Genomic DNA, 54132 nt, shown 5'->3' on the forward strand with positions numbered 1-54132 from the left:
CCCATTCTATTTCGCTGCGAACTTAATGAACGACAACGCAAAAATGGGGCTTCTATTTTTAGATTAAAAAATTATTTCTTGTCTGCTAACCCGTCTAGGTAACGTTCCGCATCTAATGCTGCCATGCAGCCAGTACCGGCTGAAGTAATTGCTTGGCGGTAGATGTGATCCATAACATCGCCAGCAGCAAAAATTCCTTCAACGGATGTTTGAGTTGCGTTACCGTTGGTGCCGGATTGCACTTTAATATAGCCATTATTTAAGGCTAATTGACCGTCAAAAATTGCGGTGTTAGGGCTATGACCGATAGCAATAAAGGCGCCCATGACAGCAACATCTTCCGTTTTATTGGTTTTGGTGCAACGTAAACGAACGCCTGTAACGCCCATATCATCACCCAGAACTTCGTCTAATGTATTGTCGGTATGTAGAACGATGTTCCCATTTTCAACTTTATCCATCAGACGATTAACCAGAATTTTTTCCGCTCTAAAGCTATCGCGACGGTGAATTAAATGTACTTCAGACGCGATATTAGAAAGATACAGTGCTTCTTCAACGGCAGTATTACCACCACCGACAACCGCAACTTTTTGGTTACGATAGAAGAAACCGTCACAAGTTGCACAAGCAGAAACCCCGCGACCTTTAAATGCTTCTTCTGATGGCAGACCGATGTAACGAGCAGATGCGCCTGTCGCAATGATCAATGCGTCACACGTATATTCTGTATCATCACCAAACAGGCGGAAAGGGCGCTGCTGAAAATCCACTTTTGTAATGTGGTCGTTGATGATTTCAGTTTCGAATTTTTCCGCATGAGTATGCATGCGTTCCATGAGTCCTGGACCGGTTAAGCCTTCAGGATCACCCGGCCAGTTTTCAACTTCCGTGGTTGTGGTTAATTGACCGCCTTTTTCCACCCCAGTAATCAGTGCAGGGTGTAAATTTGCGCGAGCTGCGTAAACGGCTGCGGTATAACCGGCAGGGCCTGAACCTAAAATGATTAACTTGCGATGTGTGGTTGTGCTCATGAATTCCTCTTTTTAGTCTCAAAAAAGCATAAGGACGATTGTAGGAGAAATAGGGGGGTAACAAAAGTGATTTAACCATTCATTCATCGGAAGGGTACAAATCATTCTGATAGGCAATACCAATTAAGAGTTAAATAATGAGAGGGAAAGTGCTTTAATCACGAAACGGTAATTTTAGGAATTATCTTGAATTGCGTCTGCGAAACGTTTTACTGAAAAAAAAACCGAAATCTTGTACTGATTTTTATTCATTTACTTTGACAATCGGCTGCGCATTTGCGAAAACATCTATCTAAGAGTTAATTATCTAGCAGGTCAATGGAAATGGCGCATTTTTGTTCTTACTGGAAAATTAACTTTACGTCACACATTCAAGCAATGTCGCGACGATTGTAAGCCGCTCCAAAAGTAAATATGTTTCGGTTTACGAGAACTTCAGTTATGACGAATAGAATAGGTTCCACGCCCGCTAGTCCGCTTAGGAAGACTGACGTATAGATGGTGCCGTTTTATAAGATGTAGAAAATAACAATTAAAGAAAGAGAGATAAGAGATGATTGACAATAAAAAGCGTCCTGGCAAAGACCTTGACCGTATTGACAGGAATATACTGAACGAATTGCAAAAAGACGGGCGTATCTCTAACGTTGAACTATCTAAGCGTGTTGGTTTATCTCCAACGCCATGTTTAGAGCGTGTTCGTCGTCTTGAAAGACAGGGTTTCATTTCTGGTTATACCGCACTGTTGAATCCACATTATTTAGATGCATCGCTGCTGGTTTTCGTTGAAATCACTTTAAACCGTGGCGCGCCAGATGTGTTCGAACAATTCAACACAGCAGTTCAAAAACTTGAAGAAATTCAAGAGTGTCACCTCGTTTCCGGTGACTTTGACTATCTGTTGAAAACGCGTGTGCCAGATATGTCCGCATATCGTAAACTGCTAGGTGAAACGTTATTACGCCTTCCGGGTGTAAATGACACTCGTACCTACGTAGTTATGGAAGAAGTGAAACAAAGCAACCGTTTAGTGATTAAAACTCGCTAATTGCACTTTGTGTTCATCATTCCTGCACAGCAATCTGCATTGTTGTCGCACTGCTGTTTCAACGCTGGGTTTACTCAGCGTTGTTCCGTTTTTAAGCGCCATAATTTTTCTCTTTAATTCTCCCAATGGTTCTTTTTCGAACATTCTCTTGTCACTGTCCGCGATAGACTCAAAATTAGTCAGAAATTTTCATTTCAATTTATTGATTTTAAAGCTATAAACAATTAAGAATTTTGACCTTAAATAGAGTTTGAAACCCTATTCGTAAGATGAAATACTGAGTCTTATGGTCTCTATGGTGTGATAATTTGTCTTAATCGTCTTAATGCAGGCGCGTTTAGGGGATTAGTGTTAGAATAATCATAGGATAATCACGTATTAAGCAAGAACATCAGTCAGTAAAGAAACAATAATGAGCCAAGAATATACCGAAGATAAGTACATCAAATTTAAAAAGCTCAGTAGCGGTAGACGGCTATTAGAGGTGATTTTGTTGGCAATCTGCCTCTGTGCGATTTTTCTTATGGTCGCGCTATGGAGTTTTAATCCTTCTGACCCGAGTTGGTCGCAAACTAACTGGGATGCCCCCGTTAAAAATTTAGGGGGAAGTATTGGCTCATGGAGTGCGGATATCCTGTTTTCTGCATTTGGTATTCTCGCGTTTGCGATCCCGCCATTATTGTTACTCGGGTGTTGGGCAATTTATCACTATGAAAGCCAACGCCGCTATATTGACTTTTTCTCGCTCTCTTTACGCCTCATTGGCGGGTTAGCGCTGATCCTTTCATCTTGTGGTTTAGCCGCGCTCAACTTTGATGATTTACCCAACTTCGCCTCTGGCGGGGTCATTGGTAGTGTATTCAGTAATGCAATTATGCCGTGGTTTAACTCATTGGGCGCTACCTTAGCGCTGTTATTCCTCTGGGCAATCAGTTTCACCCTATTCACGGGTTGGTCTTGGCTGACGATCGCAGAAAAAATAGGGGCAGGGATATTACTTCCTATCACATTGCTAACAAACCGTGCCCGTGGTGATGAACTTGATGACTACGATTATGATGTTGAAGAGACGGAAGAGGCGCTACAGCGTGCTCAAATCGCTGAACATCAAGCAAATGATGAAAACCAACAATTTGATGCGGATGATGTTCTGTTTTCCGCCCCAACAGTCTCTGAGCTCGTTTCTGAGGATGTGCAGCTTGCGACTGAGCCACAGGTTATGGCGGATCCTCTATTAACGGCTGCGCCGCAATCCATTATTGAGCAAGCCCAGCCAAGCGCTTCTTTGGCAGAGCAGCCTACCTTTATTGCTCAACCAGCAGAAAATACAGCTTTACCGACATTTTCCGCGACAGAAGAGCCTTCAGCGACCAAAGAGCCGCAAACTTACCATTTTGAAGTGCCTGATGATTATCAGCCTCAAGTGGCACCGACTCAGGCATCTTCTCCTGCGCCTGTTATGCCTCAAGAACCAACATTTACGCCTGAGCCCGTTTTTGCTCCGGAACCTGTTTTTGAGTCTAAGCCTACAGCCCCAGTATTTACATCGCCACAGTTTACACCTTTAGAGCCAACCATTGATATGGGAAGCCCTGATGAGAGTGAATCTTCGGTAACTAGCCGTGTTGCTGATCCTGCGGCACTAGCAGCTGCGGGTATTTCGATTGCAGCGATGGAACGCCACGCGCAAGTGAAAAAGAATCTGGAACCAGAATTACCTCGTCCAAATCCAGTTCGTTTACCGACTCGCCGTGAGCTGTATGGTATTCGTATTCCATCTCAGCGTGATGCAGAGCTTCAACGTCGTCAAGAAGAGGCATCTCAGCGTGAGCAGGTATATCAGCAATGGTCTGCGACTGAAGAACCTGAAAATGAAGTGAAAACTAATGATGAGCTAGAGCAAGAAAGGTTGTTGCGCGTTCAATTCTTAGAGCAGCAACGTCAACGCTACGGCGAGCCAGATACGGATATGCAGGAGTTTGACGCTGCATTCCAGGTTAACCAGCCTGCGGTTGATTCTGTTGCCGCTTCAGATATTGCGCCAGAGCCAGAAACTCATCAAGATTATATGCCTGCGAGTACGTTTACTCAGCCAGAAATTGAACATCGTTGGGCTTCTGCTCCAGCATTTACGCCAGCTTTTGAGCCTACAAAGCAAATAGAGCCAACTTCACCTTCAGATATCCATCGCTTTACTGCCCATGCTGATGATGAGCATGAGCAGGATAATGATCTGGATGATTTTGAACCTAAAATTGATTTAAGTACGCCATTATCGGCATTTGAGCGTTTCTCGCCGGTGGATGATTTAGTCGATGATGAACCTGCAGCGCCGCTGTTTATGCCGTCATTTACCGAACCGCCAGTGCAAGCACATTCGATAACGCAAGAACAGCCAATAACACCGGCAAATAATGGAAATGAATTTGTTGCTCATCCTGCGGGGCAGCCTCAAACTGCAGCACAGCAGCCACAGCAGCCACAGCAGCCACAGCAGCCACAGCAGCCACAGCAGCCACAGCAGGATAGTTTATTCCACCCATTCTTAGTACGTAACGACCAACCGTTACCGAAACCAACGACGCCAATGCCGTCGCTTGACCTACTGGCGAGTCCACCAGAGCAAGAAGAGCCAGTGGATATGTTCAAATTAGAGCAAACCGCAAGGTTAATTGAAGCGCGCTTGAACGATTATCGGGTTAAAGCTGAAGTGGTTGGCTTCTCTCCAGGTCCCGTAATCACCCGTTTTGAGTTGGATCTTGCGCCGGGAGTGAAAGCAGCTCGAATTTCCACGTTATCCCGAGATCTTGCGCGTTCATTGTCGACAACAGCGGTTCGTGTTGTTGAGGTGATTCCAGGTAAACCCTATGTTGGTTTAGAGTTACCGAATGAAAAACGTCAAACCGTTTATTTGAGTGAAGTTTTAGACTGTGATGATTTTAGAAAAAATCCATCGCCGCTGACGATTGTTTTAGGGAAAGATATCGAAGGTGATCCAGTTGTTGCCGATTTGGCAAAAATGCCGCACTTATTAGTGGCGGGTACAACGGGATCCGGTAAATCGGTTGGGGTCAATGCGATGATCCTGAGTATCTTATATAAAGCGAAGCCTGAAGATGTTCGCTTTATTATGATAGACCCGAAAATGCTGGAACTTTCTATCTATGAAGGGATCCCGCACCTGTTAACTGAAGTCGTTACTGACATGAAAGATGCGGCAAATGCGCTGCGCTGGTGTGTCAATGAAATGGAACGCCGTTATAAACTGATGTCAGCATTAGGCGTACGTAATCTCGCGGGTTACAACGACAAAATTAAAGCGGCAGCGGATATGAATCGCCCAATCCCAGATCCATTCTGGAAGCCTGGCGACAGTATGGATATGGAACATCCAATGCTGAAAAAAGAACCTTATATCGTGGTGATGGTGGACGAATTTGCGGACTTAATGATGACCGCAGGGAAGAAAGTGGAAGAGTTGATTGCTCGTTTAGCACAAAAAGCGCGTGCAGCCGGTATCCACCTCGTTTTAGCGACCCAACGTCCATCGGTTGACATCATTACTGGGTTAATTAAAGCCAATATTCCAACGCGTATTGCCTTTACGGTATCGAGTAAGATTGACTCGCGCACTATTCTTGACCAAGGTGGTGCTGAATCACTGCTGGGTATGGGGGATATGTTGTATCTGCCACCAAACTCATCGATTCCAGTGCGTGTTCACGGTGCATTTGTCCGTGACCAAGAAGTTCACGCTGTCGTAAATGATTGGAAAGCACGCGGGAAACCGCAATATATTGATAGCATCACGACATGTAGCGATGATAGTGAAGGCGGTGGAAGTTCAGATAATGGTGATGAGGATCTCGACCCGTTATTTGATCAAGCTGTCGAATTTGTTGTTGAAAAACAAAGGGTATCCATCTCCGGTGTACAACGTCAATTCCGTATCGGTTACAACCGCGCAGCTCGGATTGTTGAGCAAATGGAAGACCAAGGGATTGTCAGTGAACCGGGGCATAATGGAAACCGAGAAGTATTAGCCCCGCCATCAATGGGATATTAATATTTCATGTGATAATTGCTGGTTTAATTCAAGGGGTGTATAAAGACATACGCCCCTTGTGGTATTAATTTTAAGGTCTTTTCTCGATGAAAAAAATGATGTTGTTAGGTGCATTAGCCCTGAGTTTAAACGTAGGTCAAGTATTGGCAGATGCGAGTCAAGACCTTCAAGATCGTCTGAGTAAAGTGAATAGCTTCCAAGCGAGCTTTTCTCAGAAAGTAACTAGCCCTGAAGGTGATCTTATCCAAGAGGGTGTCGGTGACTTGTGGATTGAACGACCTAACTTATTTAACTGGAATATGACTTCGCCGGATGAAAGTGTTCTGGTATCAGACGGTAAAAACCTGTGGTTTTACAACCCATTTGTTGAGCAAGTGACGGTGACAAACTTAGCTGATGCTACCCAAGATACGCCATTCCTGCTATTAACTCGCAACAATCCGCAGGATTGGAAACAGTATTCTATTGTCCAACAAGGCAATACGTTTGATCTGAAACCAAAACAATCTAACGGGACATTAAAAAGTTTCTCTATTACGGTTAACCCAAAAGGGACGATTGAGAAATTTGCTGCGGTTGAACAAGACGGACAAACCAGCGCCTATCAATTAAAACAGCAAAAAAATGGCCCAGTTGACCCAAGTAAATTCAAATTTACAGTACCAAAAGGGGTCACATTGGATGACCAGCGTTCTCGCGCTCACTAATATCTAGGGAGTAAAGAGGGTCTCGTGGGTAACTTATCTCTCGATTTTTCACAAAATGAATTCCAACCTCTGGCTGCGCGTATGCGGCCAGAAACGCTTGAGCAATATATTGGTCAAACACATTTACTTGCCGAAGGTAAACCATTACCACGTGCGATTAAGGCGGGTCATTTACACTCAATGATCTTGTGGGGACCTCCGGGAACGGGGAAAACTACGTTGGCTGAAATTATTGGTCACTATGCACAAGCGGATATCGAGCGTATTTCTGCGGTAACTTCAGGGATCAAAGAGATCCGTGAATCTATCGAAAAAGCGCGCCAAAATCGCAGTGCAGGGCGAAGAACCATTTTGTTTGTGGATGAAGTTCACCGCTTTAATAAAAGCCAGCAAGATGCTTTTTTACCTCATATTGAAGACGGTACCATCACTTTTATTGGTGCGACTACCGAAAACCCATCATTCGAACTCAACTCGGCACTGCTTTCTCGCGCAAGAGTCTATCTATTAAAATCCTTAGAAAGTAGTGAAATTGAAGAAGTGCTGTTACAGGCATTGGGCGATAGCACCCGGGGTTTAGGTGGACAAAATATCGTTCTTCCAGATAGTACCCGAAAAATGATCGCTGACTTGGTTAATGGGGATGCAAGGCGCTCATTGAATCTGCTGGAAATGATGTCGGATATGGCGGAGGCGGATAACCAAGGTCAACGAGTGTTAACTGCCGAGTTGCTCAAAGAAGTGAGTGGTGAACGCGCAGCGCGTTTCGATAATAAGGGTGACCGTTACTATGATTTGATTTCTGCGTTGCATAAATCAGTTCGTGGTTCAGCTCCCGATGCTGCGCTTTATTGGTATGCTCGGATTATTACCGCGGGCGGTGATCCTCTATATGTGGCTCGTCGTTTATTAGCGATTGCCTCTGAAGATGTCGGGAATGCCGACCCTCGAGCTATGCAAGTGGCGATTTCAGCATGGGATTGTTTTACTCGTGTAGGCCCGGCGGAAGGGGAGCGAGCGATTGCTCAAGCCATTGTTTATCTTGCATGCGCACCGAAAAGTAATGCCGTTTACACTGCATATAAAGCCGCAATTAAAGATGCTCAAATGCAGCCAGATTATGATGTTCCTGAACATTTAAGAAATGCCCCTACCAAATTAATGAAAGAGTTAGGTGTCGGTAAAGAGTATCGTTATGCTCACGATGAACCTAATGCTTATGCGGCGGGTGAAAACTATTTCCCTGAACCGATGAAAGCGACGCAATACTATTACCCAACGGCACGCGGGCTAGAAGGCAAAATTGCTGAAAAACTCGACTGGTTAGCCCAACAAGATCAAATTAGCACAACAAAACGCTATCGCTAATCGGGTCAATGCGGTAAGGTTATAAAGCAATAAAATATTCTAAATATAACGCCGGAGCGCGTTATATTCGCTCTCACAATTGACTAACAAAATCACAGGATAAGCATGCTCGATCCAAATTTACTGCGTACGGAGCTAGACGCGGTTGCTACAAAACTGGCTCGCAGGGGTTTTACCCTTGATGTGGAAAAGCTGCGTGAATTAGAAGAACGCCGCAAAGTTTTACAAGTTGAAACTGAAACCCTGCAAGCAGACCGTAACTCGCGATCGAAAACTATTGGTGCAGCGAAAGCGCGTGGTGAAGACATTGAGCCATTGCGTTTGGAAGTGAACCAATTAGGCGAAAAATTGGATGCTGCTAAAGCAGAGTTAGATAAGCTGCAACAAGAAATCCGTGATATTGCATTAAGTATCCCGAATATTCCTGATGATGAAGTGCCTGACGGTAAAGATGACTCAGAAAACTTAGAAATCACTCGTTGGGGGCAACCTCGCCAATATGATTTTGAAGTCAAAGATCATGTGAGCTTAGGTGAACTGGCTGGTGGTTTAGATTTTCCAGCGGCAGTGAAATTGACAGGTGCTCGTTTTGTTGTGATGAAAGGTCAAATTGCGCGTATGCACCGTGCATTAGCGCAATTTATGCTGGATTTACACACTGAACAACATGGTTATCAAGAGCTGTATGTTCCTTATTTAGTTAACCATGACACACTGTATGGTACTGGTCAGCTGCCGAAATTTGGTGAAGATTTATTCCACACTAAACCGTTGGAAGAAGAAGCGGATAGCAGCACTTATGCACTGATTCCAACTGCAGAAGTGCCAGTAACTAACTTAGTGCGTGATGAAATTTTAGATGAAGATTCACTTCCTCTGAAAATGACGGCTCATACACCATGTTTCCGTTCAGAAGCGGGCTCTTATGGTCGTGATACTCGTGGTCTTATCCGTATGCACCAATTTGATAAAGTTGAATTAGTGCAAATCGTGCACCCTGAGAAATCTATGGCAGCACTGGAAGAGTTAACTGGTCACGCGGAAAAAGTTCTGCAATTACTGGAGCTGCCATACCGTAAAGTGCTGCTGTGTACTGGGGATATTGGCTTTGGTTCACGCAAAACTTACGATTTAGAAGTTTGGCTGCCAGCGCAAAATACATACCGTGAGATTTCTTCTTGCTCAAACATGTGGGACTTCCAAGCTCGCCGTATGCAAGCGCGTTTCCGTGGTAAGAGTGACAAGAAAACCCAACTGGTTCATACATTGAATGGTTCTGGTTTAGCGGTGGGTCGTACTCTGGTTGCTGTGTTAGAAAACTATCAGCAAGCGGATGGACGCATTGAAGTGCCAGCGGTTTTACGTCCATATATGAAAGGCTTAGAATATATCGGCTAATTGATATATTTGATGTTGAAGGCTGAGCTTGGTTTTAGACTGGGCTCAGCCTTTTTTATTGTAAAAATAAGTGGTTAAGTTATAAGCTCAACACTTGAATTTCTGAATGGGACAATCCCGAGATTTGGCTAATAACATCAATACTGAGCCCCAGGCTTAAACTCGTTATGACCAGTGACCTCATGCGTTGACGAGTGTTAATAATTTCTTCTTTTCTCGCCTGCTCTATACCTTGCTCTATGCCTTGCTCTATACCTTTTTGCATTCCTTCATCCCTGAGTCTCTGTGCAATATTCATAATAGTTTCCTCATATTTTTCAGTTTGATTGATTAAAGCCTGTACTATTTGAGTGTAATCAGTGGAATCCATCACACTAAATAGATAGTTAATAATTAGAATCACATCATCTCGATGATTTTCATTTTCTTTAATCACATGTGCTAAGCGTTTAGATAGCAGAACAATATCACCCTGTCGGATTGAATACTTGAACGCTAACTCCATTGCAGCCACCTTCCGGTGGGTAAGAATTTCATCATCGCTGACAGCATTTACGTCAATTAGTGGTAGGGGATTACAATAAAGGTCATGGGCTAAATCTGACCACTGAAAGCAGTCTGTCCATGAGCGTGAATAAGGGTAAGGCGACGGATCACCATGATAAAACTGAATAGGGACGATAAGGGGTAAAGCATGATGACCCTGTTGTAGATGTTGATTCATTGCGGAGAACGCGTAATGCATTAAGCGCCAGCCCATTAATTTATCTGGAGTCGATTGGTGCTCAACTAATAGATAGAAGTAACCCGAACCTTGTTTTGTTTCGACTCTATAGAGCAAATCAGACAAGCGAGAACGCAGCGTTTTATCTATAAATGAAGCACTCGTTAGTATTAAAGTATCGAAATTACAGTATTGTGTAATACGACTTGGTAAATGTGCCTCGAAGAAATCCCTTGCATTACCAAGCTTAGTCATAAAGCCTTTGAATGCAGAATCATGGGGTTTAGAAACTAAGTGAATAGACATATCGATCCTTATCCCGAGCGGTTGACGACGAAATACTAACCAATATTTTTTAAGAAGTGGAAAAAAGTTAGTCCTAATTCTGGATAATAGCTTGACGGACTAACTTGTTGTTATAAATGATTTTATTTACTGATTTTAGTAATTAAAAAACACCTCATCGTTGTAACTTAACGCTGAGGTGTCAGGAGATAATTTCAGTCAATGTTGATGAGCTCAGTGCAAAACTTCCAAAGAAATTAGTGAGCTTCGTCCGCTTTAATTACACAATCAATGAACTGGTTTGTGACTGTTTAGACTCGGTAAAAAAGATACTGCGGTACGTACTGTAGTAAGTTGCGTACATAATTGGCATCGAGATAAATAATCCTAAGCCGAATGGGATAATGGAGACAAACATTAGCACCATGGCAATCAGGAAGAATAAGAAACCAGGTAATAGGTTTTTCTTCACTGCTTGTAAGCTGGCGGAGATGGATGTGCCAATTTTGAAATCATGATTCATGATAAGAGCGGGAGCAAACCATGTTAGTGCAGTGCCAAATAAGCTAGCTAATGCCATGACAATGCCCGCAAAAACAAATGTTCCAGTTGATGCAAATAAGGCTGCATCTGAAATACCATCGTATTGGTCAGCTTGCATCACTAAGCTAAAAATGGCCGAACCAGCAATCAGAAATGCAATTAACATTCCGACCATATTGGCAGCAAAGTTTATGGCGCCGATGGCAAATAGCTCACCAAATTTCTTTTGGAACCCAGAGAAAAGTAAACCAATATCCGCTTCGCCAGTTTTGCGTTGGTTTTCACAAATCGCAATGATCCCCCCGACGAAAACGGGAGTAACAAAACTCACAAACATGCTGACAATGGGTAGAAAAGCCATGGCGAAGATAATCAGGAAAAAGACAACGTTAATCAGGATCCACATGCCTAATTTTTCTTTGACCAGCGCCCACGCTTGGCTGATCCATTCAACGCCTTCTCCTGCTTGAACGGCGCGAGGTTCAGGCGTAAATACAAAGCTATCAACGGGCTCTTGAAGTGATGGTGTTTCAGGTGCTGGCGCTACAGGTGATATGTCGTTATCGACATGATCGTGTTCATTATTCATGGTAAATGACCTATTGGTAGTGATGAATTAGCAATGTTTATTATAGTGTTATGCTGCTATTGATTTATAAATTAAATTTAACTTGGGGATTATGCCTAAAAACTCAACATTATCAAAGCAGAGTAATCTGGTTACGAGGAAATAGGTGGGGTAGTGTAGAAGAAGGGATAATAAAGAGGCTCCCCGAAGGAAGCCCCATTTTAAATTAGTACATGACTTTTTTGCCGTAGCTTTCGAGGATGCTTTTTACTCTTTCCATCACTTCTTTTGATGGTGGTCTCACGCCATCAAGTTTGTATTCTTCACCCATGGTTTCCCATTTGTGTTTACCCAGCTCATGGTAAGGGAGCAGTTCAATTTTCTCGATATTATCCATATCTTTGACAAACTCACCGAGCATATGGACTGAGTGATCATCGTCACTCCAGCCAGGGACAACGACATAGCGGATCCAGGTCTTTTGATTGCGTTTAGCGAGGTAGCGAGCAAATTCTAAGGTGCGATGATTGGAAACACCGACGAGTTTTTGGTGGATCTCATCATCAAGCTGTTTTAAGTCAAGCATGACAAGATCAGTGACTTCCATCAGCTCATCAATGACGGGGTCATAACGACGAACAAATCCATTAGTGTCTAAACAGGTATGGATGTTTTCTTTTTTACAAGCGCGGAACCAATCACGGACAAAATCAGCCTGTAAAATAGCTTCACCACCAGATGCGGTTACACCACCACCTGTAGCGTTCATAAAATGGCGATAAGTGACGGCTTCTTTCATTAACTCATCAACAGTGACCATGTTACCGGTATGGGTATCCCATGTATCACGATTATGGCAATACAGGCAGCGCATTAGGCAGCCTTGAAAGAAGACAATAAAGCGGATCCCTGGTCCGTCGACGGTACCACAGGATTCGAAGGAGTGAATTCGCCCAAACGTCGCAGGTGGCGAGGTGGTCGAAATTTCAGTCGTTGGAATAGTCTTTTGCGTTGTTGACATAGCAGGAACTCACAGAATGTAGAATTATAATTTGTTATCTTTGACTAAGATAGAAAGGCCCCAATGGGAGGGGCCTTTTATTTATTTTACGTTATAGAATCTTAGCAAAGTCTTACAGAGTACTGGTGAAAGTACGAGTAATAACGTCTTGCTGCTGTTCTTTAGTCAGAGAGTTAAAGCGCACAGCGTATCCTGATACACGGATAGTCAGTTGCGGATATTTCTCTGGGTTTTCCATTGCGTCTAACAGCATTTCGCGGTTCATAACGTTCACGTTTAAGTGCTGACCACCCTCGATAGAGGATTCATGGTGGAAGTAACCATCCATCAGACCCGCTAAGTTAGTTTTACGCACTTCGTCGTCTTTACCTAATGCATTTGGAACGATAGAGAAGGTATAAGAAATACCATCTTTCGCGTAAGCAAACGGCAGTTTAGCCACTGAAGTCAGTGATGCAACCGCACCTTTTTGGTCACGACCGTGCATTGGGTTAGCACCTGGTCCGAATGGAGCGCCAGCACGACGACCATCTGGGGTATTACCTGTTTTCTTACCATACACAACGTTAGAAGTGATGGTCAGAACTGACTGAGTTGGAACCGCGTTACGGTAAGTAGGCAGTTTCTGGATTTTCTTCATGAAACGTTCTACTAAGTCACAAGCGATGTCATCAACACGTGGGTCGTTGTTACCAAATTGTGGGTATTCACCTTCGATTTCGAAGTCGATAGCAATACCATCTTCGTCACGAATTGGTTTAACTTTTGCGTATTTGATTGCAGACAGTGAGTCAGCTGCAACAGATAGACCTGCGATACCACATGCCATTGTACGGTAAACATCACGGTCATGAAGTGCCATCAGTGCTGCTTCATAGCTGTATTTATCGTGCATGAAGTGGATGCAGTTCAGCGCAGTGACGTACTGAGTTGCTAACCAATCCATAAAGTGGTCCATTTTGTCCATCACGGTATCGAAATCAAGAACTTCGTCCATGATTGGAGCATGTTTAGGACCGACTTGCATTTTCAGTTTTTCGTCCACACCACCGTTGATGGTGTACAGCATAGTTTTCGCTAAGTTTGCACGAGCACCGAAGAACTGCATTTGTTTACCAACAATCATTGGGCTCACGCAACATGCGATTGCGTAGTCATCATTGTTGAAGTCAGGACGCATTAAGTCATCGTTTTCATACTGTACAGATGAAGTATCGATAGACACTTTTGCTGCGAACTTTTTGAAGTTCATTGGCAGTTTCTCTGACCACAGGATAGTCATGTTAGGCTCTGGAGATGGGCCCATGGTATACAGTGTGTTCAGGAAACGGAAAGTGTTTTTAGTCACCATAGTACGGCCATCAAGACCCATACCAGCCAGTGATTCTGTTGCCCAGATTGGGTCACCAGAGAACAGCTCATCGTATTCAGGAGTACGTAAGAAACGAACCATACGCAGTTTCATGACTAAGTGGTCAATCAGTTCTTGCGCTTGTTCTTCTGTGATTTTACCTGCTTCTAAGTCACGTTGGATGTACACGTCTAAGAACGTAGATACACGACCAAATGACATCGCTGCACCGTTTTGAGATTTAACAGCGGCTAAGTAACCGAAGTAAGTCCATTGAACAGCTTCTTGTGCGTTAGTTGCAGGACCGGAGATGTCGTAGCCATATTTAGCAGCCATCTCTTTGATTTGACCCAGTGCACGGTGCTGTTCTGCAATTTCTTCGCGCAGTTGGATAGTCATTTGCAGGTCTTCACCTTTCTCTAATCTTTCTTGCAGAGAGGTGAATTGGTTGAACTTGTCTTTCATCAGGAAATCAATACCGTACAGCGCAACGCGACGGTAGTCACCGATGATACGACCACGACCATAAGCATCTGGTAAACCGGTTAAGATACCGGATTTACGGCATTTTAAGATGTCTGGAGTATAAACATCGAAAACACCTTGGTTATGGGTTTTACGGTATTCTGTGAAGATTTTTTTCAGGCTAGGATCTAAAGTACGATCGTAAGCTTTACATGAACCTTCAACCATTTTGATACCACCGAACGGGATAAGACCACGTTTCAGAGGTGCGTCAGTTTGTAAACCAACGACAGTTTCTAAGTCTTTGCTAATGTAACCTGCATCATGGGAAGTGATTGTTGATGCAACGTCTGTATCAAAATCAACTGGCGCGTGAGTGCGGTTTTCGATTTTGATCCCTTCCATGACTTTTTCCCACAGCTTATCAGTCGCTGGAGTAGAGCCTGCTAAGAAAGATTCATCACCTTCATACGGAGTATAGTTTTTCTGAATAAAGTCACGGACGTTGACGTTATTCTGCCAGTCACCTTGGCTAAAACCTTGCCATGCTAAAGCGAATTTTTCATTTAATTCGGACATGATACTTTTACCTTTTAACAATGGATCTTTGAGGGATCTTAATAAATCTTTGTGTACTTGTAATATCGAGCATATTAACCAATTTCGATTAATGTTTTTCGCTATTACGTAGATGCATTAACCAGTAAATCAGGCCGACTAACACTGCGCCGCCAATAATATTTCCGATAGTTACTGGTATTAAGTTTTCGGTAATAAAGTTTCCAACTGTTAAGTTAGAAAATTGTTCTGGTGCCATGTTGATATTTGACCAAAATTCAACAGGGGCGAATTCTTTAATCATGATAGCTAGAGGGATCATAAACATATTTGCAATGCTATGTTCAAAGCCACTAGCGACAAACATTGCGATTGGCAGAACTAATACTACCAGTTTGTCAGTTAGGCTACGACCGGCATAGCTCATCCAAACTGCTAAGCAAACCATTAAGTTAGCTAAAATACCTAAAAAGACAGCTTCAACAAAAGTATGGTGCAATTTGTAGTTAGCCGTTTGAAGAACGTTTAACCCCCATTGCCCATTCGCCGCAGCATATTGGCCTGCAAACCAAATAATAGCGACAAAAAACAGTGCGCCAATTAAGTTGCCAATATAAACGTTGAACCAATTGAGGAACATTTTTCCCCAAGTAATTTTGCCTGTTGCTTTAGATACGATGGTAAGAACAGTGGATGTAAATAAGTCAGCACCGCATACAACAACTAACATTAGTCCAAGGGAGAAGCAGATACCGCCAATCAGTTTAGTAAAACCGTAAGGAGCACTTGCTGCACCTGTCGTTGCAGTGATATAGAAAACGAAAGCGATAGAGATAAAGATACCAGCAGTGAATGCTGACAAGTAGGTAATAGCTGGGTGTTTGTTCGTTTTATAAACACCTGCATCATCAGCAACTTGCGCCATGACAGCAGGAGATAATAAATTAAAAGGGTTGTCAGCTTTCATACTAACACTCTCTTACAAAGTTGATTAATTATAGCACGCAATTATAGTAACAAACGGGTGTGACGATAAATTTGATGTGGATCATGAAGTGTTGAGAGAACGGGGTGGAAACAGTATAAAAAACGTCAAAATTTCATCTAATTATTTGATTTTAATATGAAAAATATTTTTTAAATTTTATAAAAAAATTTTATAAAACAGCTCAAAACGCTCTCGATAAGTAAAATGTTACAGATGATTGTTAATGAATTTCGATAATTATTATGTGATTGAAATTAAATATTGCTTAAGTAAAGATAAAAGCCCAGAGGCTTTTATCTCAAATCATCTTAAACCCCCACCAAGCCTATGGATTTGGTGGGAGGTTTTCTAATTAAGCATTAGCACGCTTCGCTTTTTGTAGCTTTTCGTAAGCTGCTAAAAGCCCTTGATGAGCTGGTAATGCTTTGAGCTCTTCATCAATTGACCATAATCCGTAGAAGCTTGATTCACCCGCAATTGCTGCTGACGCCGCATCTACCGCCTCTTGACCATACATACGGACAAAAGCTTGATAGTATTGAGCTGGCTCTCTTTCTTCTTCTTGGGAAAGTAGCAGCAGAGTATGTAAGCAGCGGTAGTAGTTAGCGCGTTCTGGCGTGAATACGGAACTGTTGAAGTCTTGTGTCCATTCAACCCAAGCCAATGCTTGTTCAAGGTCTCCACCCGCTAAGGCTAACATTGATTTCAATTCGCCAATACGTAGATTGCTCCAGCCATTATCTTTACCAACAGCCAAACCTAATAGTTCGCGCACACGGGTAAAGTCATCTAATCCGTCATCATCTAACTGTTCAATGAGAGCAAGATAATCTTCTTTTTCCCACTGACTATCAGGAAGGGACATAATGGTGTCGCGCAGGTAAGCACCCATTGCATTGTTGGCAATATGCAAATCTTCTACAGGATAGATATCTGACATACCTGGCACCAAGATACGGCAGGCATACACACCTAAATGACTGTAATCAGCGATATACACTTCTGCGTCAAGTTTGTTGAAGATTGCCATTAACGTTGCAAATTCTTCTGTCGTGGTGCCTTTAAAGCTCCAGTCTGCGAATGGATAATCTGCATCGTCTTTAAACATATCCCAGCTAATTAAACCGCTAGAATCGATAAAGTGAGTTTCTAAGTTTGTGTGCTCACCAACTTCTTCATCATCAAAGGTTGGGGCGTTAAACACGTCCAAATCTTTCAGTCCACGACCTTGCAGTAATTCAGTGACTGTACGCTCTAAGGCAACACCAAAATCAGGGTGCGCGCCGAAAGAGGCAAAACAAGTCCCGTTCTGTGGGTTAAACAGCACCACGCAGATGACTGGGAATTGTCCACCCAAAGAGGCGTCGTAACAGAAGATAGGGAAGCCTTCGTTTTCCAGTGTTTCAATCGCTGCGACTACACCAGGGTAGCGAGCCATTACATCGGTAGGGATCGTTGGTAAACTAATGCTTTCGGCAATAATTTTATTTTTAACAAAGCGCTCGAACACTTCGGATAACCCTTGTACACGGGCTTCGTTTGCGGTGTTTCCGGCTGACATTCCATTAGACACATACAAGTTGCCGACGATATTCATTGGAATATAGACGGTGCTGTTATCAGATTGACGTGTAAATGGCAGGGCACAAATACCGCGTTCTTCATTACCTGATTGCAGGTCAATCAGCTGGCTTCCTGCGAGTGCATTGTCAGGATCATAGAAAGCAACCAAGCGCTCATCCAGCAAACCGGCTGGCAGGCTATCATCTTCAGTTAACGGGAACCATTTCTCATTAGGATAATGAACGAAATCCCCTTCTGCGATGGATTTACCTAAATAGAAATCCGCGAAGAAATAGTTGGTGGATAAACGCTCAAAATATTCACCGAGAGCAGAGGCTAAAGCCGCTTTTTTACTTGCGCCTTTACCGTTGGTAAAGCACAGCGGGCACTCTTTGTCACGAATATGAACGGACCAAACATTTGGAACCGGATTCAGCCAAGAGGCTTCTTCGATATCGAATCCTAAATTTTTCAGTTTGGTTTGGAATGCATCAATGGAGACTTCGAGTGCGGCATCTTTGCCGGGAATAAATGTTTGGCTCATTGTCAGTCACTTGTAAATGGCTTGTTTCAGATAGCGGCTATGATACGGGCTTTTTGCTTAGTGCTCACGCTTTTTATGCTGAGCTCACGCTTTTTATTCAAGACAGAAAAATAGCGAAAAATTAAAATTTACTAAAATGACAAAGTCGATCACAAAACTCTCAGATTAAATCCACATAATAACGTGAGTTTATTTTTAATATTATGCTCGTTAATTTTAGTTAAAGGAAAATAGGATGAAAAACCGAAATAAAGCGTTGTTAGCCACACTGGTTTCACTGTTTGCCGTATCAGCATTTGCACAACCGAATATTACGGTGTTGGCAACGGGCGGAACCATTGCGGGTGGTGGAGAATCAGCAACAGGTTCAAGCTACCAAGCAGGGAAAGTAGGAATTGACTCTTTACTCAATGCAGTACCAGAGACTAAAAAAATTGCTAACCTGAGTGGTGAGCAGCTGGTGAATATCGGTTCTCAAGATATGAATGACCAAGTTTGGTTAACTCTCGCCAAAAAAATTAATCAAGATTGTAATAAAACTGATGGCTTTGTGATCACTCATGGTACTGACACCATGGAGGAAACAGCCTTTTTCCTTGATTTAACTACTGCCTGCAAAAAACCGATTGTGATGGTGGGGGCAATGCGTCCTTCCACGGCTTTGGGCGCTGACGGTCCATTGAACCTATACAACGCTGTCGTATTAGCATCTGATAAATCTGCAGGAGAGCGTGGCGTGCTGATGGCGATGAATGACAAAGTGATCCAAGGTCGCAATGTCATGAAAATGAGCACAACAGAAGTTCAAGCCTTTGATGCCGTGAATGCGGGGGCAGAAGGTTATATTCATGATGGTAAAGTCACCTATTATCAAGCACCTCAGCCTCGTGGTGATAAACCTGTTTTTGATGTCAGTAAGTTAGATAAATTACCGGAAGTGGGTATTGTCTATAACTATGCGAATGCATCTTCAGCACCAGTAAAAGCACTGCGCGAAGAAGGCGCTAAAGGTATTGTGAGTGCTGGTGTTGGTAACGGGAATATGTACAAAACTATTTTTGATGCATTAGCCAATGCAGCGAAAGATGATGTTGTCGTGGTGCGTTCTAGCCGTGTACCGACGGGCTATACAACGCGAAACGCAGAAGTGAATGATAATGAATATGGGTTTGTAGCATCTGAAAGATTGAATCCACAAAAATCTCGTGTATTACTGCAATTAGCATTAACACAAACGAAAGATCCGAAAAAAATCCAAGAGATGTTTGAACAATATTAATATTTAATAATAGGCGGCAGAGATGTCGCCTTTATTCTATTTTTATTACGTATAAGCCGTGTTCTTTTGGGGATGAGTTAATTTGTATAATCAAAATAACTCGACAATAAATACCTATAAATAAGGTAAATCAGTTATTATCGAGCAATTCTATATCATCTATTTAACAAATTTAATTATAAAGAACCCACGTCAGGTGTTTGAGCTTCTGGTTTTCCTTGTTTGGATTTTTCTTTAAATACGGCAACATTACCTTCTGATTTAACCGCAGATTTGACTTCTGCTAAACCAGAAAAAATTCCGCCTTTTTTGATGGATAAATTTGAATAGCGAATCGTGCCGTAGATTTCACCATTAGTATCAATACTAATGGTTTCTGAAATACATTCCCCTTCCACTTTACCGTTTACCCACAACTCATTGCTGGTGATATTGCCGGTAACTTGACCATTTTGCATGATTTTAACGGTATTATTTTTACCAGCAATGTTGCCAATGACTGTGCCATAGATATGAACCTGTTCATTGGAGGTAATATTGCCTTCAAATACAACATCTTTGGCGATGATAGTATTGGTTTTTTCTTCGCTGATCATTGGTGACGATACTTGCATTTTTTCCTCAGCAATTTGCTGCATGATTTCTTCTTTATTGATAGTGGGAGTGGGTTCTGGTTTGCTTTGTTTTTTATTGAACATGCGACTAACCTTTTTGTAATTGAAGTATAAAACTAAACAAATGATCGAAGATATAAAGGCAACGGATGCCACGATGGTATATCTAAAAAACCACGCTATCAAAGTAAGAAACCAGAAGAAAAAACTTATGTTCAAAAACAGATATGTTTTCTTCATTCCTTAATCTCTTACACACAAATTTGATAATTAGTATAAATTAAAATAGCACATAACAAATTAAAGAATAGAGGATGATTTTGGTTTTATCTGAAGAAATAAAGCTATGTATTTTTAAAAAATAGTCGCTAATTTTCAGCTAAAGAGCAGAAATAGGGAAATGTTAAGTATGTTCAAATAAAAATACCCACTAATAAACATTAAGTGGGTATAATTAACATTAAATGATTCATTAAATAAAGCGCGCTTTTAGTTATTCGCGCCTGATTAAGTCATTATTTAGCTTCGTGCGCAGCACTATTTTCACGACAATCGCCTTCAGCACAGTGACCGTACAAATATAAACTGTGGTTAGAGAGTTTGATACCGTGACGAGCAGCGATGTCATGCTGACGCTTTTCGATTGATTCGTCAGTGAATTCGATAACCTTGCCACAATCTAAACAGATCAAGTGGTCATGGTGGTGTTGCTGAGTTAATTCAAATACGGATTTTCCACCTTCGAAATTGTGACGAGTCACAATACCAGCATCATCAAATTGGTTTAATACGCGGTAAACAGTGGCTAACCCGATTTCTTCACCAATATCAATCAGCTTTTTGTAGAGATCTTCCGCACTGACGTGATGGCACTCAGGCTCCTGAAGTACTTCCAAAATCTTTAATCTTGGAAGAGTGACTTTGAGTCCTGCATTTTTCAATGCTTTATTATTGTCTGTCATGCGGGCTTGTCCTGTATTTTAAATCATAAATTTAACAATAATGAGACGTTTTTAACAAAAATCCAGTTGTCTTCTAAACTGATTTACAATTATAGGCATGGAAAATAAAAATAGAAACCATGCATTGTCTCATTATTTTGATTCGTTCTTAAAAGCGAGTTCATTAGATAGAGGGATTAATCCATCATATCGAATGGCTCCCGCTTTTAATTGACAATCTATGTCATTATTAGCCAAGGATTTCAGCCAGAGACATCTCTTCAGAGATTTGTTTAACCCAAGCGTCAACACGCTCTTCGGTCAGTTCTGGTTGACGATCTTCATCGATAGCAAGACCGATAAAGTGGTTATCGTCCGCCATACCTTTAGAAACTTCAAAGTGGTAGCCTTCAGTTGGCCAATGACCGACGATCACTGCACCACGCGGCTCAATGATGTCACGGATAGTTCCCATCGCATCACAGAAATATTCTGCGTAGTCTTCTTGGTCTCCACAACCAAACAGTGCGACAAGCTTGCCGTCAAAATCAATTTCTTCCAATGTTGGGAAGAAATCATCCCAATCACACTGAGCTTCACCGTAGTACCACGTAGGGATGCCAAGAAGTAGGATATCAAACGCTTCGATATCTTCTTTGCTGCATTTAGCAATATCGTGAACTTCTGCAACATCTTTGCCTAATCTTTCTTGGATCATTTTGGCAATATTTTCTGTGTTACCTGTGTCACTTCCGAAGAAAATGCCTATAACTGCCATAAAGTGATTAACCTCTTGTTTTTCTAGTAGAGAGTATAAATTACCGATTCTGCTAGAACTAAAAATAGAACGAAAATAGGTAAAATTTTGCGCCTTATTTTGGCGAAAAAAACAGTGTTAGTCTGTCAAATTTGTGTGATTTACCCAGATACGGCTAGTGATCAATTGTCTCACTAACCTGCTCAAGTTGAGCCATCAAAATTTCTTCAATTAGCTCACTTCGGCTTATGTTTTTCTCTTCAGCTAATTGGTTTAAGACCGCGACAGCGTCTTCATTTAATTTCAGCTCAACTCGACGTAAGCCTTTGACTTTGTCTCGTTTTAGCTGATTTCGTTTATTGATTCGTAATTGTTCATCCCGCGACAACGGGCTCGTTTTTGGTCGCCCAGGCCTGCGTTCTTCTGCGAACAAATCCAGTGTGGTGCGGTCAGTTTGTTCTTTTGCCATATCTACTATTGCTAACGGAAGGGGTGTGCCAGTAATTCAGCGGGCAATGATACCCTAGCTGAATCCCTAGTACCATAGGTGCATACCCCGCTAATTCATCTAATAGATTAAAAAAAAAGCACTTTTAAGAAAAAAGCATCACCCAAAGAGTAAGTGATGCTTTTTTGTTCAGGTTAACGTGTTTGCTGTTGCCACAAATTGGCATAAACACCATTCAATTTTAGAAGGTTCTCATGAGTTTCCGCTTCGGCAACTTCACCATTACGTATCACGTAAATTTTATCGGCATTCATAATAGTATTGAGGCGATGGGCAATGCTAATCACGGTTCTGCCTTGGGTAATTAATGGCATATTTTGCATAATGGCGGATTCTGATTCGTAATCACGAGCTGTAGTGCTATTTATTTTTTAACGCCAATAAATATTACTTACATATCAGCCAGTTAAAAGTGTTAGGTGTGGCTTTTTTCTGGCTTCACTATTTGACTGTGTCGAAATTGTGACGTTGCTACTGTACTTGGTTAAATGTTGACCGCTAAAGTGAGCATACTTTTGAACCATCTCAAGAGTTTCCCATCCACCCATTTCCTTGAGTACCATTAATGGGGTTCCACTTTGTGCGTGCCAACTTGCCCATGTATGCCTCAAATCATGGAAGGTAAAATTGACAATACCAGCATCCTTTTTTGCTTTGTCATAATGCTCTCGATAATAATTGGTTCTTCTCGTTCCATTTTTGTTTGAGAAAACCCAATTGCTGATCCTTTCATCATACATTCTTGATAGAACTGACACAGCATCGTCATTCAAAGGAATGCTTCTGGCAACTCCTGACTTTGCATTGTCAGCTGTGATGTATGCTGTTCTATTGACGAGGTCAACATTCTTCCATGTTAGCGTTAGGATTTCGCTTTTTCGCATTCCAGTCATTAGCGCTATAGTTACAAGGTCATTCATCCACTGAATGCTGATTTTTGATAGTAGCTCTCCAGCTTCATCTGGAAGCAACCACCTAACTCTAGCCTTTGGCTCCTTCATTTTAGGTATGTATAATGAAGTCATTAGCCACCCCATTTTGTGTGCTAATGAGAATGCTCTGATGATGAAAGACCTATATCTATTCCTTGTTGCATTTGACACCTTACCTTTTGTCATTTGGCTATAAACAGGCAAGGAATTAGATATTTCATCACTGGTGATCGTTGATATTTTCCTGCCTTTGAATATCAACTGAAAATATTCTGCATAAGCTAGCTTTGTTTCATAAGTTGCTTGCCCCTCAGAATCTTGAAGCACCAGATTCATCATTTCCTCAAATGACCTATCCGGTACTTTATTCAGCTTTTCGACTTGCCATAGCTCATGCTTTAGCTTGTCATGATATTCTTGAGCTTTGACTTTCTCCTCTGTGCCAGTCGATTTGCGAACTCTTTCTCCGCTTGGAGTTGCGATATCAACCCAGTACTTTTTACCTCTTTTGTAGATCGGCATGTTTTTCTCCCATCACCGACTACAGCCAGCCGGTAGACATTATTGTCGTTAAACTGCGCCTGTTCAAACTTTTTCAGGCTTTCCTTGTTTGCACGCCAAGAGCCACCAACTCTAAACATGTAATATTTTGATGGCTTCCTGTATATAGTGCTTTTTGATAGGTTCAATAGCTTCGAGTATTCTTCTACTGTGTAATATGAGTCATCCACTATTAATCTCCTTATCGATAGAGTTGACGTAATAAGTCAACCACATGATCGCTGGGAATTTCTTGTGCTTTTCGCTGAGTGTTAATTGAAACTTCGGTAGGTAATCTTTGAGTATTGCTGTGCTTTGTTTATCGCTGAGTTTTTTGAGTTGCTTTAATTTGTCACGGCATTCACGTGCTATCTTTCGGCGTCCGTTCTCTAATATCCACTCATTCATATCCTCTGCCTTTTATTTCTCATTGTTACCATATAAGACTTTTGACAGTTTTGAATTTCGACAGGGTAGATATTCTTTCCTATCTTTATTTTGTGGTTAACGATTATTCCGGTTCGACTGTGATTCTTTTTGTGGGCTTCCAATGCCGCATTAATAGCTATCCTTTCTGTGGGCGTGACTTCGCCGCGAATTATTAATTTCATAATTCACCTATGCTATTTAATTGTATTTTTGTATTTCAGATTCCTTAAATCGGCAATTATGTTTTATTCCATCTCCGCAGACATATTTAAAATCATCAAGCGGATTTATTTCTATTACCGTTAAAATATCGCCATCCATATATCCGCAATAATCAGAATGGCCATCATCAATAAGAGTTACTTTATCGCCTATGTTTATGTTATTCATTCTCCGCATCCTTCATTAATAAATAAACTTCCATAGCAGCGCGATATAAGTTATTTGTAGTTGCATCAAATGGATGACGGCTACAAATCCATAAGTCACCATTAAGTTGAGGAACAGCGGCTATCTTATTATCAATAATAATCGGCATTGCGTAGGCTGGGTTGTTGCAGGGGTCGAATGATTTTGTGTGTATATAACCCAGTCTAAAAGAAACTAATTCGTTAATCTCGAAGTCAGGGAGTTCGGTGTATTTATTCATTGATTAACTCCAGCTCTTCTTCAAGCCACCAAGACGCTTGACCGTCTTCATCTTCAACTAGATAAGGTAGTACAGCATCTTTATCATCAATAGTGTAAATTCTACCATTAATATCCCACGGTTTGATTTTAACCTTGTCGCCTACTTTAAATTTACTCACCATGAATAACCTCTATTTTATTGTTTGTATTACAATTGGAAGTATCTTTGTTTTCATAAAACTTGGTTAATGACGCACATGATAAAACAACTAAAATAAATACAACCCCCACAGCAATAGAGTTTGTGAATATATTATCCACTTCATTAAGAGTGTAAATTACCAAATAAACTATAACCGTGAATATAACAACCGCAATTGAGCCTAATAATAATCCCATTATCTAATCACCTCACCACAAACTATCTCAACATCCCGCACCCGCATTATCTGCATAGTACGGCTCTCGCATTCTTGCTGTGTGTATATTTGCTCAGATACAGGCACAGCAGAACCCTGTATTAGTATGAGTAATACATATCCGATTATTATTTTCATATTTAATCTAATTTATAGAGTGGGATATTTATTGAGTCGGATTGTTCAGCGTTAATATGAGTGAATTCGTGTTTATTGATATAATCAATTCCATTTGATTCCATATAACCAACAGGCTCCAAGCTATTAATTAAACTCTCGCGTGATGCTTGCCAAGATTTAAGGCATTGGCGCTTTACGGATTGAAGTAAAGTATTTTCTGGTTGAGACTCAATTAACGGATACTCTTTTTTAAACCATTCTTCAAATTGCTGCCTTGATTTATCCATCACTCCACCTTTCTATATCCAGCTTTATATAAACGTTCAGCGTACATGTGAGCAGTAGTAGACATACCAACATCAGTTAAGCCTTCTTCGTCAGTAGAAATAACATCCGCAATACGCTCAATTTCCTTTTCAGTCACTTCATTACGTTTTTTATCAGCAAGTTGTTTTGACAAATCAGCGCATTCAAAGCAGATATTCACATTGCCTGCTACAACTAGCTTTGATACCCCAACATCTTTACCGCAAGCCGAGCATATATTTCTCGTTTTGGGTTGAAATTGTTTTTGTAGCTCAATCATATTCATTCCTCTTCATTGCATCCCTGCGAGTTGAATTAATCTTCCGTTAAATCAATTACATCATCAATAACACTTTGCTTTACTGCGTAATAACCGTCTTCGCCATTGAGCGTTATTTCTTCCGTGTTGGTGTAAATACTGATAATTGCCTGTTTCAACTTCGCGTTTTCTTCTTGTAACTGTTCGAGTTCTGATTCTTTCGCTTCTTCCGCTGGCTGCTTCCATCCACAGCGACAATCTTTGCATTCACCATCGCCACCCTCTAAATAAGCTGAGCACTCTGGGCAATATAGCTTCTTCATATATCTATCTCCTGTTTGCATCCTTGCAAATATATCCTTTGGTTAATTAAAGAATTCCTTTGCGATATTCTTTTTCCAAATAAGTTTCTTTCCCGCTAACTTCAATGCTTCCCTTAAGTAATTCTCGGTTAGCTTTCCCGATAGGGTTATCTGGCCTTATGTCCAGTCCCTTCAACGGTCTAGACATAGAGTCATGGCGATTAATAATTTCCTGCCTTTTCCTGTCAACTCGGTCGCATACTTCATCAAAATGCTCTTCGCAGGAATGAAAACCTCGGTATTCATACCCGTTATAGTCATCAAGTTCTTTCTTGCATAAGCAGCATTTATCCATAGTTATATCCTTTGGTTAAATCACATAGGGAATGGTCAGAAGGGAATGGAATCATCCCAATCCATCGGCGGCTCATTCTGCGGAGCTGGTTGCTGTTGAGGTTGTCGCACTGGCTGCTGGCTTCCTGCTTGATTACCACCGTTACCGCCTAGCATTTGCATCGTACCGCCGATATTTACTACCACTTCTGTCGTGTATCGGTCTTGACCGCTTTGGTCTTGCCATTTACGCGTTTGCAAAGAACCTTCGATATAAACTTGTGAACCTTTTTTCAGATATTCACCAGCAACTTCGGCTAATTTGCCGAAAATCACAACACGGTGCCATTCGGTTTTTTCACGCATTTCACCTGATTGTTTATCACGCCACGATTCCGATGTGGCTAGTGTGATATTTGCTACTGCGCCACCATTTGGCATGTACCGAATTTCAGGGTCTTGGCCTAAGTGACCAATGAGAATTACCTTATTCACTCCACGACTAGCCATTACCTTTCTCCATATCAGATTTTGCGCTTTGGTAAACCACTTCTAGTTTCTCTAGGCTATCAACATCACCTGTGAATTTATTTTTTAGCCAGTGATATGACCTGTCTAATTGCTCTGGAGTCATTTCTCCAGATTTCCCAGTAAAATCAGATAACAAATCAAAGTTTGTCATTAGTTTTTTAACTCTGTGCTCTGCGCGTTTTCCTCGAGACACGGAGAGCATGAATGACAGGTCGCTTTCAATATGGCTCATAGCGTGAATTTTTATACCACCAACCGCAACGCCACCAAACTTAACTGTTGGGTCTCCAATTAATGTTAGTGACCTTCCAGCCCATGCATGACCATCATTACCCCAGCCGCCAATTAAAACCCTCCGCATTGATTTTGATGGCTTATATGGGCGTCCGTCATATCCAACGAGGTCAATAAATACTGGTTGGTCTTTAGAGCCTTCCCTTACTGATTTGATAGTTGCTGTTATCGGGGTAGATTGAACATCTTCAAAGTTAATTTGGTCTGACTTTGGAATGATTGTGCGTGATAAGTCCATTAGAGATACACCTCATCGTCTAAATATTCATCATCGAATAAGTAATTAGGAACATTGATTTCACTCGGTGGAAGAACTATTCCTTCAGTTCGTAGTGATTCATCATCAATGCATTCTTTAATTTTGCGTAATGCTTCATGCATATGCTTATAACCAAGTTCCAGCGATTCCGTTCCGATGTAATACATGCAGTTGGTATAAGGTGGTTTATTTTGAAGTGCGAAGAAGCAAAACTGGTCTAACTCAATCCCTGTAGTTAGCTTTAAAACGTACAGATAAAAGGCCGCTTGAATATGGTAGTGATATTTACCGAATGCCTGACTAAACCCTCTCTCAGTTGCATCCATGCAACTTTTAACATCAAGCGGGTAAGGGTGGAAGTCTGATAATCTATCGAACCGACACTTAAGTCTTAAACCGGTAATCGGGCAGTTGGCAAACATCGACACTTCTGATTTTCCCTTTGCCGCCATGTAATCCATAAAGTCGGTATTCATCCTTGCCGACTCAATCATCCGTGTGATTGTTTCTACTTCGCCATTAATTAGAATGTTGTCGGCGTTGTATGTTTTCGCTAGTTCCTTATATTCCTTGGATGTGCGAGTTTTTATTTCTGGTTCAAGTATGAAATCCATTTCAAATACTTCAGGCTCCAGTAATGCTGCGTGAATTGCCGTTCCAATCTGTGCCGATTTACTTCCTTTAAATGGGTTAAAATACAGATTAGCAGGGCTAACGCTAATAGCTTTGACTGACGTTGAGCCTATAGCATCATCCTTGTGATAGTCTTCATTACTCAGTCCGTAAATAATTCCTTCTCTCACAATAGCCTCCTTTCGCTTTTTGCAGCCTCAAAAAAAGCGTTCCATGCTTCATCTGATTCTTGAGTGGTCATTTTCCGTATGACCGATGAGGGAAGGGCATCATAAAACCGCTGAGCAATTTCATTAGTTAGTTCATCATCCTGATTTGCTAGGTGCTCACGGTCTGGAATGGTGACGAAGTTTTCATACTCTGAAATTATCATGCTGAGTCCTCATACCGTTCCCTGATTATTTTTTGCAACAGTTCCTTTGTTACATTCATGCTTAAAATAAGAGTTTCTGGGTCATCCGTTTCAATGAGATATCCACTATCCATGTGAATAATTGCTCTTGTTCCACCACATGCCGCAGGTTCCGTTTGCGTGTACATGTTTTTAGATTCAAAAATAAGTTTGTTCATTCAGACCTCCCGTAACTTGCTTTGAGAAATTCCATTGCTAACCACCAAACATCATCACAACGTTGGCTTATAGCGATTCGCGCCTGTGCCTGTGCCAGACGTAGAAAATGTTTGTCGATTTGCATGATTTATCTCGCTAATAGAGGTAATAGGATTGCAGTCATAATGATTAATGATGCGTAGTAATAGTTATCGCCCATGTGATGGCCTCACATAGTTATTGAAAGTGTTCTGGTGTTGGTGCGGTGGTTTTTTTCTAGATTACTTCTTGAAATGAAACTAACTGACCGTTGTATTCAAGTTTTACTTTGGATTCTTCAATCCAAGCAACAACAGCTGAGTCTGAGAAGCTGATTATTTTGTCTAGTGACTGCCACCATGCATTTCTAGATGCATCACTGTCTATTGTTAAAGGTTTGTCAGTCTCTCTTGTTGCGCGTGCTATACGTAGTTCTCCATCTTTTCTTTTTCTTACCACAAAGCACTTTGCGCCTTTTGCTGGGATGCCACTTTCAATTTTTATCCAGTTCATAATTAATTCCTTATGTGCGTATTCCTCACTATTAATAGCGATATGAATGATTAAGTGGTGGGTTACTGCTGACCGAGGGCTTTTGCGATTGCTGAGTTGGCTTTATTCATCATTTCTTTATGCTTAACTGGAGCGCGTTCATCAACATCTATTTCGTATCTCTCCATTGCTGAAACTAGCTCTCTAAGTGATTCTAATAACTCTGGTGCTGCTGCTAATAATCTTGCATCGTGTTTTGGTTGCTCACCTGCGCCATTCCAATCTTTTACAAATGCGACTATCTGGTTATTTTCATCAGTAACTTCAAAGAATCGATTTTCAAAGCCGTACCAATTAGCTACTTCCGTGTGAGCGTTAAACTTTCCTTTGGTACCTTTAAACTCCATATCACCCCCTAGCCTTTAACATTGCATCCGCCATTTGATATGCGTTTTTCGCAACCCATTCAAGCGTTTGGTCTGTCGCCGTATCAATCATTGCATTGTTGGCTATAATTCCATTCATAGCCTTAGCAGCTAGATAATCACGCAAATTCATGCCTTCCTGAGCTACAAATTGCATATCTGGATGCCCGCTTGCGGGAAAAGCCGCTCCACCTGTTGTATCTGTCATACTCCCTCCGTTATTAACTAAACACGATGCTAGTCTTCAGTTACGGTATACCCTTGGCTTTCAAGGTGCTTGATGATGTCGTCATTGTCCATTTCATCTAGCAGTGTGCTTGCTGAGTATTCACTGATGATGTCATCGACGCTGATAAATCCATCAAGAATTGCACCAGTAAGCGTTACTTCAACGTTTCGGTTCATGCGTGCTTCACACTGCACGCTGTCGCACTCAATCGTAATATCCATCTCTATCTCCTATCTATTAATCAACTCACCACAGCCCACTAATTAATGAACTCTGGTTAGTTGCCTAGATATCGCTCTAGGCTGCGGGTCTCACAGACCATGGCACCTGCATATTTAATTTATTTAGATACGTTAAATTTAATCACTACATAAATCCTCCGATTCAAACGGTACTTACATCTATGACGAGACCGATTTATCGCCTTTGGTTTATTGTCGTGCTGTCAAAAAAGCTACCTCACCACAGCCCACCTTGATGGACTGTAATTAGTTAACTAAATGGCTTTCTTGGCTGGAAGTTGAATCTATGCCAGCCGTCTGTTAGCTCTATTTTCTCGTAGCCGTCGTTGCCTTTATGGTCAGCGATTCCAAGTTCTACAGCGTATGAGTGCAGATTGTGGCGGCGTTTTATTTGTTCCATGCCTATCCAATTCAAATCAGTATTGCGCTTTTGTGCTTGCTTTGGCGTTAGCTCTAAGCTGTTAACGGCGCTTAACTTTTGCTGCCGTGCGATATCTTTTTTCATGTCTCGCAAGGTGCTAATCATGTAGTCTATGCGTTCAATATCGTTCATGTTCACCCCCTTGCCGTAACACTTCCATCACTCATAATCGGCTTGCGTAGCCGTGGTTGCTTGCGTGTGTCTATGCTCTTGCTGTCACTTCTCCAGACTCTAATAACGTTCCTGACTTACGATATTTAGCTGAGTAAATACTAGAATTTGGTAAGCAGGTGTTATCTGTGGAGTCGTAAACTTTAGTGCTGCGAATGGAAATTGCTTTTTCAACTCGGCTAACTGGTTTGCGCGTGAGTGATAAGGTAGGGCGCTTTGTTTCTTCCGTATCACCATTAATTGAAACCTTCAATTGCTCATTCATGGCGTATGCATTCTTTAACTCTGCTCTACGTTCCGATCTGCGATTTCTAGCGCAGTTATATCCGCGAACACCCATAATTACCTCCTACAATTAGTTTTGGTGATTGGTGGTAGCGCACTCATCTACCATTCATGCTTAGCAGAGCGATTACCAATCCCAAAACTTACTGTCTTTGGTTTGCGCATTTTTCAGCGCGTTCTGTTAAAGAGCGAACATCCTGTTTATCTATGGCTCCTTGCCTTCGATGGAATAACTATACAAGTAACGCTTTATTAAAACAAGTGTATCTTGTGTTTATTTTTGTGTTTTTACTTGGTTTTTTACTTATATATTTGTTTTTTATTGGTTTATTTATTTTTAATTTTAGATTTTACTTGGATTGGATTGGATTGGATTGGATTGGATTGGATTGAGGACTAGGCAAAAAAAAATCCCTCATGAGAGGGATGGCGTGGTTGTGCTTAATAGAATGTAATTACTTGTTATTTGATGTTATTTTTGCAAAATCTAAAAAAGCCTCTTGGCACTCGTTAGCCATTTCAACGAGAGTTTTTCCCTTCTTTTTAGCTTCACTTTCCATGAACTTATCAATAAATTCATCTCCGTTAGGTATGCTATTTTCTTTTTGAAACTTATATAGAGCTGACTGGGAATTGCACTCTGATATTTTCATGATCGTTGATAATAATTTAAAATCATTTTTATCATTTAAATCAAGTTTATCCACAGCATAAGATGATGATGAAATCGCAGTAATTAATAGTAAAATTAATTTTCTCATTAGGTTACCATGCTTAAATGTAAGATATTTCTATCCATGAAATTTGTATTTAATTGATTGACTAACAAGAACTTTAGCTTGGATAAACATCCCATCAATTGAATTGTCCTCTAAATACCAAGTTTCATACCTTGGGTTATCAGATATTACAGCTAATTTCTTGTATTGCATTTGAAGTCTTTTTATATACAGCTGATTATCAAGAATGAAAACATAGATCCCATCACCATCGAAATGATTTACAGTGATGTCAACAAATATCTGGTCGCGAGGTTCAAATGTACCAGACATTGAATCACCCTTAACCGTGATCATCTTGACGGTATCAGCAGTTCTTCCACCAAATAAGCGCTTGGCTTCCTCCGCTGAATATTCAATGGCAGTTATTGTCTCTATGAAATCATCAAGAACCATGACGCCAGATCCAGCACTTGCTTCGATATCTAATATCTCTACTTTATACCTTTCTTGAACATTAGAGCCATCCTCTAGCTCTATCTTAACCACCTCTTTTCTGTTTTCAGACTCTGGTCTACCAAATAAAAGCCAATTAGCATCTACACCAAGAATTTCAGCAATCTTCATTACTCTATTCTTTCTTGGCTCAGTACTGGTTTCCCACTGTTGTACTGATTGAGGTGATACGCCAACCGCATCAGCTAATTCAGCTTGGGTCATGTCTTTTGCAAGTCTGGCTTGCTTGATTCTGTCGCGCATAGTTTTCATTTCTTCAATATACAAGTATTGCTTTTAATATTCCAACAAGTAAAACTTGCTTAACTAAAGTGATTCTTGTATTATTCTTGTGATAGTTCAATTAAAGGGAAATTGTTATGAACGCATTGGAAACAACAATTAAAAAAGCGGGTGGCGTTCCCGCACTAGCAAAACTGTTAAACATTAGCGATCAGGCTATTCGCCAGTGGGAGCAAAAAGGTCGCATTCCACCTGCCAGATACGCACAAATAAATGAATTGTTTGGGATTCCTTTTGAGTATCTCGTCAAAGATAAAAAGTAATCCACCTCGCTCTTTAACACCTCTGCGCTGAAAAACGCGCACTTCAAAACTTAACTCACAGGATCGTGAGCAACGGACTAACTACGTCAAAAGGAATTTAACAAATGGACTACGCAACAACACGCAAAAACTTCAATCAATTCGTATCAAACCATCTAATCGCTACGGCATTACAAGCATTGAGAGCTAAGTCTCAGTCTGTAGTAGCTAAAACATTAGGTGTTCATGACTCAACCATTCTACGCAGAACTGACAAATTTCCTGAGCTATGCGAAACGCTGGCAGCGTCGGGGATTAAAGATTTTGTGCTGGAAGGTGAGAGAAAAATATCTGAGGAAGAATATCGCTTTTTGTGGAAGCAAATCGGTGAGCTTTCTTTGATGAGAACAAAAGAAAACGCCCCAATTGTTGGAGCAATCGAGGCGCATTAATCAAACTGTTTAACGAGGTAATTATGGCAAAAAATACAAGAAATTACCAGCGTATTGTACATAAAAACATCGTGCGTGACGAAGTTAACCGCTCCGTCACAGAGCAAGGAGCTAAGGCGCTTAGGTCTGCATTGGAAGATGCAAAATTACGGCTTGAGCATCGTCAGGAAGTCACTGGAGGGAAACAGCATGAGTAACGTTGCATACGCTGATTTTGGCAACCAACGACAGCAAGAGAGGCCGAAAGTGGCAAACCTTGAAGATGGCTATACCAGAATTGCTAATGACCTTCTTGAAGCTGCTATGTCTTCTGATTTGACAGCTAGGCAATTAAAAGTATTTCTGGCGATAGTTAGAAAAACATACGGGTTTAGTAAAAAACTGGACCGCATAACCAATACTCAAATAGCATCAATGACAGGCATTCATCACACTCATGTATGCAAGTCCAAAAATGAAATGATAGCTATGAATATTGTTATTTCATCTGGTAATCAAATAGGAATTAACAAGGCGTTTAATGAGTGGAAATTTGATATTAGCCAAGTTAGTGAAACATTAGCCAAGTCAGCTAATGAAAGATTAGCCAAGTTAGCTAACGAGGATAAGCCAAGTCAGCTAAACACAAAAGAAACTCTTTCAAAAGAAAAGAAAGAAAGTAATACACCCCTTACCCCTCAAGAGGTGAAAGGGGGAGAATTGACTAAGCCTTCTAAGCGAAAATCTCAACCAGTTAACTACGACGAATATCTCAATGCCTACAACGAGGAGGTTGGAGATAGATTACCTCACGCTGTTGAAGCCAACGAGAAGCGTAAAACTCGGATCAGGAAAATAATCAAAAACCTCGCAACGCAAAATGTTGATGGGTGGCGGGCCTATGTTCGAGCCTTTGTGAGAATGGCTAAGCCATTTTATTTTGGTGAAAACAATACAGGATGGACCGCAGACATTGATTATTTACTGAGAGACACAACTCTGACAGGGGTTCGTGAAGGGAAATTTGCTGACAGGGGATTCTAATGGTCAACAACCAAATCGAAGCAAGCGTAATTGGTGGCTTGCTGAAAGACGGATTAACACTCAACGCATCTGATGTACTCGCCACTTTAAAACCTGAAGCATTCGGATCTCATTTCTACCGTGAAACCTACAAAGTCATTCAGAAGCAAGCCAAAACTCGCGGCATGATTGATTTAATGATGGTTGCCGAGGCAATGGGTGACAAACATTTCGCTGACATCATGGAAGCCGCCAAGAACTGCCCAAGCGCAGCAAACTTGAAAGGCTACGCTACGATGGTGACTGATAATCACAATCGACGTGAAATGATTAGCTTGATGGACCAACACCGCCACGTTATCGAATCAGGCACGATTGACGCAGCTGCTGAAGCAATGGACCAACTCATCAAAAAGGCTAACGAACTACGGTCCGCTAACGATGAGATTAAACCAGTACACACCAAGGACCTGATAGCAGATTTTACGGAAGTGTTAGAACAACGCCTAACCAATGGCGATGAATCCGACACGCTGAAAACGGGGATCCAAGAACTTGATGAAATCACTGGCGGTATCAACGCAGTGGACCTAATCATTGTTGCTGCACGTCCTGCTATGGGGAAAACCGAGTTTGCATTACGGGTAACCGAAGGCGTAGCTTCACAAGTCGATAAACAAACGGGCCACAAGAAGGGTGTTCTAATTTTCTCAATGGAAATGAGTTCACGCCAAATTATGGAGCGTCAAATTGCAGGGGCATCGGGCCTATCAGTTTCATCACTGAGAAACCCTGCAAAAATGGATGATGAAGGATGGGCCAGAGTTTCAAATGGTATTGGTCGGGTCCAAGATTTGGATGTATGGGTTGTCGATGCAAGTAAACTCGATGTGGACCAAATCAGGGCCATAGCAAAACGCCACAAACAGCAATATCCATCACTGGCATTAATTATGGTCGATTACTTAGGCCTGATAGAAAAACCGAAAGCAGAGCGTAACGACTTGGCGATTGGTTATATCTCATCAAACCTCAAGGGAATGGCTAAAGAGCTACTAACCCCAGTTATCTCACTCAGTCAACTTTCACGCGATGTTGAGAAGCGACCAAACAAACGGCCCGTTAATGGGGACTTGCGCGACTCAGGCAGCATTGAGCAGGACGCAGACTCCATCATCATGCTTTACCGTGATGCTGTGTATAACGAGAACTCATCAGCGGCCCCATATGCTGAAATTATCGTGACTAAAAACCGATTCGGTAAAACAGGGACCGTATACCAGCGATTCAAAAATGGTCACTTTATGGATGTGGACCAGATGGAAGCCGCTAACGCTTGCCTACAAAGCAGCAAGCCTCAACAACGCCGATTCCAAGGCGCGGACGTGTAACACACCAAATCATAAGGACTTCAAATGAAATCATTTTACATGATATGCACCCGCGACACGGTGGGGAGCAACGCATCATTTCATTGCAAGGACGGAAAAGGTTACGCCACTGATATCGATAAGGCTCATGTATACACGCTAGAGGAAGCGCAAAGGGCGTGGGAAAGCGGAAGAAGTATCGATCAACCTGTTTCTAAATTCTGGGTTGATGCTTTAGCTGATTATCACGTCGATTGTCAGTACATACCGCGCGAAACTGTAATTCAGGAAGGCTGTACTAATTATGTTGGTTACGTGAAAGGCGATTGGGACGGCAACGATGTTTATTGGCTAACTAAAGGGTATAAGCCAGTAACTAATTTTTCATTTGCTAAGCAGTTCCATGAGCCAGATTTAACGATGGATAACATTGTTTGGCTGCCGTTCGATATTGCCGATGCACAGAAAAGGCGCACATTCTGCTTATCTAGCTTCAAAGCTCGAACGATGGTGCAAAGTGCAGGATTACGCATTCCTGAATGGCTAAAGAAACAACGCAGACGCAAAGGAAGCAGCGGAAAAACACGATGGAATTGTCCATGCTGCGGGAAAATCAGTTGGCAGTATGACCCTTATACATTTAGCGGCTGTCTTGATATTTACTGTCAAGAATACATTGGCAATTAAGCGAGGTGTTGAGTGATGAAAGGAACAACGTTAACAGAAAGAGATGCAGATATTTTAATTCTAACTAAAAAGCTGCTCGAACTAGAAGAATTGCAAGCCAAGAACCCAACCGATGAGAAGGGTATTGTAATCAAGGCTATTGCTTATCGAATTCGCCATATCAGCATGGGAGGCATCTAATGCAGGGAACTAATTGGGTTAAGGTGAGCGAGAAATTACCTAAAATGGACACGCCAGTATTTGCTGGATATTTCCGAGGTGAAGAGTTCTTGTACCATGTTTTTATGCGTTCTGATACATGCGGAGAAGGCTGGACATGGTCAATCTCATTCGATAATTACATAAGCTGTGGTGAGGAGTTCATAGAGGATGATGACTACTCAATGATAACTCATTGGAGACCAATGCTTAGCCCACCAATGCCAGAGGGTGAATGATGAGCGAGTTAAAAAAGTGCCCGTTTTGCGGTAGCAAGGCTGAATTAATAGATAACCGCCTGTGCTGGTATGTTCAGTGTAAAAACGATGATTGTAGTTGCACTGTAATCGGCGAGAGAGTACCTGAGCCACAATCCGAGGAAGAATCAGATGCCATTGATTGGGATTCTGTAAGGCAAACAGCTATAGCAGCATGGAACAGGAGAGCTAACAGTGACTAAATCACAAAGAGAAAAACTAAGGATGTTATTTGGCGGAAAGTGTGCTTACTGCGGTTGTGAGTTACCAGAAAAAGGTTGGCATGCGGATCATGTAGAGCCAATTTACAGAAAAATCGACAGGATTAATGGAAAAATAGTAGCTACTGGTGAGTGCTTTAACCCTGAAAATGACACTGAGCAAAACCTCGTTCCAGCGTGTGCGCCGTGTAATCTATTTAAATCTGTTTATAGCGTCGAAATGTTTCGTGATGAAATTAAAAAGCAGACCGATAGAGCTAGAAAATCATCGGTAAATTTCAGAACAGCTGAGCGTTTTGGATTGATTGAATTAGTCGATAAACCAGTTGTTTTTTGGTTTGAACAGTATCAGCAGGAGAGCTAACAGTGAGTGAACCAGTAGAGATAATGGTCTATTACGTTAACTTCAATACGAGCCGCAGATTCTGGATGTTAAAAATATCTGCTTATGGCGATGAGGATCATTTTAAGTTTCAAGCTAAGCCAACCAGAAAGCAAATCAGGAAATTTAAAAAACAATTCATTCGTGAAGCCAAAGAAATCTCTGAATGTTTAGTTGGAATGACAATGGCAATGCAAGGAGGTTAAATGTCACTAAAGACATACTATCTCAGTAGTAAAAACATCAGACAGAACGCCATCGAAGCAATACAAAACCTACCAATAGATTCAGCCAAGCCATACGAAGTCAAACTCTCCGAACCCAAACGAACCAAAGCACAAAATGACCGCATGTGGGCAACTCTTACTGATTTGTCTAAACAGGTCATGTGGCAAGGTCAATGGTACGACAAAGAGGATTGGAAGGACTTAATCACTGTACTCAATAAGCAAGTCAAGGGTGAGGCTCAACGGTCGGCTGTCGGGCTAGGTGGCGGTATTGTCTATTTCGGTGAACGTACTAGCAAAATGCGAGTAAGACAAATAGCGGATGTTATCGAATGCGCTCACTGGTTCGGCTCACAAAATGGCGTGAAATTCACTGATGACGCAAAGAGAGAACTGGAGTGGGCGCAACGCATCGGTGACAAACAGAAACTCAAGGAGCAGCAAGAGAGATGAACATCATATCAAAAATGGCAATCGCTATGGCGTCACTAGCATCACAGAACGCCTTATGGGCTATCAACCATAGTCGCAGTTGGTACAGCTACCCAATATCAACTAAGCGCATCACAGGTCACGCAAAGATAAACCGAGCAGCCAAGAAGCGGAGGGCTAGAAAGTGAGTTTTGCAAAAACCGAAAGGGATTACCCAGAAGGAAAATATACCCATATAGAATGCAAATGGTGTGGGTGTAGTTACATTGGACCTAAGCATGAAAACGCTTGTAAGAAATGTAATGACAATCTTCAGCGCATGGGCGGATTTGCTGATTTATTTGGTAAAGGTGAAGAAAATAAGATGAAAGATAACGTAAATAACCCATCACACTACGCATCAGGCGGCATTGAGTGCATAGAGGCTATCAAGGCAAGCATGACTCGCGAAGCATTCTTGGGATATCTCAAAGGGAATATCCAAAAATACGTCTGGCGATATGAAAAGAAAATTAACCCCGTGGAAGATTTGAAAAAAGCCCGTTGGTACATGAATCGACTAGTTGATGAGCTGGAGAATGAAAGTGACACCAATTGAAAAACTAAAGGAAATTGACAAGAAGTTAGACGAAGCTCATGCATTAGTAATCTCATTGCAAAACATGCGCAGAGAGCACATCAACCGCCACGATTTAAACAAGGAGAAATCATGACCCAGCAAGGAGAAAGAGCAATCGATGTTATTAACTCCGTAAGTGGATTCGAATATTTCACAGCAAAGAAAGCGACAAGTCTAACAGGTATGTCGCGTTCATATGTGAGCTTCATCCTGGGGCTAATGCATAAGTTTGGTGCAATAACAGTGGTCGGTAAAATCGGCGGCACTGTCAAATATCAAGTATCACGCAACGCAATTCAGATCATCGAAAATAACTTCACTGAGATATTTAAGCAAAGCCACAGCGTCAGAGGCAATGAGCCACTAGGCACAGGAATGGTGATTGTTGATAGAGCTAATGTGAATGGGATGGGTAATCCATTACTAAGAAAGTTAGATACATTGCTGAGTGGGGTGAGGGTGTGAGTCAGATTAAGGAAGATAAAATGAAAAAGCAAAAATTCACTATCGGTGCAAAGTTATTTATCGCAACTCTGATCATTGGTCTAGTTGCTACATCATCAGCAATCTACTGGGTGGCGATATATGGCTAACTTACGCAAAGAAGCAAAAGGCAGAGAGTGCCAAGTCAGAATACCAGGAGTATGTAACGGCAATCCTGAAACTGTGGTAGGCGCTCATTATCGAATGGCAGGATTATGCGGCACAGGATGCAAGCCTAGCGATTTATTTATAGCTTGGGCATGTAGTGCTTGTCATGACGAAATTGACCGCAGGACGCGAATCACAGGAGCTGAATACGCAATTCAATGTCACCTAGATGGAGTCATTCGAACTCAGGCTATATTGCAAAGTGAGGGGAAGATTAAGGCATGAAGGAATATCACCTAAAGCTACCATATCCCCCAAGTAATAATACTTACTGGAGGCATTGTAGAGGAAGGCACTACATATCACCTAAAGGCACAAACTACCGAAAGCAAGTAACAGGTTACATAGAGCAGCAAAACCTAGATATCAAAATCACTTCCCGCATCAAAATAGTCATCACTGCAAATCCCCCAGATAAACGCAAAAGAGACCTCGATAACTTGCCTAAAGCGGTTTTCGATTCGCTTACTCACGCCAATTTTTGGGATGACGACGAGCAGATAGACGATTTTCGCATTAAGCGCGGAGAGGTGGTTAAGGGCGGATCATTGGATATCAAGATATGGGAGATAGACGATGCAGACTGAGATTACGACAATCCCTGAGCTACTGATTAAGCACTACGGGAATATGACTGAGGTTGGGAGGTTAATAGGTGCGAATAGAGGAACTATTAGAAAGTATGTTCGTGATGCTAGCGCTGAAAGCCACATTGTTATCAACGGTAGATTAATGGTCAGGCATAGAGGCGGCGACAGATGGAACGCTAAAGAACCTCAGGAGGCTAAATGAGCTACATCGGAGAGAAAGAGTTAACAAAGGATCAGTTCGATTGGCTTAACGGATGGCTTGAATTGTGGGGCGCTTGGGTTCACTCAGGGCGATTGAATGTACGCATGATAAACATGATTTATAAATTCATGCGAACAGTCGAGCCAAACAGTGCGCCATCCAGACCAATGTGCAGTGACGATGAAGGAATGTTGATTTCTCAGGTCGTAGATTCAATCATCGCCACTGACGAGCAGGCTTATAAAATATTGCTCAGCTATTACGCTCATGGGGCATCCAAGCTTTCGATAGCATCTTACTACCATAAGGTTGCAAATCCCCGCAAAATGAACACAAGGTCAGGAGGAAAAGTAAAGGTTCCATCATTGCGAACATGCCGAAGAGAAGTTGACGAAAAACTGAAAGCTTGCCAGTGGTTATTGTACGAACCTCTTCGAAATGCAATGAATAATCGCAAACGTGTAGCTAAAGTTAGAAAAATAACTGAACTTTGCTATTGACAGTAATGACCAAATGGACAATACTTATCAGGTAAGCTGCCTTAACTGTTCTTAGGTTGGCTTAACCAGATTCTAGAGCCTCTACTTCGGTAGGGGCTTTTCTGTAATGGTAAGGCGCGTCTTGGTGAGTAACATCACCCTTGCTTAGCATGGAGGACGCATCTTAACCATTGTGGAGAATGCTAAAGCCAGTTAGCACCAGTAATAGCCTGATGCTCGGGAATAGGAAACTTGGGAATGCGGTAGAGCGCATCGAATACCGAGATTGCAGGGATTGGCTCCTGCCCCCACAGCTAATTCAACCTGTAAGCAACCCTTACAGGTTCACATTCAATAAGTCGCCTAGTGCGGCTTTTTTTGCTTTTAGCGCTCTCATCATGGTGATGTGCGACAACCATTTCGTCGCTTGCGCTGGTTCAATTCCAGCAGCGCTACATTAATACGCCGCCACAGAATTCTAATCAACCAAACGAAAATTGACGCATAGAGATTGTGCGCGGCTATCTATTAACTAAATTCCTCCAACGTAGGGGGTGAGTATGAAACATATGAAAGAAACCCCTGAATTTTGGGATCAGGTATTTAGTTATCTGTCTCAGTACAAAGAGCAAGGTGTTTTTGCTGGACTGGCAGGCTCTGTCGCTATTTTGCGAGGGATGTACAACGGCGGCGGTTGGTGGAAAACGTTACTTGATGGTTTCTTGTGCGCATTCCTCGGCTGGTTTGCAAAGGACTTGCTAGCGTTCTTCGGAATGAACCCTGATCTTTCCTATATCACTAGCGTCATGATTGGTTACTGGGGCGTCGAGAAAGTCAGCAATATTATTAAAGGTAAAGCTGGAGTGAATAATGACTAAGTTAAGTGAGCATTTCGATAGTAAAGAATTTGCATGTAAGGATGGGTGTGGGGCAAATCAAGTCGAACCCAAGTTGGTTGAAATTCTTGAAGGCGTTCGCGCTCATTTTGGTAAGCCAGTAGTGATTGTCAGTGGTCGTCGCTGTGCTAAACACAACAGTAAAGTAGGTGGTGCTCCTAAATCTCAGCACTTGCTAGGTACGGCGGCAGATATCAAGGTTAAAGATGTAGCGCCGAAAATGGTCGCTGATTATCTGGAGTCTCAGTTTCCCGATAGCTACGGCATTGGTCGCTATAAGACATTCACACATATCGATGTGAGAGGATATAAAGCACGATGGGGCAGCAACTAGTCAAAATCGGCAAATGGTTTATATCAAACATACAACCAATTCTATTTATTCTTTTGCTTGCTGCATGTGTCATTTACAACCTTAGAATAAATAGACTAGAGAGTGAAAATGAATCACTCACTAGTCAGATATCAGTAAGCCAGCTACTAAACAAAGTAACCCAATCAGCTATCACTCTGCACTATCAAGTGTCACTCGACAACATCAAATCCAAGCAATTAGAGGACTCAGAACATGTCAAAGTTAAGACTGTTATCAAAACAGTACTCAAAGACAATGAGTGCGCTAATACTGCTGTGCCCGATGATGTTGTTAGTGAGCTGCACAAGTACAAAAGAGAAACTGGTTCCCGTTCAGCCGGTGCCACTTCCCCCGCACTTAATCGCTGATTGTTCGGTTCCTGTTATCCCTGCTGAACTAACTTACGGTGATGTAGTGATGCTACTGGCAGATAGTCTGAATGAGTTGAATAAGTGCAACTTGGACAAGAAAGCAATTAGAGAGATTGAAGCGGAGAGGTTAGGCGCTAAGAATGGCAACGGCTAGAGCGATGGCGTGTTCTGGATTTGATTCTTGCAAGAATAAGTAAACACCAGTAGCAGCAACAAGTTTAATCAGTAATGCAGTAATTCGTACCATGTAAATCTCCTAAGTTAAGGTGTCGGTAGGGTGAGCTTCTCTATATGGGCTCCTATATGAGCACCTGTTTTTAACTTGTTGATTTAACGTGATGCGTAGATTTTTTGAGTGTAGCGGGAAATTGAACAACAACGAGCCTCGCAATAGCGGGGCTTTTTAATATCTAAAGGAACATAAAATGCAGCCACACCAACAACGAGTAGTAGATGAGAAAGCTGAGTTAGACGACAAAATCACAAAGCTGGCAACTTTCATTAATGGCGATATCTGCAAGACGCTGGAGCATCGCGACCAAGAGTTATTGAGTAAGCAATTAGGTCATATGCGCAGTTACTCTGAAACTTTATCTCAGCGCATTGAGCGATTCTAAAGAATAACCCCGACAAGGTAACAGGAGGTGATCCTTCTTGCTGACGGGTAAGCCGTAAGTGATCAAAGTAACGTAGTGATACGTGATGATGGTTGCGAATAACTTACATAGATAAGGTAACTAAATGACTACGATTACAGCACAGAATCAAATGCGGTTGGATTTACTCCGATTGGTTGGGAATGACACGGCGGCAGCTCAAGCGGCTATCGAGTTCGTTAAAGACGATGCACTCAAGTTTGAATTGTTTAGGGATGCGTACAAAACATGCCAGACAGAAGCTCAGTTTGTAGCTCGAGCACAGAAGGCAGCTCGTGATGCTCAACAGGCACTGGATTTATTCACGCAATAGTTAATTACACAGCTCATTTACGAGTGGGCTGGATAATTGATTAAAGGAGGTCACTGTGACAAAGAAAAACAAAGGTGGTCGCCCGTCTGATTACATGCCAGAGACTGCTCATGATATCTGCGCAAAGCTTGCAGAGGGAGAGAGTTTGCGTTCTGTATGCAATCGCCAAGGTATGCCAAGCAAGGCAACGGTATTTCGCTGGCTATCTGAAAATGCTGAGTTTCGAGACCAATACGCGAAGGCGACAGAGCAAAGAGCGGACGCGTTATTCGAAGAGATGCTAGAAATAGCTGATGATGTGCTTCCTGATTCGGCTGAGGTGGCTAAGGCTAAGCTTAGAATTGATACCAGAAAATGGTCGCTGGCTAGAATGTCTCCCAAAAAGTATGGCGACAAAGTTACGCAAGAAATTACTGGCGCTGATGGCGGAGCGATTCAAATAGAAACATCACCTATGAGTTCATTATTCGGTAAATAGCATGACACAGATAAACCCTATCTTTATGCCATTCATTGAGGCGCACCGTTACAAAGTCGCTAAAGGTGGCAGGGGTAGCGGTAAATCGTGGGCAATAGCAAGGCTTCTCGTTGAAGCAGCGAGGCGACAGCCAGTCCGTATACTTTGCGCTCGTGAATTGCAGAACAGTATTAGTGACTCAGTTATCAGGCTTCTTGAAGATACGATAGAGAGAGAGGGCTATAACAATGAGTTCGAAATTCAGCGCACCATGATTAAGCATCTTGGCACTGGCGCTGAGTTTATGTTTTACGGCATCAAGAATAATCCGACAAAGATTAAATCACTTGAAGGTGTTGATGTTTGTTGGGTGGAAGAAGCGGAGGCGGTAACAAAAGAGAGTTGGGATATTCTGATCCCGACAATTCGAAAGCCTAACTCTGAAATATGGGTAAGCTTTAACCCGAAAAACATTCTTGATGACACCTATCAGCGTTTCGTTGTTAATCCTCCTGATGATATTTGCTTGCTTACTGCGAACTATACCGACAATCCTCACTTCCCTGATGTATTACGATTAGAGATGGAGGAATGCAAGCGCAAGAATCCAACACTGTATCGTCATATCTGGCTGGGTGAGCCGGTAAGCGCTAGTGACATGGCTATTATCAAACGTGAATGGCTAGAAGCTGCTACTGATGCACACAAGAAGTTAGGATGGAAATCCAAAGGCGCGGTCGTTTCAACTCACGACCCGTCTGATACTGGCGGAGATGCCAAGGGGTATGTTTCACGCAGGGGATCAGTAGTTAACAAAGTTGCAGAAGGTCTGCTAATGGATGTTAACGAGGGTGCTGATTGGGCTACTGAGCAAGCTATTCAAGATGGTGCTGACCATTTCCTATGGGATGGTGACGGATTAGGTGCGGCATTGCGTCGGCAAGTTACAGATGCATTCACCGGTAAGCAAACAACTGTAACCATGTTCAAAGGTAGCGAGTCTCCTTTCGATGAGGATGCGTTATATCAATCTGGTGCATGGGCTGATGAAGTGGTTAGTGGTGACAATAGCCGAACGATTGGTGATGTATTCAGAAACAAACGCGCACAATTCTACTATGCATTGGCTGACAGGCTCTATTTAACATATCGAGCGGTAGTACATGGTGAGTATGCAAACCCTGACGACATGATTAGCTTCGATAAAGAAGCGATCGGCGAACAGATGTTAGAAAAACTATTCGCAGAGCTTACGCAAATTCAACGTAAGTTTAATGGTAACGGCAAGTTAGAACTGATGACCAAAGTTGATATGAAAGTCAAACTTGGCATTCCATCACCTAACTTGGCTGACTCCCTCATGATGTCTATGTATTGTCCTGTGATTATTCATGACGATACAGAGATTTACGTTCCATCATCTTCTAGTTGGTAACTATGGCTGAAACACTACAACAAAGACATGAGCGAATAATGCTCAGGTTTGACCGTGCGCACTCACCGCAAGAAGATGTGAGAGCGAAATGCGTCGAAGCAACACGGTTTGCACGAGTTCCAGGTGGTCAATGGGAAGGTGCAACCTCTGCGGGTACTAAACTCAATGACCACTTTGAGAAATACCCAAAGTTTGAAATAAACAAGATAGCTACTGAGCTAAACAGGATCATCAGTGAGTATCGCAACAATCGAATCACAGTTAAGTTTAGACCGGGTGACAAAGAAGCAAGCGAAGATTTAGCTGATAAATTAAATGGCTTGTTTCGTGCCGACTATGAGGAAACTGACGGCGGCGAGGCTTGCGATAATGCGTTTGATGATGCGGCTACAGGTGGGTTTGGTTGCTTTAGGTTAACAACAAATTTGGTCAATGAATTAGACCCGATGGATGACAGGCAGAGAATTTCTATCGAGCCTATTTATGATCCATCTCGTTCTGTTTGGTTTGACCCTGACGCCAAGAAGTATGACAAGTCTGATGCTGAGTGGGCTTTTTGCATGTACTCACTATCTGTTGATAAGTACAAAGCAGAATATAAAAAAGACCCAGCAACGTTAGATGTAGGTATTGATAGATCATGGGATTATGACTGGTTCGATGTTGATGTTGTCTATATAGCTAAGTATTACGAAGTAAGAAAAGAGTCAGTCGATGTTGTCAGCTTCCAGAATCCATTTACAGAAGAAGTTGTTACCTACGATAGCGATCAGCTTGAGCAAGTTGGTGATGAATTAGCTGAAATTGGGTTTATTGAAGTGGCTCGCAGAAACGTTAAACGCCGTCGAGTTTACGTATCAGTAGTCGATGGTGACGGATTCCTTGAGAAATCTCAGAGAATACCGGGTGAGCATATCCCGCTTATTCCTGTATACGGTAAGCGCTGGTTTATTGATGACATTGAGCGGGTTGAAGGGCACATTGCAAAAGCAATGGACGCACAACGCCTTTATAACTTGCAGGTATCAATGCTGGCTGACTCGGCAGCACAAGACCCAGGCTCAGTACCTATTGTTGGCAAGCAACAAATTAAAGGGCTTGAAAAACACTGGGCTGACAGGAACTCAAAAAGACCTGCATTTCTTCCTCTGAATGAAATAACTGATAAGCAAGGCAACGTTATCGCGCCAGCATCGGCAATTGCATACACGCAACCACAGCCACTTAATCAAGCGATGGCAGCGCTATTGCAGCAGACTAGCACTGATATTCAAGAAGTAACAGGCGCTAGTCAAGCAATGCAGCAAATGCCTAGCAATATTGCCAAAGAGACTGTTAATAGCCTCATGCATCGGTCAGACATGGCTTCGTTTATCTATCTGGATAACATGGCTAAGAGTTTGAAACGTGCTGGTGAAGTATGGTTGTCGATGGCTCGAGAGGTATATGGATCTGATAGGCAGGTTCGCGTAGTCAATGAAGATGGAACTGACGATATAGCATTAATGTCAGTGACGGTAAGAGATAATCAGACAGACGAAATTGTAGCTATGAATGATTTATCTACTGGTCGTTACGATGTAACTGTTGATGTTGGTCCATCTTATACAGCAAGGCGCGACGCCACTGTTTCGGTACTAACTAATCTTCTAGCTGGCATGTTGCCTCAAGATCCGATGCGCGCAGTTGTTCAGGGAATCATCCTAGACAATATGGACGGAGAAGGTCTTGATGAGTTTAAAGAGTACAACCGCAGACAATTACTGACTCAGGGTGTTGTTAAACCTCGCAATACGGAAGAGGAGCAAATTGTTGCTCAAGCTCAGCAGCAATCGCAGCAACCAGATGCTGAGTTAGTAGCTGCTCAAGGCGTGTTAATGCAAGGTCAGGCTGAAGTACAGAAGGCGAAGAACGAAGAGTTATCTATTCAAGTTAAAGCGTTCCAAGCTCAAACAGAAGCCAGAGTTGCCGAGGCTAAAGTGGTTCAGCTTCTTGCATCAGCAGATAGCACTAAGCGCTCTGAAATCAGGGAGGCGCTTAAAATGTTACATAACTTCCAGAAGGAACAAGGCGACTCATCACGAGCAGATGCCGAGTTAATTCTAAAAGCAACAGATACGCAACATAAGCAAAACCTAGATGTTGCGAAAACTATTCAATCACAAAATAACCAACAGTCTCCTGCGGACTTCTCGCAGAGTTAAGGAGTAATAAATGGAAAACGAACTGATCATTGATGGTCAGGCTGTACCTATGTCTGAAAATCAGGAATCACAACAGCAGGAAACTACAGAGCAATCAACGCAAGTTAGTGAGAGCAATGCCACTAATAATGCCGAGGCTGCTACTGATGATTCTGCTGAAGTAAAACCAGATCAGAGCGTCGAGCAGGAGCAAGATTACTCCTTGCAAATCGGCGATGAAGAAATCTCGTTAACTGATGACGATGATTCAATTGAAGGTCAGCCAGCGCCTCAATGGGTTAAAGACCTTCGCAAAGGCTTTAAAGATACTCAGAAAGAAAATCGTGAGCTAAAGCGTCAGCTTGAGGAAGTTACAGCCAAGCAAGCACAAGAGCCAGTGGTTAATCATGATGATGTATTGCCGCAGAAGCCTACACTCGAATCATGCGATTGGAGTGAAGAAGAATACGAAAAAGCATTAACTGATTGGCATGAGAAAAAAAGCCGTGTCGAACAGAGCAAGAAAGCTAAAGAGCAAGAGCAGCGTGATTACCAGAACAAAATTCTCAAGCGTCTGGAAGATCACAAACAACGTGCAGCTAAATTACCTGTGAAAGATTACGCAGAGATGGAAGAGGTTGTACGCAATGAAGTTCCAGTATTGCAGCAAGAGATTTTATTGCGCGCTGCCGATGAAGGAACCGAATTGATTGCTTATGCCCTAGGCAAGAACGAAAAATTGCGCCAGCGGCTTACAGCTGAGAAAGACCCTATTCGTGCCGCATTCCTATTAGGTCAAATTAGCCAGAAGGTTAAGTTAGCGCCTAAACCAAAGAAAGCACCTAAGCCAGAGCCGGAGGTAAGAGGTGGAGCGGGAAGTGTTACGACTGATGAATTAAACAAACTGTGTCCCGGCGCAATTATTGAATAAACAAGGTGTAAAACATGGCTAATAACTTAGATTCAAACGTAAGTCAGATTGTACTTAAAAAGTTTTTACCGGGCTTTATGTCCGACTTGGTTTTATGTAAGACAGTAGACCGTCAATTACTTGCTGGTGAAATTAATTCAAGCACTGGTGAAAGTGTAAGCTTTAAGCGTCCGCATCAATTCAGTTCAGAGCGCACAGCTGATGGTGATATCACTGGCAAAACAAAGAATGGTCTTATTTCAGGTAAGGCGACTGGTCGCGTTGGTAATTACATCACTGTCGCTGTGGAATGGGCTCAAGTTGAAGAGGCGTTAAAGCTAAATCAGTTAGACCAAATCTTAGCGCCTATTCATGCGCGAATGGTTACTGACCTTGAGACTGAATTAGCACACTTTATGATGAACAATGGCGCACTATCACTTGGCACGCCAAACTCACCAATTGCCAAATGGTCAGATGTTGCTCAAACCGCTACATTCTTGAAAGATATTGGCATTAAAGCGGGAGAAAACTATGCAGTAATGGATCCTTGGTCAGCTCAGCGTCTTGCTGATGCGCAAACTGGCTTACATGCGTCAGACCAATTAGTACGCACTGCGTGGGAAAATGCACAGATTCCGGGTAACTTTGGCGGCATTAAAGCGTTAATGTCAAATGGGTTGGCATCTCGTGAACAGGGTGATTTTGGTGGAACGTTGACTGTTAAAACAGCTCCTACCGTAGATTACACAGCAATTAAAGATTCCTATCAGTTCACTGTAACTCTGACCGGAGCTACAGCAAGCAAGACCGGATTCTTTAAAGCAGGTGATCAGGTTAAGTTCACTGCAACACATTGGCTTAACCAACAAAGCAAGCAAACTCTGTACAACGGCTCTACGGCTATCAGTTTCACCGCTACAGTTCTTGAAGATGCAAACTCTGACGGAACAGGTGATGTGACTGTTAAGTTATCCGGTGTTCCGGTGTATGACGCAGTAAACAAACAATACAACGCAGTTGACCGCAAAGTAGCAGCAGGTGATGAAGTTGTAGTGATCGGTACTGCTAAGCAACAAATGAAGCCTAACCTGTTCTTCAATAAAATGTTCTGTGGCTTGGGTACTATTCCGCTGCCAAAATTACACAGCATTGATTCAGCAGTGGCTACATATGAAGGCTTCTCTATTCGCGTACATAAATACGCTGATGGTGATGCTAACAAACAAATGATGCGTTTTGACTTGCTGCCTGCTTATGTGTGCTTCAACCCACACTTTGGCGGTCAATTCTTCGGAAACGTCTAATACCCTCGTTGTTTATTTGGGAGCTTCGGCTCCCTTTTTTATTTGAGGTAAATATGGAACGTAAGAGCGTTTTTGCATGGGCTAACAATGAAGCTGGCTATGTACAGGCAGTCATTGTGGCTAGTGATTTCCCTGCATTTAAAGAGCTTGGATTTGTCGCTTCGGTTGATGAGATTGTTAAGCCAGAACCAAAGAAAGCCAAGGCAACTAAGAAGGCGGAAACAAATGGCAATGACACTGACTAAAGGTGAAATTGTTCTGTTTGCATTGCGTAAGGCTGGCGTTGCTTCTGATGCGACGCTAACTGATGTAGAGCCGCAATCGGTAGAGGATGGCATTCATGACCTAGAAGATCTGATGTCAGAAATGCAAATTACATTTGGCGACTTAGGTTACAAGTTTTCTCTAGAAGATGAGCAACCAACACCAGATGATGATTCTGGCTTACCTCGCAAATACAAACAGGCTATCGGCTACCAATTGCTACTCCGAATACTAACAGATTACGGGCTAGAGCCTACACCAAGACAAGAGGCTTCGGCGGCATCTTCTTATGATGCTTTGCTACTAGATACTGTTAGCGTTCCGTCTATTGATAGGCGTGGAGATATGCCAGTTGGTCAAGGTAATAAATACACAGCTTTAGGCGTAGATAATTACTATGTCGAAAGGGGGTTCAATGCCACAGGTAAAGATTCCACTGGCTAGAGGTTTACGCAAAGACCCGCACACGGCTGATTATATAGATGGTTTGCCAGTCAATATGTTGGCCACACCGAAAGAAGTATTGAATGCAGCTGGTTATCTTCGGTCATTCCCTGCGCTGGTAAAACTTCGTGATGTTGATGGAGTATCACGAGGCGTACAATTCAACACGAAAAATAGCACTGTGTACCGTGTGTGCGGCGGCAAGTTGTATCAGGGCGCTAATGCTATCGGTGATATTCAAGGTAAAGACAGAGTATCACTGGCGCATTCTGGAGTGAGTCAGGCAGTTGCTTTTGGCGGCAAGTTAAAACTCTATCGCTACGATGGTGAAGTTAAAGAGTTAACCAACTGGCCTGAAGAAGAGGTAGTGAAAGAGGGCTACACTCGTGATGTTAAAAAGTGGACTCACAAAGCTGGCAATGATGATTTCGTGTCACTGACTAAAGATGATATCGACGGCTCGTTAACGCTGAAGATAACGCCGAAGGCATCCGATGGAACAACTGGCGAAACCATTGAGATACCCGAGTATCAATTCGGAGTGAAAATATCTCAGGACAAGCCAGAGCCAATCAAGCCATATCTTACCGATATTATCGTTGAAGGATTAAAGCGCACCGGAAACAAACTGACCATCACATACAAGATGAATGGGTCAACAACTGATGCTACTGAGTTCGTGATGACTCAAGAAGTGTTGGAAGTAGTCAACAAATACCCTCAGTATGATTTTGGAGAAGTAGTTGATGTCACTCGCAACCGTGGTCGTTATATCTGGCTGCAGAAAGGCGGAGCTAGATTCGGAATAACTGACATCGAAGATGAGTCTAAGCCGGATAGATACAATCCTTTTTATACAGCAGAATCCCAACCGGACGGGATAATTTCTGTTAGCTCTTGGCGTGACATGGTTATCTGTTTTGGCGCTTCAACTATCGAATACTTTTCACTTACCGGTTCTACATCAGCAACTCAGCAAATCTATGCAATGCAACCAGCATATATGGTGCAAATTGGCATAGCTGGTCGTGATGCAAAGTGCAAGTTTGGTGATTCATACGCATTTATCAGCAACCCAGCCAATGGCGCTCCGTCTGTCTATTTACTTGGCTCTGGCACTACTAGCGCAATATCGACAGCAAGCATTGATAAAATCATCCGAAGCTATACCGCTGATGAGCTATCAGGTGCTGTTATGGAGTCAGTTAAATTTGATGGTCATGAGTTAGCAATTATCCATTTACCACGCCACACACTTTGCTTTGATGGCACTGGCAGTCAGCAATATCCGCAGTGGTGCATCCTGAAAACTGGCTTATATGATGAGCCGTACCGCGCTATCGACTTCATGTATGAAGATAATCAGATAACAGTTGGTGACAAAAAGTCTGGTCTAGTCGGTAAGTTAGCATTCGATAAGTCCTCGCAGTATAACCAGCAAGTCGAGCACATTCTCTACACGCCAATGGTGAAAGCTGATAATGCTCGAGTGTTTGATTTAGAACTCGAAGCATCAACGGGCGTTGCTCAAATAGCTGATCGCCTATTTCTATCTGCAACTACAGACGGTATTAACTTTGGGGCAGAGAAAATGCTAGAGCAGAATTCACCATTCAACTACGACAAAAGAATTATATGGAGAAGAATTGGCAGGATAAGGAAAAATATCGGATTCAAAGTTAGGGTGATAACTAAATCACCCGTCACTCTATCTGATTTGAGTATTAGGATTGAGTAAATCAACAAGGTTTGCCATATTTCAAGATAAAATAGTCCGCTATTTCTCTGGCTGTAGCTGCATGAGGTATTTCATCATATCCGCCAAGATATATAAGTGAATTATTGAACCTTATAAATGCTTTATATGGCTTTCCTTTTCTATTGTTATGAACGACACCTTTAATTCCAGTTCTATTATTGGAATACATGGTGGTATTTAATTTATTTAACGTTTGGTTGACATCCCTAAGATTGCAAATTCTATTGTCATCCTTTATCTGGTTTATGTGATCTATTTGACCAGTTGGCCATTCTCCATAACAGTAAAACCAAGCCAACCTATGTGCAGAGTATGCTTTACCTTTTACCATAACTCTCAAGTAGCCTTTGTAGTCATAAAAGCCAGCAATGTCGCCTACTTTGGTTTTATTGTTAGCTGATACTAGCCGGGTAAATAATCCAGTTGATTTATCATATTTTAGATGTTTTTTTAATTCTTTAATACTCAACATAGCGCCTCCTTTTTTCTGTTATTGTACCACAATTAATAAAATGTAACGGTGCTTTATGGCTAATGAAAATCTAGCAAATCCAATTGAGATTCAAGCGTCTTATATCATCCCTGAAATACTACCTAGCAACTTTGGTGAAGTGTACACACGCATAGTTCTCAATGGCGCATCGGATATGGGTAAGGTTGCCGATAGGGCAAACGATGCTGGCAATGAAGCGTATCAAGCTCAGTTACGAAACGATGAGCAGGATATCATTCTTGAAGACCATGAACGGAGAATTAAATCAGCAGAAGAGGAGCTGGAACGGCATGAGGCTCAGCTTCAAAACCACGAAACTCGAATAACGGCAGCAGAAGAAAAGATAGTTGAGCATGAGATACGGATTAATGAAGCTGAATCACGCCTAGACAATCACGAGGAGCGATTAACCACGGCTGAGAGTGACATTAACTACCTCACTGAAAAAGTCACTGAAATAGATGCTGATTACGTCTCACTGGGTCGCACAATTACGCAAACTTTAGCATCTCCTATTTCGGTAAAGGATTCATATTCTGTTAACGGCATCAAGGTAGTTGGCGCTCGTGTAACTGGCTTCACCGCTTCAACCGGAACAGCTTCAAAGGCTGGAATCAATGCCAGTCAAACTTACAGCGTAGGTGCTACTTACTCACAAGCTGAAGTTAAGGCAATCTCTGATGCTCTGACAGAAACTCGTAAATCACTCAAAGCGCTGGAAGATATGGCGCGTTCGCATGGGCTAATTAATTGAGGTAATCATGATCACATTCAAGCCAACGCGAAATATCGATTTGATTGAAACAGTTGGCAATCACAAAGACATTATCGCGGGTAGTAATAATGGTGATGGGTTCGATTACAACGCTAACCAGAAATACTTTGAGGTTCATGTTCATGGTCAATTTGGTGGCATTGTGTATTACGAAGAAGTACAGCCAATGACGTTTGACTGTCACGCGATGTATCTACCAGAGGCAAGGGGATTCAGTAAAGATATTGGCTTAGAGTTCTGGAAATACATCCTCTCAACAACGTATGTTCAATGTATCACCTCGTTCGCTGCTCGCAAGTTTCGTCACGGTCAAATCTACTGCACGATGATTGGACTTAAACGAGTAGGCACTATCAAAAAGTATTTCAAAGGCGTTGATGACGTCACTTTCTATTCAGCAACTCGCGAAGAATTAGCCGAGTTCATCAGCAAATAACGGAGTTAACAATGGCTATCGGAAATATTTTTGCACTAGGGAGAAAACTGCATGGTGAAGAGCCTCTATTCTATGAGAAAGGCGGTAAAGGTGGCGGAGGTGGTAGCAATGGTGCGGCAGAGCAGGCGGCGGCGACTAAATATGCTGCTGATTTGCAAAACCAACAATTTGAACGAGTAATGAATGGTCTTGCTCCCCTGACTCCGCTTGCTGGTCAGTACATTAGCCAGTTACAAAACCTTGCATCTCCTGAGGGGCAAGCTCAAGCACTGAACGGGTATTACAACTCACAGCAATTTAATGATTACTCAAATCAAGCTCGATATCAAAACTTAGCGGCCGCTGAGGCCATGGGCGGGCTTGGGTCTACAGCTACCAG

General features: G+C 42.1%; 78 protein-coding genes (1 of these 78 only partly in view). 41 read left to right on the top strand and 37 right to left on the bottom strand.

The annotated features are described in order from the left end of the window. Nucleotides 1-71 precede the first annotated feature (71 nt). Complete coding sequence (gene trxB / locus JK188_RS01700) at nt 72-1034, bottom strand: thioredoxin-disulfide reductase (protein ID WP_211885029.1); 963 nt, start codon at nt 1032-1034, stop codon at nt 72-74. Nucleotides 1035-1587: 553 nt separating this feature from the next. Here trxB and lrp point away from each other — a divergent pair. The 5 genes from lrp (at nt 1588) to serS (ending at nt 9621) form a co-directional block, all read left to right on the top strand. After that, on the top strand, nt 1588-2082 hold the full coding sequence (lrp, locus tag JK188_RS01705; RefSeq protein ID WP_004918089.1) for a leucine-responsive transcriptional regulator Lrp: 495 nt from the start codon (nt 1588-1590) through the stop codon (nt 2080-2082). A gap of 412 nt (nt 2083-2494) precedes the next feature. Continuing rightward, entirely contained in the window at nt 2495-6148 is a 3654-nt protein-coding gene (locus JK188_RS01710) for a DNA translocase FtsK 4TM domain-containing protein (RefSeq protein WP_211888622.1), read from the top strand. 86 nt (nt 6149-6234) lie between these two features. After that, entirely contained in the window at nt 6235-6855 is a 621-nt protein-coding gene (gene lolA, locus JK188_RS01715; protein ID WP_211885031.1) for an outer membrane lipoprotein chaperone LolA, read from the top strand. Nucleotides 6856-6879: 24 nt separating this feature from the next. Further along, on the top strand, nt 6880-8223 hold the full coding sequence (locus JK188_RS01720) for a replication-associated recombination protein A (RefSeq protein ID WP_036951822.1): 1344 nt from the start codon (nt 6880-6882) through the stop codon (nt 8221-8223). 105 nt (nt 8224-8328) lie between these two features. Then, on the top strand, nt 8329-9621 hold the full coding sequence (serS, locus tag JK188_RS01725) for a serine--tRNA ligase (protein WP_132494457.1): 1293 nt from the start codon (nt 8329-8331) through the stop codon (nt 9619-9621). A gap of 79 nt (nt 9622-9700) precedes the next feature. On the opposite strand, the gene JK188_RS01730 is transcribed toward serS, so the two are convergent. From JK188_RS01730 to ycaO, 6 genes are all read right to left on the bottom strand, one after another. Continuing rightward, nucleotides 9701-10651: an Rpn family recombination-promoting nuclease/putative transposase gene (locus tag JK188_RS01730; protein WP_211885033.1), complete on the bottom strand. Its 951-nt coding sequence runs from the start codon at nt 10649-10651 to the stop codon at nt 9701-9703. A 259-nt stretch (nt 10652-10910) separates the two neighbouring features. After that, nucleotides 10911-11762, bottom strand: coding sequence for a BPSS1780 family membrane protein (locus JK188_RS01735; RefSeq protein WP_211885035.1), 852 nt, complete (start codon nt 11760-11762; stop codon nt 10911-10913). Between the two features lie 205 nt (nt 11763-11967). Next, entirely contained in the window at nt 11968-12762 is a 795-nt protein-coding gene (gene pflA, locus JK188_RS01740) for a pyruvate formate lyase 1-activating protein (RefSeq protein WP_154628552.1), read from the bottom strand. A gap of 112 nt (nt 12763-12874) precedes the next feature. After that, nucleotides 12875-15157, bottom strand: a complete 2283-nt coding sequence (pflB, locus tag JK188_RS01745; protein ID WP_211885036.1) for a formate C-acetyltransferase — start codon at nt 15155-15157, stop codon at nt 12875-12877. A gap of 88 nt (nt 15158-15245) precedes the next feature. After that, nucleotides 15246-16103, bottom strand: coding sequence for a formate transporter FocA (gene focA, locus JK188_RS01750; protein WP_036951809.1), 858 nt, complete (start codon nt 16101-16103; stop codon nt 15246-15248). Nucleotides 16104-16476: 373 nt separating this feature from the next. After that, entirely contained in the window at nt 16477-18231 is a 1755-nt protein-coding gene (gene ycaO / locus JK188_RS01755) for a 30S ribosomal protein S12 methylthiotransferase accessory factor YcaO (RefSeq protein ID WP_211885037.1), read from the bottom strand. Nucleotides 18232-18466: 235 nt separating this feature from the next. Between ycaO and ansB the strand changes: the two genes are divergently transcribed. Continuing rightward, nucleotides 18467-19510 carry an L-asparaginase 2 gene (gene ansB, locus JK188_RS01760; RefSeq protein WP_211885038.1) on the top strand — a complete coding sequence of 348 codons (1044 nt, stop codon included), beginning with the start codon at nt 18467-18469 and terminating at the stop codon, nt 19508-19510. A 176-nt stretch (nt 19511-19686) separates the two neighbouring features. Here ansB and JK188_RS01765 read toward each other — a convergent pair whose 3' ends face one another. The 29 genes from JK188_RS01765 to JK188_RS01905 all read right to left on the bottom strand — a co-directional run bounded on the left by JK188_RS01765 (nt 19687) and on the right by JK188_RS01905 (nt 32649). Further along, entirely contained in the window at nt 19687-20208 is a 522-nt protein-coding gene (locus JK188_RS01765) for a bactofilin family protein (RefSeq protein ID WP_230082503.1), read from the bottom strand. A gap of 431 nt (nt 20209-20639) precedes the next feature. Beyond that, a complete protein-coding gene (gene fur / locus JK188_RS01770; protein WP_036951797.1) occupies nt 20640-21086 on the bottom strand; it encodes a ferric iron uptake transcriptional regulator in 447 nt (148 codons plus the stop codon). A gap of 229 nt (nt 21087-21315) precedes the next feature. After that, nucleotides 21316-21843, bottom strand: coding sequence for a flavodoxin FldA (gene fldA, locus JK188_RS01775; protein WP_036951795.1), 528 nt, complete (start codon nt 21841-21843; stop codon nt 21316-21318). Between the two features lie 154 nt (nt 21844-21997). Then, the gene (gene ybfE, locus JK188_RS01780; RefSeq protein ID WP_006662178.1) at nt 21998-22291 is read right to left on the bottom strand and encodes a LexA regulated protein; all 294 of its coding nucleotides are present in this window, start codon (nt 22289-22291) and stop codon (nt 21998-22000) included. Nucleotides 22292-22464: 173 nt separating this feature from the next. Continuing rightward, entirely contained in the window at nt 22465-22653 is a 189-nt protein-coding gene (locus JK188_RS01785; protein WP_211885039.1) for a hypothetical protein, read from the bottom strand. Between the two features lie 75 nt (nt 22654-22728). After that, the gene (locus JK188_RS17925; protein WP_154639021.1) at nt 22729-23784 is read right to left on the bottom strand and encodes a tyrosine-type recombinase/integrase; all 1056 of its coding nucleotides are present in this window, start codon (nt 23782-23784) and stop codon (nt 22729-22731) included. 201 nt (nt 23785-23985) lie between these two features. Next, nucleotides 23986-24210, bottom strand: a complete 225-nt coding sequence (locus JK188_RS17930) for a hypothetical protein (protein ID WP_211885040.1) — start codon at nt 24208-24210, stop codon at nt 23986-23988. After that, nucleotides 24207-24413 (bottom strand): DUF4060 family protein, encoded by a 207-nt coding sequence (locus tag JK188_RS01800; protein WP_154633740.1) that lies wholly within the window; start codon nt 24411-24413, stop codon nt 24207-24209. The genes JK188_RS17930 and JK188_RS01800 overlap by 4 nt, the downstream gene beginning before the upstream one ends. Before the next feature lie 16 nt (nt 24414-24429). Next, entirely contained in the window at nt 24430-24621 is a 192-nt protein-coding gene (locus JK188_RS01805; RefSeq protein WP_211885041.1) for a hypothetical protein, read from the bottom strand. Continuing rightward, on the bottom strand, nt 24614-24880 hold the full coding sequence (locus JK188_RS01810) for a phage protein NinX family protein (protein ID WP_211885042.1): 267 nt from the start codon (nt 24878-24880) through the stop codon (nt 24614-24616). The genes JK188_RS01805 and JK188_RS01810 overlap by 8 nt, the downstream gene beginning before the upstream one ends. Further along, nucleotides 24873-25043, bottom strand: a complete 171-nt coding sequence (locus tag JK188_RS01815; protein ID WP_211885043.1) for a hypothetical protein — start codon at nt 25041-25043, stop codon at nt 24873-24875. Before JK188_RS01815 ends, JK188_RS01810 begins: the two co-directional genes overlap by 8 nt. Next, on the bottom strand, nt 25033-25260 hold the full coding sequence (locus tag JK188_RS01820; protein WP_211885045.1) for a hypothetical protein: 228 nt from the start codon (nt 25258-25260) through the stop codon (nt 25033-25035). Before JK188_RS01820 ends, JK188_RS01815 begins: the two co-directional genes overlap by 11 nt. A gap of 160 nt (nt 25261-25420) precedes the next feature. After that, nucleotides 25421-25687 carry a hypothetical protein gene (locus JK188_RS01825; protein WP_211885046.1) on the bottom strand — a complete coding sequence of 89 codons (267 nt, stop codon included), beginning with the start codon at nt 25685-25687 and terminating at the stop codon, nt 25421-25423. Next, complete coding sequence (locus JK188_RS01830) at nt 25687-25986, bottom strand: ClpX C4-type zinc finger protein (protein ID WP_211885047.1); 300 nt, start codon at nt 25984-25986, stop codon at nt 25687-25689. Before JK188_RS01830 ends, JK188_RS01825 begins: the two co-directional genes overlap by 1 nt. A 35-nt stretch (nt 25987-26021) precedes the next feature. Further along, on the bottom strand, nt 26022-26288 hold the full coding sequence (locus tag JK188_RS17690) for a hypothetical protein (RefSeq protein ID WP_249215366.1): 267 nt from the start codon (nt 26286-26288) through the stop codon (nt 26022-26024). 46 nt (nt 26289-26334) lie between these two features. Next, nucleotides 26335-26622 (bottom strand): hypothetical protein, encoded by a 288-nt coding sequence (locus JK188_RS01840; protein ID WP_211885048.1) that lies wholly within the window; start codon nt 26620-26622, stop codon nt 26335-26337. A gap of 35 nt (nt 26623-26657) precedes the next feature. Beyond that, nucleotides 26658-27110, bottom strand: coding sequence for a single-stranded DNA-binding protein (gene ssb / locus JK188_RS01845; protein ID WP_211885049.1), 453 nt, complete (start codon nt 27108-27110; stop codon nt 26658-26660). Next, complete coding sequence (locus tag JK188_RS01850; protein WP_211885051.1) at nt 27103-27663, bottom strand: hypothetical protein; 561 nt, start codon at nt 27661-27663, stop codon at nt 27103-27105. The genes ssb and JK188_RS01850 overlap by 8 nt, the downstream gene beginning before the upstream one ends. Beyond that, nucleotides 27663-28487 carry a PD-(D/E)XK nuclease-like domain-containing protein gene (locus JK188_RS01855; RefSeq protein WP_211885052.1) on the bottom strand — a complete coding sequence of 275 codons (825 nt, stop codon included), beginning with the start codon at nt 28485-28487 and terminating at the stop codon, nt 27663-27665. The genes JK188_RS01850 and JK188_RS01855 overlap by 1 nt, the downstream gene beginning before the upstream one ends. Further along, nucleotides 28484-28690: a hypothetical protein gene (locus JK188_RS17935; protein WP_211885053.1), complete on the bottom strand. Its 207-nt coding sequence runs from the start codon at nt 28688-28690 to the stop codon at nt 28484-28486. Before JK188_RS17935 ends, JK188_RS01855 begins: the two co-directional genes overlap by 4 nt. Further along, entirely contained in the window at nt 28687-28887 is a 201-nt protein-coding gene (locus tag JK188_RS01865) for a hypothetical protein (protein WP_211885054.1), read from the bottom strand. Before JK188_RS01865 ends, JK188_RS17935 begins: the two co-directional genes overlap by 4 nt. Before the next feature lie 256 nt (nt 28888-29143). Beyond that, entirely contained in the window at nt 29144-29419 is a 276-nt protein-coding gene (locus JK188_RS01870; RefSeq protein ID WP_211885056.1) for a hypothetical protein, read from the bottom strand. Between the two features lie 62 nt (nt 29420-29481). Next, entirely contained in the window at nt 29482-29805 is a 324-nt protein-coding gene (locus JK188_RS01875; protein ID WP_211885057.1) for a hypothetical protein, read from the bottom strand. A 1-nt stretch (nt 29806) separates the two neighbouring features. Then, nucleotides 29807-30031: a hypothetical protein gene (locus tag JK188_RS01880; protein WP_211886472.1), complete on the bottom strand. Its 225-nt coding sequence runs from the start codon at nt 30029-30031 to the stop codon at nt 29807-29809. Nucleotides 30032-30060: 29 nt separating this feature from the next. Then, nucleotides 30061-30273, bottom strand: coding sequence for a hypothetical protein (locus tag JK188_RS01885; protein ID WP_211885058.1), 213 nt, complete (start codon nt 30271-30273; stop codon nt 30061-30063). A 271-nt stretch (nt 30274-30544) separates the two neighbouring features. After that, nucleotides 30545-30847: a regulator gene (locus JK188_RS01890; RefSeq protein WP_211885059.1), complete on the bottom strand. Its 303-nt coding sequence runs from the start codon at nt 30845-30847 to the stop codon at nt 30545-30547. Between the two features lie 70 nt (nt 30848-30917). Continuing rightward, nucleotides 30918-31226, bottom strand: coding sequence for a transcriptional antitermination N peptide (locus JK188_RS01895; protein ID WP_211885061.1), 309 nt, complete (start codon nt 31224-31226; stop codon nt 30918-30920). Between the two features lie 400 nt (nt 31227-31626). Continuing rightward, nucleotides 31627-31932 carry a hypothetical protein gene (locus tag JK188_RS01900; protein WP_211885062.1) on the bottom strand — a complete coding sequence of 102 codons (306 nt, stop codon included), beginning with the start codon at nt 31930-31932 and terminating at the stop codon, nt 31627-31629. 30 nt (nt 31933-31962) lie between these two features. Continuing rightward, the gene (locus JK188_RS01905; RefSeq protein ID WP_442959109.1) at nt 31963-32649 is read right to left on the bottom strand and encodes an XRE family transcriptional regulator; all 687 of its coding nucleotides are present in this window, start codon (nt 32647-32649) and stop codon (nt 31963-31965) included. A gap of 116 nt (nt 32650-32765) precedes the next feature. Between JK188_RS01905 and JK188_RS01910 the strand changes: the two genes are divergently transcribed. The 32 genes from JK188_RS01910 (at nt 32766) to JK188_RS17955 (ending at nt 52028) form a co-directional block, all read left to right on the top strand. Beyond that, nucleotides 32766-32951: a Cro/CI family transcriptional regulator gene (locus JK188_RS01910; protein WP_048606430.1), complete on the top strand. Its 186-nt coding sequence runs from the start codon at nt 32766-32768 to the stop codon at nt 32949-32951. 104 nt (nt 32952-33055) lie between these two features. Further along, nucleotides 33056-33382 (top strand): hypothetical protein, encoded by a 327-nt coding sequence (locus JK188_RS01915; RefSeq protein ID WP_211885063.1) that lies wholly within the window; start codon nt 33056-33058, stop codon nt 33380-33382. Nucleotides 33383-33405: 23 nt separating this feature from the next. After that, the gene (locus JK188_RS01920; RefSeq protein WP_211885064.1) at nt 33406-33579 is read left to right on the top strand and encodes a hypothetical protein; all 174 of its coding nucleotides are present in this window, start codon (nt 33406-33408) and stop codon (nt 33577-33579) included. Next, nucleotides 33572-34405 carry a replication protein gene (locus JK188_RS01925; protein WP_211885065.1) on the top strand — a complete coding sequence of 278 codons (834 nt, stop codon included), beginning with the start codon at nt 33572-33574 and terminating at the stop codon, nt 34403-34405. The genes JK188_RS01920 and JK188_RS01925 overlap by 8 nt, the downstream gene beginning before the upstream one ends. Next, on the top strand, nt 34405-35775 hold the full coding sequence (locus JK188_RS01930) for a replicative DNA helicase (protein ID WP_211885067.1): 1371 nt from the start codon (nt 34405-34407) through the stop codon (nt 35773-35775). The genes JK188_RS01925 and JK188_RS01930 overlap by 1 nt, the downstream gene beginning before the upstream one ends. Before the next feature lie 24 nt (nt 35776-35799). After that, on the top strand, nt 35800-36441 hold the full coding sequence (locus JK188_RS01935) for a hypothetical protein (protein WP_211885069.1): 642 nt from the start codon (nt 35800-35802) through the stop codon (nt 36439-36441). A gap of 15 nt (nt 36442-36456) precedes the next feature. Beyond that, nucleotides 36457-36621: a hypothetical protein gene (locus JK188_RS01940; protein ID WP_211885070.1), complete on the top strand. Its 165-nt coding sequence runs from the start codon at nt 36457-36459 to the stop codon at nt 36619-36621. After that, nucleotides 36621-36878: a DUF551 domain-containing protein gene (locus tag JK188_RS18075; protein WP_211885072.1), complete on the top strand. Its 258-nt coding sequence runs from the start codon at nt 36621-36623 to the stop codon at nt 36876-36878. Before JK188_RS01940 ends, JK188_RS18075 begins: the two co-directional genes overlap by 1 nt. Then, complete coding sequence (locus JK188_RS01950; protein ID WP_211885074.1) at nt 36878-37099, top strand: Lar family restriction alleviation protein; 222 nt, start codon at nt 36878-36880, stop codon at nt 37097-37099. The genes JK188_RS18075 and JK188_RS01950 overlap by 1 nt, the downstream gene beginning before the upstream one ends. A gap of 22 nt (nt 37100-37121) precedes the next feature. Beyond that, nucleotides 37122-37481: an HNH endonuclease gene (locus JK188_RS01955; RefSeq protein ID WP_211886347.1), complete on the top strand. Its 360-nt coding sequence runs from the start codon at nt 37122-37124 to the stop codon at nt 37479-37481. A 2-nt stretch (nt 37482-37483) separates the two neighbouring features. After that, nucleotides 37484-37705: a DUF7279 family protein gene (locus JK188_RS01960; protein ID WP_336431231.1), complete on the top strand. Its 222-nt coding sequence runs from the start codon at nt 37484-37486 to the stop codon at nt 37703-37705. Continuing rightward, entirely contained in the window at nt 37706-38179 is a 474-nt protein-coding gene (locus JK188_RS01965) for a recombination protein NinB (RefSeq protein ID WP_211885076.1), read from the top strand. A gap of 163 nt (nt 38180-38342) precedes the next feature. Beyond that, nucleotides 38343-38756, top strand: a complete 414-nt coding sequence (locus tag JK188_RS17940) for a DUF3310 domain-containing protein (RefSeq protein ID WP_336431232.1) — start codon at nt 38343-38345, stop codon at nt 38754-38756. A 111-nt stretch (nt 38757-38867) separates the two neighbouring features. After that, nucleotides 38868-39242: a hypothetical protein gene (locus JK188_RS17945; protein WP_211885078.1), complete on the top strand. Its 375-nt coding sequence runs from the start codon at nt 38868-38870 to the stop codon at nt 39240-39242. Then, complete coding sequence (locus JK188_RS17950; RefSeq protein WP_336431233.1) at nt 39239-39370, top strand: hypothetical protein; 132 nt, start codon at nt 39239-39241, stop codon at nt 39368-39370. The genes JK188_RS17945 and JK188_RS17950 overlap by 4 nt, the downstream gene beginning before the upstream one ends. After that, nucleotides 39363-39653 carry a DUF1364 domain-containing protein gene (locus tag JK188_RS01980; protein ID WP_211885080.1) on the top strand — a complete coding sequence of 97 codons (291 nt, stop codon included), beginning with the start codon at nt 39363-39365 and terminating at the stop codon, nt 39651-39653. The genes JK188_RS17950 and JK188_RS01980 overlap by 8 nt, the downstream gene beginning before the upstream one ends. Next, nucleotides 39650-40015, top strand: coding sequence for a RusA family crossover junction endodeoxyribonuclease (locus tag JK188_RS01985; RefSeq protein ID WP_211885082.1), 366 nt, complete (start codon nt 39650-39652; stop codon nt 40013-40015). Before JK188_RS01980 ends, JK188_RS01985 begins: the two co-directional genes overlap by 4 nt. Before the next feature lie 43 nt (nt 40016-40058). After that, nucleotides 40059-40220 carry a protein ninH gene (locus JK188_RS01990; protein ID WP_336431239.1) on the top strand — a complete coding sequence of 54 codons (162 nt, stop codon included), beginning with the start codon at nt 40059-40061 and terminating at the stop codon, nt 40218-40220. After that, nucleotides 40217-40720: an antiterminator Q family protein gene (locus JK188_RS01995; protein ID WP_211885086.1), complete on the top strand. Its 504-nt coding sequence runs from the start codon at nt 40217-40219 to the stop codon at nt 40718-40720. The genes JK188_RS01990 and JK188_RS01995 overlap by 4 nt, the downstream gene beginning before the upstream one ends. Nucleotides 40721-41259: 539 nt before the next feature. Further along, entirely contained in the window at nt 41260-41577 is a 318-nt protein-coding gene (locus JK188_RS02000) for a phage holin, lambda family (protein WP_154636507.1), read from the top strand. Further along, nucleotides 41570-41929: a D-Ala-D-Ala carboxypeptidase family metallohydrolase gene (locus JK188_RS02005; RefSeq protein ID WP_154600345.1), complete on the top strand. Its 360-nt coding sequence runs from the start codon at nt 41570-41572 to the stop codon at nt 41927-41929. Before JK188_RS02000 ends, JK188_RS02005 begins: the two co-directional genes overlap by 8 nt. A 234-nt stretch (nt 41930-42163) precedes the next feature. Next, on the top strand, nt 42164-42475 hold the full coding sequence (gene lysC / locus JK188_RS17695) for an Rz1-like lysis system protein LysC (protein ID WP_195848882.1): 312 nt from the start codon (nt 42164-42166) through the stop codon (nt 42473-42475). Between the two features lie 271 nt (nt 42476-42746). Then, nucleotides 42747-42938 carry a crAss001_48 related protein gene (locus JK188_RS02015; protein WP_211885090.1) on the top strand — a complete coding sequence of 64 codons (192 nt, stop codon included), beginning with the start codon at nt 42747-42749 and terminating at the stop codon, nt 42936-42938. Between the two features lie 124 nt (nt 42939-43062). Next, nucleotides 43063-43290 carry a DUF2560 family protein gene (locus tag JK188_RS02020; RefSeq protein WP_211885092.1) on the top strand — a complete coding sequence of 76 codons (228 nt, stop codon included), beginning with the start codon at nt 43063-43065 and terminating at the stop codon, nt 43288-43290. A 94-nt stretch (nt 43291-43384) separates the two neighbouring features. Next, nucleotides 43385-43768, top strand: coding sequence for a hypothetical protein (locus JK188_RS02025; protein WP_050763758.1), 384 nt, complete (start codon nt 43385-43387; stop codon nt 43766-43768). A gap of 1 nt (nt 43769) precedes the next feature. After that, a complete protein-coding gene (locus tag JK188_RS02030; RefSeq protein WP_211885094.1) occupies nt 43770-45182 on the top strand; it encodes a PBSX family phage terminase large subunit in 1413 nt (470 codons plus the stop codon). Nucleotides 45183-45184: 2 nt separating this feature from the next. Next, entirely contained in the window at nt 45185-47386 is a 2202-nt protein-coding gene (locus tag JK188_RS02035) for a portal protein (protein ID WP_211885096.1), read from the top strand. 10 nt (nt 47387-47396) lie between these two features. Next, the gene (locus JK188_RS02040; RefSeq protein ID WP_211885098.1) at nt 47397-48296 is read left to right on the top strand and encodes a phage capsid protein; all 900 of its coding nucleotides are present in this window, start codon (nt 47397-47399) and stop codon (nt 48294-48296) included. 14 nt (nt 48297-48310) lie between these two features. Beyond that, complete coding sequence (locus JK188_RS02045; protein WP_211885100.1) at nt 48311-49582, top strand: P22 phage major capsid protein family protein; 1272 nt, start codon at nt 48311-48313, stop codon at nt 49580-49582. A 53-nt stretch (nt 49583-49635) separates the two neighbouring features. Continuing rightward, the gene (locus JK188_RS02050) at nt 49636-49827 is read left to right on the top strand and encodes a hypothetical protein (protein ID WP_211885101.1); all 192 of its coding nucleotides are present in this window, start codon (nt 49636-49638) and stop codon (nt 49825-49827) included. Continuing rightward, on the top strand, nt 49808-50290 hold the full coding sequence (locus JK188_RS02055) for a packaged DNA stabilization gp4 family protein (RefSeq protein ID WP_036957823.1): 483 nt from the start codon (nt 49808-49810) through the stop codon (nt 50288-50290). Before JK188_RS02050 ends, JK188_RS02055 begins: the two co-directional genes overlap by 20 nt. Continuing rightward, nucleotides 50262-52028, top strand: a complete 1767-nt coding sequence (locus tag JK188_RS17955; RefSeq protein ID WP_336431234.1) for a packaged DNA stabilization protein — start codon at nt 50262-50264, stop codon at nt 52026-52028. Before JK188_RS02055 ends, JK188_RS17955 begins: the two co-directional genes overlap by 29 nt. Before the next feature lies 1 nt (nt 52029). On the opposite strand, the gene JK188_RS02070 is transcribed toward JK188_RS17955, so the two are convergent. After that, nucleotides 52030-52521: an HNH endonuclease gene (locus tag JK188_RS02070; protein WP_211885103.1), complete on the bottom strand. Its 492-nt coding sequence runs from the start codon at nt 52519-52521 to the stop codon at nt 52030-52032. 55 nt (nt 52522-52576) lie between these two features. On the opposite strand from JK188_RS02070, the gene JK188_RS02075 reads away from it, so the two are divergent. The 3 genes in view from JK188_RS02075 to JK188_RS02085 are tightly spaced (at most 11 nt apart) and all read left to right on the top strand, a layout consistent with a single transcriptional unit that may run on beyond the window. Beyond that, the gene (locus tag JK188_RS02075) at nt 52577-53296 is read left to right on the top strand and encodes a phage tail protein (protein ID WP_211885105.1); all 720 of its coding nucleotides are present in this window, start codon (nt 52577-52579) and stop codon (nt 53294-53296) included. Between the two features lie 7 nt (nt 53297-53303). Further along, entirely contained in the window at nt 53304-53753 is a 450-nt protein-coding gene (locus JK188_RS02080) for a DUF2824 family protein (RefSeq protein WP_211885107.1), read from the top strand. 11 nt (nt 53754-53764) lie between these two features. Next, nucleotides 53765-54132, top strand: partial view of a DNA transfer protein gene (locus JK188_RS02085; RefSeq protein WP_249215367.1) — the 5' portion only. 334 nt of this gene lie beyond the right edge of the window; only the first 368 of its 702 coding nucleotides appear in the window; the start codon lies at nt 53765-53767; its stop codon lies off the right edge, out of view.

It is taken from the genome of Providencia sp. JGM181, assembly GCF_018257375.1.
GTDB lineage: Bacteria > Pseudomonadota > Gammaproteobacteria > Enterobacterales > Enterobacteriaceae > Providencia > Providencia lanzhouensis.

Excerpts from the sequence above, each read along its gene's own strand:
- trxB (WP_211885029.1), bottom strand. The coding sequence starts at position 1,034 with ATGAGCACAACCACACATCGCAAGTTAATCATTTTAGGTTCAGGCCCT.
- lrp (WP_004918089.1), top strand. The coding sequence starts at position 1,588 with ATGATTGACAATAAAAAGCGTCCTGGCAAAGACCTTGACCGTATTGAC.
- JK188_RS01710 (WP_211888622.1), top strand. The coding sequence starts at position 2,495 with ATGAGCCAAGAATATACCGAAGATAAGTACATCAAATTTAAAAAGCTC.
- lolA (WP_211885031.1), top strand. The coding sequence starts at position 6,235 with ATGAAAAAAATGATGTTGTTAGGTGCATTAGCCCTGAGTTTAAACGTA.
- serS (WP_132494457.1), top strand. The coding sequence starts at position 8,329 with ATGCTCGATCCAAATTTACTGCGTACGGAGCTAGACGCGGTTGCTACA.
- JK188_RS01730 (WP_211885033.1), bottom strand. The coding sequence starts at position 10,651 with ATGTCTATTCACTTAGTTTCTAAACCCCATGATTCTGCATTCAAAGGC.
- JK188_RS01735 (WP_211885035.1), bottom strand. The coding sequence starts at position 11,762 with ATGAATAATGAACACGATCATGTCGATAACGACATATCACCTGTAGCG.
- pflA (WP_154628552.1), bottom strand. The coding sequence starts at position 12,762 with ATGTCAACAACGCAAAAGACTATTCCAACGACTGAAATTTCGACCACC.
- pflB (WP_211885036.1), bottom strand. The coding sequence starts at position 15,157 with ATGTCCGAATTAAATGAAAAATTCGCTTTAGCATGGCAAGGTTTTAGC.
- focA (WP_036951809.1), bottom strand. The coding sequence starts at position 16,103 with ATGAAAGCTGACAACCCTTTTAATTTATTATCTCCTGCTGTCATGGCG.
- ycaO (WP_211885037.1), bottom strand. The coding sequence starts at position 18,231 with ATGAGCCAAACATTTATTCCCGGCAAAGATGCCGCACTCGAAGTCTCC.
- ansB (WP_211885038.1), top strand. The coding sequence starts at position 18,467 with ATGAAAAACCGAAATAAAGCGTTGTTAGCCACACTGGTTTCACTGTTT.
- JK188_RS01765 (WP_230082503.1), bottom strand. The coding sequence starts at position 20,208 with ATGTTCAATAAAAAACAAAGCAAACCAGAACCCACTCCCACTATCAAT.
- fur (WP_036951797.1), bottom strand. The coding sequence starts at position 21,086 with ATGACAGACAATAATAAAGCATTGAAAAATGCAGGACTCAAAGTCACT.
- fldA (WP_036951795.1), bottom strand. The coding sequence starts at position 21,843 with ATGGCAGTTATAGGCATTTTCTTCGGAAGTGACACAGGTAACACAGAA.
- ybfE (WP_006662178.1), bottom strand. The coding sequence starts at position 22,291 with ATGGCAAAAGAACAAACTGACCGCACCACACTGGATTTGTTCGCAGAA.
- JK188_RS01785 (WP_211885039.1), bottom strand. The coding sequence starts at position 22,653 with ATGCAAAATATGCCATTAATTACCCAAGGCAGAACCGTGATTAGCATT.
- JK188_RS17925 (WP_154639021.1), bottom strand. The coding sequence starts at position 23,784 with ATGCCGATCTACAAAAGAGGTAAAAAGTACTGGGTTGATATCGCAACT.
- JK188_RS17930 (WP_211885040.1), bottom strand. The coding sequence starts at position 24,210 with ATGAATGAGTGGATATTAGAGAACGGACGCCGAAAGATAGCACGTGAA.
- JK188_RS01800 (WP_154633740.1), bottom strand. The coding sequence starts at position 24,413 with ATGAAATTAATAATTCGCGGCGAAGTCACGCCCACAGAAAGGATAGCT.
- JK188_RS01805 (WP_211885041.1), bottom strand. The coding sequence starts at position 24,621 with ATGAATAACATAAACATAGGCGATAAAGTAACTCTTATTGATGATGGC.
- JK188_RS01810 (WP_211885042.1), bottom strand. The coding sequence starts at position 24,880 with ATGAATAAATACACCGAACTCCCTGACTTCGAGATTAACGAATTAGTT.
- JK188_RS01815 (WP_211885043.1), bottom strand. The coding sequence starts at position 25,043 with ATGGTGAGTAAATTTAAAGTAGGCGACAAGGTTAAAATCAAACCGTGG.
- JK188_RS01820 (WP_211885045.1), bottom strand. The coding sequence starts at position 25,260 with ATGGGATTATTATTAGGCTCAATTGCGGTTGTTATATTCACGGTTATA.
- JK188_RS01825 (WP_211885046.1), bottom strand. The coding sequence starts at position 25,687 with ATGGATAAATCAAGGCAGCAATTTGAAGAATGGTTTAAAAAAGAGTAT.
- JK188_RS01830 (WP_211885047.1), bottom strand. The coding sequence starts at position 25,986 with ATGATTGAGCTACAAAAACAATTTCAACCCAAAACGAGAAATATATGC.
- JK188_RS17690 (WP_249215366.1), bottom strand. The coding sequence starts at position 26,288 with ATGAAGAAGCTATATTGCCCAGAGTGCTCAGCTTATTTAGAGGGTGGC.
- JK188_RS01840 (WP_211885048.1), bottom strand. The coding sequence starts at position 26,622 with ATGGATAAATGCTGCTTATGCAAGAAAGAACTTGATGACTATAACGGG.
- ssb (WP_211885049.1), bottom strand. The coding sequence starts at position 27,110 with ATGGCTAGTCGTGGAGTGAATAAGGTAATTCTCATTGGTCACTTAGGC.
- JK188_RS01850 (WP_211885051.1), bottom strand. The coding sequence starts at position 27,663 with ATGGACTTATCACGCACAATCATTCCAAAGTCAGACCAAATTAACTTT.
- JK188_RS17935 (WP_211885053.1), bottom strand. The coding sequence starts at position 28,690 with ATGATAATTTCAGAGTATGAAAACTTCGTCACCATTCCAGACCGTGAG.
- JK188_RS01865 (WP_211885054.1), bottom strand. The coding sequence starts at position 28,887 with ATGAACAAACTTATTTTTGAATCTAAAAACATGTACACGCAAACGGAA.
- JK188_RS01870 (WP_211885056.1), bottom strand. The coding sequence starts at position 29,419 with ATGAACTGGATAAAAATTGAAAGTGGCATCCCAGCAAAAGGCGCAAAG.
- JK188_RS01875 (WP_211885057.1), bottom strand. The coding sequence starts at position 29,805 with ATGGAGTTTAAAGGTACCAAAGGAAAGTTTAACGCTCACACGGAAGTA.
- JK188_RS01880 (WP_211886472.1), bottom strand. The coding sequence starts at position 30,031 with ATGACAGATACAACAGGTGGAGCGGCTTTTCCCGCAAGCGGGCATCCA.
- JK188_RS01885 (WP_211885058.1), bottom strand. The coding sequence starts at position 30,273 with ATGGATATTACGATTGAGTGCGACAGCGTGCAGTGTGAAGCACGCATG.
- JK188_RS01890 (WP_211885059.1), bottom strand. The coding sequence starts at position 30,847 with ATGAACGATATTGAACGCATAGACTACATGATTAGCACCTTGCGAGAC.
- JK188_RS01895 (WP_211885061.1), bottom strand. The coding sequence starts at position 31,226 with ATGGGTGTTCGCGGATATAACTGCGCTAGAAATCGCAGATCGGAACGT.
- JK188_RS01900 (WP_211885062.1), bottom strand. The coding sequence starts at position 31,932 with ATGAGAAAATTAATTTTACTATTAATTACTGCGATTTCATCATCATCT.
- JK188_RS01905 (WP_442959109.1), bottom strand. The coding sequence starts at position 32,649 with ATGCGCGACAGAATCAAGCAAGCCAGACTTGCAAAAGACATGACCCAA.
- JK188_RS01910 (WP_048606430.1), top strand. The coding sequence starts at position 32,766 with ATGAACGCATTGGAAACAACAATTAAAAAAGCGGGTGGCGTTCCCGCA.
- JK188_RS01915 (WP_211885063.1), top strand. The coding sequence starts at position 33,056 with ATGGACTACGCAACAACACGCAAAAACTTCAATCAATTCGTATCAAAC.
- JK188_RS01920 (WP_211885064.1), top strand. The coding sequence starts at position 33,406 with ATGGCAAAAAATACAAGAAATTACCAGCGTATTGTACATAAAAACATC.
- JK188_RS01925 (WP_211885065.1), top strand. The coding sequence starts at position 33,572 with ATGAGTAACGTTGCATACGCTGATTTTGGCAACCAACGACAGCAAGAG.
- JK188_RS01930 (WP_211885067.1), top strand. The coding sequence starts at position 34,405 with ATGGTCAACAACCAAATCGAAGCAAGCGTAATTGGTGGCTTGCTGAAA.
- JK188_RS01935 (WP_211885069.1), top strand. The coding sequence starts at position 35,800 with ATGAAATCATTTTACATGATATGCACCCGCGACACGGTGGGGAGCAAC.
- JK188_RS01940 (WP_211885070.1), top strand. The coding sequence starts at position 36,457 with ATGAAAGGAACAACGTTAACAGAAAGAGATGCAGATATTTTAATTCTA.
- JK188_RS18075 (WP_211885072.1), top strand. The coding sequence starts at position 36,621 with ATGCAGGGAACTAATTGGGTTAAGGTGAGCGAGAAATTACCTAAAATG.
- JK188_RS01950 (WP_211885074.1), top strand. The coding sequence starts at position 36,878 with ATGAGCGAGTTAAAAAAGTGCCCGTTTTGCGGTAGCAAGGCTGAATTA.
- JK188_RS01955 (WP_211886347.1), top strand. The coding sequence starts at position 37,122 with ATGTTATTTGGCGGAAAGTGTGCTTACTGCGGTTGTGAGTTACCAGAA.
- JK188_RS01965 (WP_211885076.1), top strand. The coding sequence starts at position 37,706 with ATGTCACTAAAGACATACTATCTCAGTAGTAAAAACATCAGACAGAAC.
- JK188_RS17945 (WP_211885078.1), top strand. The coding sequence starts at position 38,868 with ATGACCCAGCAAGGAGAAAGAGCAATCGATGTTATTAACTCCGTAAGT.
- JK188_RS01980 (WP_211885080.1), top strand. The coding sequence starts at position 39,363 with ATGGCTAACTTACGCAAAGAAGCAAAAGGCAGAGAGTGCCAAGTCAGA.
- JK188_RS01985 (WP_211885082.1), top strand. The coding sequence starts at position 39,650 with ATGAAGGAATATCACCTAAAGCTACCATATCCCCCAAGTAATAATACT.
- JK188_RS01990 (WP_336431239.1), top strand. The coding sequence starts at position 40,059 with ATGACTGAGGTTGGGAGGTTAATAGGTGCGAATAGAGGAACTATTAGA.
- JK188_RS01995 (WP_211885086.1), top strand. The coding sequence starts at position 40,217 with ATGAGCTACATCGGAGAGAAAGAGTTAACAAAGGATCAGTTCGATTGG.
- JK188_RS02000 (WP_154636507.1), top strand. The coding sequence starts at position 41,260 with ATGAAACATATGAAAGAAACCCCTGAATTTTGGGATCAGGTATTTAGT.
- JK188_RS02005 (WP_154600345.1), top strand. The coding sequence starts at position 41,570 with ATGACTAAGTTAAGTGAGCATTTCGATAGTAAAGAATTTGCATGTAAG.
- lysC (WP_195848882.1), top strand. The coding sequence starts at position 42,164 with ATGTCAAAGTTAAGACTGTTATCAAAACAGTACTCAAAGACAATGAGT.
- JK188_RS02015 (WP_211885090.1), top strand. The coding sequence starts at position 42,747 with ATGCAGCCACACCAACAACGAGTAGTAGATGAGAAAGCTGAGTTAGAC.
- JK188_RS02020 (WP_211885092.1), top strand. The coding sequence starts at position 43,063 with ATGACTACGATTACAGCACAGAATCAAATGCGGTTGGATTTACTCCGA.
- JK188_RS02025 (WP_050763758.1), top strand. The coding sequence starts at position 43,385 with ATGCCAGAGACTGCTCATGATATCTGCGCAAAGCTTGCAGAGGGAGAG.
- JK188_RS02030 (WP_211885094.1), top strand. The coding sequence starts at position 43,770 with ATGACACAGATAAACCCTATCTTTATGCCATTCATTGAGGCGCACCGT.
- JK188_RS02035 (WP_211885096.1), top strand. The coding sequence starts at position 45,185 with ATGGCTGAAACACTACAACAAAGACATGAGCGAATAATGCTCAGGTTT.
- JK188_RS02040 (WP_211885098.1), top strand. The coding sequence starts at position 47,397 with ATGGAAAACGAACTGATCATTGATGGTCAGGCTGTACCTATGTCTGAA.
- JK188_RS02045 (WP_211885100.1), top strand. The coding sequence starts at position 48,311 with ATGGCTAATAACTTAGATTCAAACGTAAGTCAGATTGTACTTAAAAAG.
- JK188_RS02050 (WP_211885101.1), top strand. The coding sequence starts at position 49,636 with ATGGAACGTAAGAGCGTTTTTGCATGGGCTAACAATGAAGCTGGCTAT.
- JK188_RS02055 (WP_036957823.1), top strand. The coding sequence starts at position 49,808 with ATGGCAATGACACTGACTAAAGGTGAAATTGTTCTGTTTGCATTGCGT.
- JK188_RS17955 (WP_336431234.1), top strand. The coding sequence starts at position 50,262 with ATGCCACAGGTAAAGATTCCACTGGCTAGAGGTTTACGCAAAGACCCG.
- JK188_RS02070 (WP_211885103.1), bottom strand. The coding sequence starts at position 52,521 with ATGTTGAGTATTAAAGAATTAAAAAAACATCTAAAATATGATAAATCA.
- JK188_RS02075 (WP_211885105.1), top strand. The coding sequence starts at position 52,577 with ATGGCTAATGAAAATCTAGCAAATCCAATTGAGATTCAAGCGTCTTAT.
- JK188_RS02080 (WP_211885107.1), top strand. The coding sequence starts at position 53,304 with ATGATCACATTCAAGCCAACGCGAAATATCGATTTGATTGAAACAGTT.